We start from the raw sequence: 57,671 nt of genomic DNA on the forward strand, positions 1-57,671 counted from the left end.
CGGATTTCTGTGGTAATCTACAGGTATCATGGCATCTTTTTGTCTGCCTGTGAGAATTCCTACCACCACATCGTCTTTTTTGATGATTCCTTCGTTAACCAATTTTTTAATTCCCACTACTGTTGCTCCAGATGCCATTTCACAATCAAATCCATTTAATCCAACAACAGACATACCGTCTAGCATTTCAGAATCTGTCACAGTTGTCACTACTCCATTTGTAAATTCTAATGCACGTAAACCCTTCAAAATATTTGCAGGTCTTCCAATTTGAATTGCAGTAGCTTTGGTTTTTGGTCTTAATCCTTCTTTATCTAGATGATCATAATATCTAGAAATTAGTTCTGTGTTTGGATTACCTTTGTTCCATCGTAATTCTTCATTTTCAAATTTACCATTATACAAATCAGATAATGTACTTGCACCTTCAGAATTGATAACTGCAATTCTAGGTATTTTTTTAATCCATCCCCATTCATATAATTCCATTAATGCTTTACCACAGCTAGATGTATTTCCTAAAGCTCCACCAGGATACACAATCCAATCTGGTGCTTCCCATTCCAAATATTCTAAAGCTCGGAATGGAATTGTTTTCTGTCCCTCGATTCTAAATGGATTTATGGAATTTACCGTATATCCATCATGATTTTGTGCATCATCTAATGATTGTTTTAATGCATCATCAAAATTGCCATCTACTTCTACAATTTGTGCTCCAAATTGGTATGCTTGACTAAGTTTACCTGGAGCTATTTGACCTGCAGGGATATACACATCACATTGTATTCCTTCATTTGCTGCAAACATTCCTGCTGCTGCAGAAGTGTTTCCAGTTGATGCACAAACAATTTTCTTTGCACCCACCATTTTTGCATGAGTGACAGCTGTTGCCATCCCATTATCCTTGAATGAACCACTGGGATTGTATCCTTCAGGTTGCAACCATAAATTATTATTTGAAATTCCGATAAATTCTGCAGCTTTTGACATGTGATATGGCTTGGATTGTCTTCCTTCTGCCCCATCTAGAGATACAAGATATTTTGAACACTCTTCGATATTTTCAGTGTCGATTTGACAAAAATTTAACAATTCTCTAAATCGCCACACTCCACTTTCATTGAAAATGCTTCCTTCAGAATTTCGTCTCTGGTAAAAAACTTCTTTGAGTTCTGGGGATGGGATATTTTTATATTTTACATCTAATAGGTGGCCTTTCTCACATTGAACATTTGTATTCTCAATTGGGTATTCCAATCCACATTGTGGATCAATACATTTTAGATATGCGTCACCTTTCATCATAATTACAGATAATCAGTGATAATTTAAAGGAAATACTGTAAACATTGTTTGAGTTGAGCTGTTTTTGCTAAACTTTAGATTGGACGTGTTTTGATTCTATCTGTGGTTACCTATAATGAACATCTAAAGAAAATTCTTTCACAAACTCTTGATTCATACAACAATCTTAAAGAAATTCAAGATAAGCCCGGTGATCTGGATTACATAAAGAAAGAAATGCTAAAAATCAACGGATTCCTCAAAGTGACTACAAATAACATTGACGAATATAAGATAACTTTGTCTGATTTTAAAAAATTAAAAGTGAAATTAGAACATTATTTGGAAAATTATTTTTTTGAAAAGGAGATTGAAACTATGGCCCCCTTATATTCAGATGATATTCACAGAATAAAAAACATGAGATTAAAAATCATTGAAGCGTTGGAAGACAAGCAAATGATAGAAAATATGAGGGATTTGGTAGGAGACCTATGATTAACGGAAAAAAATGCATTTTGTGTGGATGCCGTGATCATAAACTTTTGGGATGTAATCGACACATCTCAAAAAAATGTAGTTGTTATGATGATGAGAATTAATTTTAAAATAGTTATTTTCGTTTAGGGCCTGATCTTTCATGAAAGTTTAAACAACATTTGCATTCTTTTTCACGGCATTCGGCCTCACTATGATGTCCACAAATTCCGCATTCGCAACTATTTGACATGATTTTGATTGTATTATTTAGAATATAATTTATCCCCCAATTTTTTATGAGTTTAAGCTCAAAACAAAACTATTTTTTAGATTTTGTCTTTTTTACTGGTTTATCTTCTAATTCTTTTTTGATTTCATCGGCTTTATGATCTACTGCTTTTATAATTTCTTGAATTATTCCATCCAAATCACTATCTTCAGCTTCTGGTTCTATGGTGCTTGCAATTTCTGTAATGGTATTTGAAATTTCGGAACTTACATCTTCAAAGCTTTCTGGATCTTCATATGCAGCATTGTAAAGATCTTTTAGATTATTTACATGGCCAATTACCTGTTCAGTTAATACTATTTTGTAATCAGTCCCATTCACTGCAAATTCTTTTGAACTCATAATGTTTTTTCAATATCTTTTGTTTATAACGTTTTCATCCAAATTGATCATATGTTGGATGGGTAATCAGAATACTATGTAATCCAGTGCTGAGGCATCACTGATTAGTCTGGTGTGTTTTGAACCTACCACATAACCATTTTTGATATCTTCTGCAGGGATCCATCTATTTGTAGATGAATAGTGTCTTTTTTCAGCTAGTTCTCTTTCGATGGATTCAATATCAAATTCTGCCTCTTCTACCTGCTGTGTTGTAAGATGCTTGATAGTTACCATGATTTTTGTAACTTTTACACGATCACCAAATTTCCATTTTAGAACAGGATTTTCATCTGAGACTTCTAATACTTTGATCTTCATCTGTTTTTTTCCAAATGCATCATAGCTGATCAACATTCTTTCATCCGTAAATTCTTCAAAACTAACTCTTGAATTTACTTCGGCATCTGAAACTGTTTCAAGTAAAGATTCTACATTATTTTCAGAAGATTCTGTATTGTTCTCTTCAGACATACATATACATGACATCTTATCCTTAAAAACGATTTGAAGAATTAATTCAATTTGGCACTAGTTCTCTGTTTAGTTTTAAATGGCATTTTGCACTCTTTGAGAAAAATTTCTTTTCTAGACCCGTCTACTTTTGCAAAAAATTTGCCTTCATATGTACATACACAGTCAGTAATTTCAAGAGATTCATCCCAGATCTTAAAGTATTCTCGTAATTCTCGACTTTCATATATCCCAATTCCTAGTCTCTTTTTTGATAAAAATTTGAATGCCAGCAGGACATTTCTTTTTTTGTAAATATCAAATGTTTTAATCCATGCCAAACATCGTTCAATTTGATCAGCTGGTACGGGTAAGGATGTACTAGTGCCAGATTTTGCTTCAATTGTGAATATTGTGCTATTGTCCGTATTTACAGCCAAAACATCAGGTAGTGCAATGCTAGGAGAACCTAGTCTAAATGCCTTCCAATTATCTGCACCATTGAATCTCTTTACGATTGTATCTTCCCATTGGTACCCCCTCTGTCTGCGTGTTCTTGCGGTTCTTTGATTATTTGTCATTGGTTTTTCATCCTCTTTTTGCTTTGTAACCACTAATGAGGAATATTTTGATCTCACTGGCATTTGTTAGTCTATTAGGTATAGTAAAGCAGGTAATTATACAATAACTGTTGAAATAAGTTATCTTATTGTTTCCTATTAATGATAAATTAAACAAATTCTCTAATGAATGAAACATTGACACTAGGGGAATTTATACAGACAAAACCTGACTGTAAAAAAATTAGTTGTGAAAAGCATGAGAATTTTAGATGCATTTACCAATGCAACATACTCTAAGACATTTAGTGAAATAGTCTCAGAGTATTTCACACTAGGCAAAGACACATGACAAAAAAGGAAAAGAACATGAAAATCATAATGATAAAGAAAAAGGCAAAGGTCGTGAAAAATATGATGATGATTAGATTCTAAGATTTATGTTCAATATGGGTTATTCTTCTAAACGTACCCATTCTTCAACTGGATTTTCTAATTGGCTCCATCTATTTTGAATTTTTTTGAATATGTTTATTTTATTTTTTAACTGAAGCATAAATTCATCATATAACATTTGTATTTAACCACGACGTAGAAATTATACGGAAAATCATGCATTTCAAAAACCCGTGTCAAAGGAGAGAATGACGTCTCGACGCACTTTTCTCTCACTTACACTAATCTAGTATAACGAAATTTGTATTTAAGATCGTATGCATTTCACAATAACCATCATTTTTAGGCTCAGATGATGCTAGATGCCTCCTTGATTTGCAATATGCTAGGATGTGATTCGGAGGCATTTACTCAGGCAATGCACTATTATTTTGAGAAGGGAATCCGACAACCATTTGCAGTGTATCGTGAGATTTTGTAACATCCATGCAAAGATGCTCACAGAAGATGATTGCACCACAAGAGTTCATGTGTTAAATTGAGATAGTTGTCAAGATAAAGGCCAAACACAAGAAAGAATAGATGTATGGACGATAGCCGTTATTAAAATAAAAAGAGAGAGGACTACTAATCCTCATAGTCTGATTCCGAGTCATAGTCATCATCATCGAAATCATTTTCGTCGTCTTTTGCATTGCCAGAATAGCTCATGACGAATGTGAGTTGTAATTCTAAAATATAAACAAGATGAACGATTTATACTAAATTCCAATACGCAAAAACTTCGATCTGTCAAATTGATTTATGACATTCAGGTATCTTTAATCACATTCTCATTATTCCATCATGTATCATATCGAAGATGTACAGAATGGCGTATACCTGCTATTCTGTTTAAGAGGACTAATCACCACTCAATTACTGATTGGTCAGGGTGAGTCAGTGAGGATACATTCCTTTTTTGAGAGAAATGATAAGAAATGATCAAAAATTACCTTATGAATAGTCGAGGTTGCCATACGATAACTCATCAAAATATTATGTAGGTGTCATAATCATCTTAACCTTTTAAAATCTTGAAAATAGATATTTTGTGTAATGGTTGAATCTGAGATAATAATAGAAAAACTCCTAGAACAAAGGAATCTGTATCTAAATACATTGAAGCATTTGGATTTTGAACTAGTGATGGATCCTTCTGAAAATGATATTAAAAATATAGAGAAATTACAAACAATTACAATAGATCAAATTAAAAAAATAGAACAAGAAATTGCTTTTTTGATATCTAAAAATTCTAAAAAAATACAATGAGTTTATCAAACCCAATCATTGTAAAAAATTATGTTGGATGAATTTGTAAAAAATTTGGTTGATCTAAAACAGAATTTTGCCAAAAGTTATCCAGGTAATGCACACATTCAAGAAGTAATCCCCTCGACAATTTCAGAAAAATTCCCATTATCTTTACAACATTTACAACAACTTCACGAATTTGCTCTCAAAAATCCCATCTATTTCAACAATTATCAAGAAGATGTTGAGGGAACAATGTGCACCGTCTATGAGGGGGATATTAACGAATATTGGTTAAACAGCATTAAACACGGTTCTAGTTGTCAGCCATTTTATCCAACGTGGATAATGTCTGCTTATGTTATGACCAGCATTGCTAAGAAATTGGGCTATTCTGAATTGGTAGATATTGGATCAGGCGATGGAAGAATTGCTTTTTGCGGAACTATCATGGGAAAAATATCCCACAGTATTGAAATTGACGATATACTGGTAGGATTACAAGAAACGATTTGTAAATCTACAAATCAGAATTTCAATCCAAAATGTGCTGATGCACTAGAGTTTAATTATTCTCAACTAAAGTTAGATAAACCTGTTTTTTTCATAGGAGGTTTGCCCCAAATGGGTGGAGATGTTTTGGCAACAAGCATCATAGAAAAAATCAACACAATTTCAAATCTTAAAGAAAACACATGTATTGTTTTTGCAGGTACTCATACAAAACGACAATTATCTGGAAATTTAGAAAACGGCGGATGGAGTTCTTTGATTGAAAAACATAATCTAAGAGTAATTGATACTGTATCTCTGCCAACAATTTGGACATTTGATCAAACTGTTGACACACCGTACATATTCACTGAATTCAAATAACTACAAAAAAATAATTTCCTTCTGAAATTCCACATTTGGATATTTTTACAGATTGCCCTACATTTGGAATTTCTAGAATGGTTGCAATTACCCTGAAAGTTTTTTCAAATTCAACTATGCAAAAATATTGCCCATTTTTGCTTGAAAATTCGATAATTTTACCCTCAAAATCCCCTTCTTTTAGAGAAACATTGCCAAAACAGTGATTGCAAAATTCTGCAGGGGGCCATACAATTTTTTTGCATTCATTGCATTCAGGGATGGCAAAAATTCCTTTATTTAATTTAGTTTCAAAACTCATGACTCTAAAACCAACACTGTGGAAGATGTTGCAGCTGCTGACATGTTGTGGATTAATCCCACATTGGCGTTATCTACTTGTCTTTTATTTGCATTTGATTGAAGTTGCTGTACGATTTCTATAGTTTGAGCAATCCCTGTTGCACCTAATGGATGTCCACAACCAATTAATCCTCCTCGAGGATTAACTTTGAAATTGTCAGTACCATGCAATTCTTTTACCATGTCCATCCCATGACCTTCATTTATGAAACCCAGTGATTCTAACGCCATGGGCTCACAAACAGAAAATGCATCATGTATTTCCATTACATCCACATTTTCAATATTTTTCTTTGACATCTTTAATGCTGTTTCACTAGCTTGTTTGGTAGATTCCATAGATGTGAATGAAATATTTTTTGTAAATCCGGCAGAAGTTGTCTTTTGCCCTACCCCTGTTAGCCATACGGGGTTTTCTGAGAATTCTTTTACTTTTTTTTCAGAACCCAAAAGGATTGATGCACTTCCAGTGCAAGGTCTTGAACAATTCAACAGCCTCAGATCATCTGTAAGTTTTTTTGAATTAATCACATCTTCAACTGCGTATGTTTTGTTAGATAATGCATTTGGATTCTCTTTGGCCTGTTTGTGATTTTTTACTGAAACTAGTGCTAGTTGCTCATCTGAAATATTAAATTCACGTTTATAGGATTTTGTGAAAATTGAAGCCCAAAAGATTGGATGTTTGTATTCTCCACGAGAGTTATCCCATTCCAATATGTTTCCAGGACTATCATATCTTTCAGCACCTGTTACCAGTACCAAATCTGCCAGACCAGATGCAATGTAAGCATATGCTGAAACTATGGAATTTGTGCCTGAATTACATAGATTTTCAATAGAATGTGCTATTTTTGGCTGAATTCCAACCATTTCAGATAACACCGGAGAGAGATATTTTGAATTGTTGTTTGTAGAGACCAAAACACCCCCAATATCTGCCCTGTTTATTTTTGAATTATTTTTAAATAATTCTTTTGCAGAATCTAGTAGGATTGATTCTATTTTTTTATCATCTTTTGTAAAAGGAGTTATTCCATATCCTACAATTCCAACTTTATTCATATCATTCATCCAAAAATGTTTTCTTAAATAACTCAAAGGAATCCATTGTACTTCCAATAGGATTAAATTGTAAAATGGGTTGATCAACTCCAATATCTGTAAAATTCTTTAACTGTTTTCTACATTCCTCTGAATCTCCAGATATTGCAAGGGCGTGCAGCATTGTATCTGAAACTAATTCATAATTAGATTTAAATCCTGATTTTTTAAACTCGTCATAAATTTCACCTGCTTCTTTTTGAAATCCATTATCTGATAAAAATTTACGATAAATGTCCCCTACAGAGACATAAAACGCAATAGTTTTTTTTGCACGTAAATTTGCTTCTTCAGAGTTTTCAGAAATACATGTAATTATCTGACATGTAACATCAATCTTTTTCTTTGATTGCATTTTTGATATGGTCTGCCTCATTTCATTTAATGGTCTAAGATAAAATATGACGCCATCTCCCACCTCCCATGCAAGATCAACCATTTTTTTATTGATTGCTGCAAGATAAATTGGAATTTTTGTTCTAGGTGGTTTAATTAGTAATGTAAAATTATTTAATTTAAATATTTGACCATCATAGTTTACTTGTTTTCCAGATAATACAATTCGAATTATCTCCACATATTCTCTCATTCTTTGTAATGGTTTTTCAAATGTGTTGCCATGAAATGATTCAACAATTGGCAAACTACTAGTTCCAAGTCCTAAAACCAACCTGCCACCAGATAACGTATCTACAGTTGCAGCACCCATTGCAATTGTAGAGGGACTTCTAGAATAGATGTTAATTATCGATGATCCTATTTTTTGTTTTTTTGTTTCGGATGAAACTGCTCCTAGCATTGAAAAATTCTCCATCCCCCAGGTTTCAGGCACCCATATTGTGTCCGTGTTTGTGTTTGAGATGATTTCTGAGCATTTTATCACCTCATCTATGGATAATAAAGAACCCAAACTACATGCAACACGCATGAAAGCAGTACATCTTTTGGATATTCTAGTGTATCTGTTTTAGCAATAGGTGAATTTTGATTGAGGCCGAGTATTATCAGAATAGATCAGAATTATAATTATTGAGTCAACAAGTATTCTCAGAAAAAACTGATGAAAAACAAAAATTTTGGGACAATGCAACAAAATATGCTTCAATTAGCAAAGATGAGCGCTTTGTAGAAGAAATAGCATATTGTATGGTCACTTTGCACAGAACCGGAGCATAGTATTCTATATTTTATTTTATTATTTTCTCTACTTCTAGGGAACACTCTTCCATATCTTTGAATGAATCTACAGAATACCATTTCACATTTCTAAATTTTACCATGTGTAGTTTTCCTTTTTTAGCATAATCTGGAAAAACTGTTTTTTCAATATCTCCCTTTACAGGCAAATCTAGTAGTATCTTTTTTTCTAAATGATAAATCCCTGCGTTCATCCATACATCTGAAATTTCTTTCTTTTCTTTGAATTTTATGATTCTATCGTCTTTTGTTTCTAAAATCCCGTATTTCGTTTTCAATTCTATTGATGCAATTGAATTTACTTTTTCAGACAATTTTTTCAAGTCTATGTTGGTTATCGTATCTCCATTTATCACAAAAAATGATTTATCTTTAATCATTTTACCTGCTTTTTTTATTGCACCACCAGTCCCCAAAGGGGTTTTTTCAATAGAGAATTTTATTTTAATCCCAATTTTTTTAGTATTAATGTAATCTTCAATCATCTCTTGTTTGTAACCTGTACAAATGATTACTTCGTCAATTCCAAATTTTTTAAGATATTTCAATTGCCATTCTATGATTGGGATATTTTTGATTGGTACTAGTGGTTTTGGAACATAATCTGTAATTGGCCTTAATCTTTTTCCCCTGCCTCCAGCTAAAATTATTGCTTTCATCTATTTACTAGCAGGTTTTTCTGGTTTTATGTTTTCAGATTTTACAATCTGTTCCATCTTTTTGGCAAATTCATTATAGATTTGTTCTAGTTCTTTTAATGGCATTTCAATTCCCAACATCTTCATATTTTTATTCCAAGATTCTATGTATTTTTCATCATCAAGACCTTTTCCCAAAGTTTCAGCAATAGAATGAATGCCCTCGGTTTTGCCTAGAGCATAAATTGCAATATCTTTGTCAGTTAACATGAATTTTCACTCTCTGTCAGATAGTAATGCAGTTCAGTGTAGCATTCCACACAATAATCTTCAAACTTTGTATGATCACAATCATATACTTTTTTGACATCATTTTCACATTTTGAACAAGTAGGCATTGCTAATCGTTTAAGATTTTTTAATTTTAAGTATGCCTAATCCGATCTGAACTAATCCTGCAACAATCAAGGGGATTGTTTCAGATAGTATGCTACGTCCAGATGCTTCTTCCATGGCATCTGCGTTTCCAATCACTACAGCACCACCTATTATGATCAATACGCCTGCAACAATTATCATGAGTCCAAGAGATTTTGAGGATTCTTTTCTTGAAATAAAATATGCAATAATTGGCAATATCAAAGCTGGAAGTCCCAACCCCATGCCTCTTATTTTATGATCAAATGGAATAAACCCGTCACCACTATCCGAACTATAACCCGCCACAACATCTATTCCATAAACTACCAATAATGCAATTGCAATACCAGTTATGATTAATGCTGGAGTTAAGGCCATGTGAAATTTCGATTTCATCAATTAATAAATCTAATCAGATGATTTTATCACTGTTTTTTGTTTTATTGTCTGTAGTTTTTCTAATAATTCATCAATAGATTCACCATTCATTCCAACAATGTTGATGTGTCCTAATTTTCGTAGAGGTTTTGATATTTTTTTACCGTACATTTTCAAAAACACTCCAGTATCTGAGATATCCAACGGCCCATATTCACCTGTAAACCCCTCACTTCCCAAAATATTATACATTATTGAATTGTGAATTAATTTAGTACTGCCCAAATCCAATCCTAAAATTGCTCTCAAGTGTTGTTCAAATTGAGATGTTTCGCTAGATTGCAATGTATGATGTCCTGAATTATGTACTCTTGGTGCTATTTCATTAATCACCACATCTCCATTTTGAGTTACAAACATCTCTATGCCAAAAATCCCTGCACCTTTTAGCATGCTCATTGTCTGTTCTGCTATTTGTTCTGCTTTTTTTGCAATTTCATCAGAAACTCTAGCGGGAGCAATTGTTTCTCGCAAAATATTTTCTTTATGAATATTTTCAACTAGTGGATATGTTTTGATTTGTCCCTTAGTATTCCTTGAAGCTATAACTGACACCTCCATACTAAAGGGCACAAATTTTTCTAAAAGCAGTGGCTGACCTTTAAAATAATCAAAAGCAGTTTGAATTTCATCTTCAGAATTAATTTTAAAATTTCCTCGCCCATCATATGCATCCCTACGAGCTTTCAACATTGCAGGAAATCCAAATTTTTCCAACCCTGTCTTGACATCATTAATATTTTTTATTTCTATAAATTCGGGAACTGGAATATTGTTTTTATTTAAAAAAGACTTTTGTAAAAATTTATCTTGAATTATTTTCAAAGTTTCAGGCGAAGGATTGATTTGAGCTTTATCTTCGACTGATTTTAAAACATCACTATCTCCAGATTCAATTTCGTAAGTGATAATATCTGATTTATTTGCCAATTCAATAATTGCATCTTTGTCTTTAAAATCAGCAACAATTTGAATTGCGCCAACTTGAGATGCAGGACAATTCTCTGTCGGATCCAATACAATAATTTCAGATATTTCATCTGGCATTTTTTTTGCAGCCTCCGCAATCATCATTCCTAGTTGACCTCCACCGATAATTCCAAGAACTTTTCCCATTACAAATTGTATATCTTTTGGATTAAAAATATCTAATGTTATTTAGAATGACAATTTCAAAATATTCGATAACAGAATTGTTAATTACCTCTAGTTTTTCCTATTATCATGGCATATTCCAAAAAACCTCTTGTAGGGATAATTATGGGATCAAGTTCAGACAGCAGGATTATGCAAGGCGCTGCAGAGATTTTAGATGAGTATAAAATTAAACACGAAGATCAAATCGTATCTGCACATAGAACACCTGCAAGACTAGCAGAATATGCAAAACATGCAGAAGATATGGGATTTAAAATCATTATTGCTGGTGCTGGCGGTGCAGCACATTTGCCTGGAATGATTGCATCACATACAACTATTCCAGTAATTGGAGTGCCAATACTAGTATACAATGATAAAAATCCAAAGAAATCAAACACTACAAAATTTTCAGCCTTTGGAGGATTAGACTCACTGCTATCTATTACTGAGATGCCATCAGGGTCTCCAGTAGTATCTGTTGGAATAAACAAAGCAGGGAATGCAGGAATTTATGCAATGAAAATGCTTGCAAATGAATTTCCAGATTTAAAAAAGAAATTAAAAGAACACAAATCAAATCAGCATAATTCAGTTATGAGGGAATCCAATCAATTGAAAAAAGAAGGTCTTTCAAAATTCGCCAAAAAGAAATTCAAATAGCTAAGTAAGTAACGTGAATTGGATATTTTTCTTTTTCAGTGCATTAATGAGTAATTCAGCTTGTTCTTTTCCTTGCGTTTCTAAACTCAAAGTTACCCCTGCAGAACCTGCACTAATTTCGGAACTTAGTCTGTCATGAACAACTTCAACTATATTGGCATTGGCCAAAGTTATCTCATCAACAATTTCTTTGAATGCTCCAGGTCTATCAGGAAGTAGGATGGATAATTTTAGTAACCTACCCATTGCGGCAAGACCCTTATCCACTATTTGTCCCAGCAGATACATATCCACATTACCTCCGGCCAAAACAGCTACGACTTTTTTACCCACTGCCGGTTTTTTAGATATCAGATAAGCCAAACTTGCAGCACCTGCAGGTTCTACTACAAACTTCATTCGTTCCATTAACAGAAACATTGCTTTTGTTATTTCTATATCGTCTACTAGGACTATTTCATCTATCAGTTCCTTGATGATTGCAAATGTTAATTGTCCTGGAATTCTTACGGATATGCCGTCTGCAATTGTTCTTTCACCTCCACTTGCAGTGATAGAGCCATGTTTAAGAGAATCATACATGGATGGAAATGATTTTGATTGAACACCAATAATTTTGATTTGCGGATTTTTTTCTTTAATGGCAATCAATATTCCAGATGCCAAGCCTCCACCACCTATTGGAACATAGATTTCATCAACGTCTGGCAGGTCATCCAATATCTCAAGCCCTATCACTCCTTGAGCTGCAATTATTTGTGGATCATCAAATGCATGAATCATAGTAGCTCCCGTATCATGAGATATTTCCTTAGCTTTACTTGAAGACTCATCATAATTGATGCCTTCCAGTACGACTTTGGCACCATATCCTCTAGTAGCTGCCACTTTGGCAGGGGATGCATTTTTTGGCATTACAATTGTACATGGTATTTTTTCTAAAGATGATGCAAATGCAACACCCTGTGCATGGTTACCTGCAGATGCTGCAACAACACCATGTTTTTTTTCTTCATCTGATAATGATTTTATTTTAAAATAAGCTCCCCGAATTTTAAACGAACCCGTCTTTTGTCTGAATTCTGCTTTTAGATAAACATCGGATCCTGTTAATTCGCTAAATACAGGCGAATGTATCAGAGGTGTTTTTTTTATCTCATTTCCTCGTAATGCATTTGCTGCCATGATTTCATCATATGTAGGATCCATTGGAAATCATGCTATTGATTAGGCGTATTTTACTTCTTCTACAGAAAAATCACACTTTTGGTCAAATTTTATGCCTGAAATTCAAGTAATCGATAAATACTAAAAAATTCTCATCAAAAGCATATCCCGGGACAGGATCTCCCCTTTGAGAGCACATCTCATTTTCCTGTCTCTTGGATCTTATTATGATAAAATAATTGAATGTAATTCAGATAATCGTTTTAAAATATTTTCTTTTACAGAATCAGATATCTTTCTAGGATCAAACACGCCTTCCCTATTTCCGTTTTTAATAAATTCTAAATCCAATGACAACAAACATCCTTCTTCTCCTGCAACCAATCTCGGGTCATCAATTAACACTGACGATGTTTGATAAGTTTCAAGTAAAAGAGAATCAAGTTCTGAAAACAACTTGTTCTTTTTTTCAGACAATTCTTGAAAATCCACTCCTGCATCTTTTTGAATTTCAGCAAATATTTTTTCGCTAAATTCATCATTTTCATAAAATACCTCAAATAGTTTCTGATGATCAAAATCTTTGTATCCCATTTCTTTTAATTTTTTTAAAACTGTTTGATCACTACTATCAGATAGTTGTTCCTGTTTGCTTTTAGTCAAATCCACAATTTCTGCCAATTCTTTCTGACAATCAATTACACGTTGAATCGGTTTATAATATAATAATACGTGGAATTGTAATGACAAGTGTCCAGATACCAAATAACTCCCTTCCTTAATCTCAAATTTTGTAAAAATTCGTCTAACGTCCTGATTGTTTGTAATTGACACGTCCTGAACGGACCATTCTTTGAGAGAATCATTAATTTTTTGAAAATAATCCGAAATTTTTTTGGGATCAAATGTTTTTTGGTCCGTTATGGTCGAATCCCCCATCATTACTTTGACATCAATCATTTTTGTAAAATCAATCATTTTTGAAAGATATGATTTTTGAACTAATTCGTTTTTTTCATTCAAATTCTGAATAAATTCATTAGATGATCGGGAACCTAATCTCACAGGGAATCTTTAATAATTGGACCCCTTAAACCTTCATCCTTAAATCTAAATAGATTGAACAGGCATTATAATCATGAGCAATTTTGAAATTACTTGTGAACATTGTAATGGGGGAATTATACAATATTACCATGATGGGTATAAAGGCAACAGGGGAAAATGCCCTAATTGTGGAGTAGATTTTCCACTAGAATAAGGATGATTTGAATGTCTGATGAAGATAACAAAATAAAACAAGATTCTGCCAACAATGATCAAACCAACAATGTTGTAGATATGTTACTTAGTAAAAATCCACAACAAACTTTGGATTCTGAAACTATGATTTTAGAAACACAAAAACGTGTTTGGGGGGCATTGAAAAAAGGCTATGAATATTCAGGATTGATAGATGAATCGGATCAATTTTTGAGAAAACATGTTTTTTCAAAATTGGATATGGTTGTGCTTTATGTAGATTTGGTGGGTTCAACTACCATGACATTAGAAATGCCTGAAGAAAAGATTGCAATAATTGTTAGTTCATTTTCCCAAGAGATGGCATCAGTGATTCGTCAACATCATGGATATGTTTTAAAATTTGTAGGGGATGCAGTAATTGGTTATTTTGTTGCAGAAGAGAATGCTCTGATGGTAGCAGATAATGCAGTGAACTGTGCAAAATCAATGATCTCAGTCATACAAAAAGGAATTAATCCAATTCTAAACCAATACGATTATCCTGATTTAATGGTGAAAATTGGAGTGGATTTTGGACAAAACATTGTTGTAAGGTATGGGGCAGATGTAAAAAATTCACATGTTGATTTGATGGGACCTGCTATGAATATTGCAGCTAAAATTCAAAACATGGCAAAACCTAATCAAATTTTAATTGGCAATGATGTATTCCAAAGACTACATCCTACTTCACAAAAAGATTTTGTTCAGATAGTTTGGAAGAAAGATGAATGGAAATATCGTTCTAGAATTACAGGTGAAATTTATAATGTGTTTGAATACAGAGGATGATTTGATTTTTAATTATATTGTAAATTTGTCTGGACATTCCACATGTTCATAATGATGTTCTGTGAATTTTTCCTGAACCACGTAGATTACAATTTTATGTAGATCTTTTTCTTCAATCTCTTTTTTACATCTCAGACATGCTTTTTTCAATTGTTCCATGCGTATCAAGCGATCCAAATTACGAATCTATAAGGATCTGCGATCAGCTCAAATTGAGCTAAAACGCCTGAGAGTTGAGTTAAGGGTATATCAAACGAGTAAAGCAAGCCACAAATATAGCAAATATTGATGATAATTATGATTGACATGGTGACAAACCACCTACGTGACCTTTATGGGTTAAATCCAAACATCCCACATGTTGCATTCCAATTTCCAAGATTGCCACCAGGATTATCCAATCCAATGTTCAAAAATCATGAAAATCCAATGAAGGAGCAATTTTTACGAAATGCTGAAAATATGGCTCAAAAACTCCAAGGTTTTCAACACATGTATCAACAACACGCTGCAGGTTTACTGACAATGAACTCCACTGTCATTCCACCTGGACATCCAGCATATACCAGACAAAATTCTATAGAAACACTTCAAACAGAAAACGATAAACTAATCAAAGAAAACTTGGAATTAAAGAAAAAATTAGATAAAGAAAAAAATTCAAAATAATTACTAGTTCTAAAAATTGCAATTATACAACATCCTTATTAATTTCAAAAATTACGTTAATCATGGTAAAAACTCCTGCAGATAAATGGAAAGACACAGTAGTAAAGTACAGAAAACAATGTCAAAATATTTTAAAAATTTCAGATAGTATCAGATATGCAGGAATTGTAAATGCATATGGCCGAACATTGACTGGGATGATTAAACCAGATCTCAAACCTCTTTTACAATCCGAAGATTTTAAGAATGAACTATTTGTAATATCTACTTTGATTTCGTTAAGAAGAGAATCAGTCAGCACGATTGGAAAACTCGAACATGTTGTTTTACAACATGAAAAAATAACAATTGTAATTCTGCAGAAAAATAATATCACATATTATATTTCGATAAATAAAAAAGAAAAAGACTTAGAAAAGATTATCTCTTTAATTAAAAAGACAATCTAAGCTGGTGTAAATCCTTGATATCCGCCTGTTTGTTCAGCTTTGTCTTCAAAACTTGGCTCAAATAATGAAATAAGATACTCGTCAGGATCTAAAATTACTGCATTTTTTCCTGCATCTCTTTCAACTATATCGCGATGAATTGTGACTCCTTTTGCCTTTAATTCCTCAACGGCGGACTTTACATCCCCAACAAGAAAACCGATAGTAATTCCATTTTCAATAGAACTGCCAATATGTTGTGCAGTTAATGATGCGGGATGTAAACTCAATAAAGCACCAGATGTACCCAAGTCAACCCAGGATCTTCTCTGATTTTTAATGGGAAGTCCAATGATTTCATGGTAAAATTGTAGGGATTTGTCAATATCACTTACAGCTAAAATGACATTGCCTACTTTTTTGATGTTCACAAAGATAATACAATAAAGTTCTTTAAATCAATTGCGTCATTGCACTTCAACCATGGTTTCAGTTCTATCGACTCCGCTTATTCTCTGAATTTGGTTTGCAACCTCTTTTATCTGAATTAGTTCTTTTACATCAATTATGGCAACGGCATCAAATTGACCACTTGTTGGAAATGAATATGAAACAGATGTAATTTTCTTTAACCTGGCGGCAATTAGTTTTTTAGGGGATTTCACCAAAATTATGGCCCTTACCATCCCATGTTGACCTCCACTTCAATCAAGGTTTCAGTTGTCACGATATCTTTGATTTTTTTAAAATCAATTACCATATTGTTAATTTCATCAATATTTCCTTGCAATAATACGCTGATATCTGCTCTTCCAGTTACTATCATAACCTGTTTTACAACCTTGCGTTTTTTCTTTAAGATTTCAACAACAGAGTCTACTTTGCCAGGTTTGACTGTAATCAAACATAGTGCATGCATGTATTCTATATGTTGCCCGAACGGATAAAGATTCCCTAGTCAGAGGATGCTTCTTGTGAACGGGATTCCTCAAGATAGGCTCGACGCTCTTCGTTAACTTTTTCTTGATCAATTACTATATCGTCATCAACTATTACAATTCCTGCATCTCCAGATGGCTCATCGATGTATTTTTTGCTCTTTACTTTGGATTTTCCATCTTTAGTGGATTTTGCTTTAGAGGGTGTTTTCTTTGAGGGTGTTTTCTTTGAGGGTGTTTTCTTCACCGTTTCCTTTTTAGCTTTTTTTTCAGCCATGAATGTCGAAAATCAAGAGATTGGGTGCCTTTTAAAGATTATGCAGAATCAATTTTAGAACAATTTGATCATAAGGTGTCGATCAAATAGGCCATCTGAGTTAACAATTAACGCATGATTCACTTTATCATCAATCAACCTCGATACACTCCATTGGGAGGTGAAGAAAAATAGCAACATTAGCAGATTACCAAATAGCAGGAAACAGCGCATCATTAGCAAAAATTGGAGAGCAATCATTTACAATCACATTTGTGGAAGATTCCAATTATACGCAGGGAGATGTGGTCACACAGGGGGTAAAAATCACCACTAAGGAGATGTTTGAAGTCGATGGGAACAAAATCAATAAATTCCACACTACGCGTGTAGCGATAGTTAATAGATTCAAAAATGAAAAACTTCGAGAAGATGTTAACAAAAATCAGATCCCGCTAGGTCCAGTTAAATGCGTCTCTGAAAAATCAGCGTCTGGAAAAAGTTTCTACAATTTAGTAGATGCATAAATTGTAAATATCATGAAAAGGTTTTCCACCTTCTCTTTATTTTTAAAGAAAAGGGAATAAAATGAAAACCAAATTGAATATGATGAATATCTACTTAACCGTATTGTAATTTTAAAAAATTACGAAAATAAACTACAGTCTTTTTTAAATTTATTGCATTATGATGATGATCAAGTCTCACAAAATGATGATTTAGTGTATTTTCACAACATAGTTCTATTAATGGATAAAATCGAATTGTATCCTTTCAAGGTAAAAGAGTGCCGAGGGCATGATTTGAACAAGCGACAGCCCGGTCTTCAGCCGAGTGCTCTTCCAGGCTGAGCTACCTCGGCACTTAGAAAAAATTGATTATGTTGAGGAATTAAAGTTTGTCTTTTCAGATCTTCCAAGGAATATCATCTATGTTTTTTCGTTTATTTAATAAACGACCCATTACAAAAAATAAATCAGATAATCGATTAAGATATTTTATACAATTAGAGTTAATTTCATCTTTTTCACTCAACAGAACAGTTTGAGATTCTGCACGTCTCACGACGGTTCTTACATAATGTAATTGTGCTGCAGATGGATCTCCTCCAGGCAGTATGAAATTAGTTAATTGTGGCAACTCTAACTCAAATTTGTCAATATGTTGTTCCAATTTTTCTATTATATCTAATGAAACTCTATTTTTAGTATCATTGAGATTGGGATTTGAAAGATCAGCTCCAACTAGAAACAAATCATTTTGAATTTGAGTTAAAATTATTCTTACATCGTCATCCAATGTATTTGCCAAAACTATGCCAAGAGATGCATTTGCCTCATCCACCGTGCCATATGAAACAATTCTCGGGTGGGATTTTCCAATCCTGTAATTTCCTTGCAAACTTGTATTTCCATCATCTCCAGTTTTGGTGTAAATCTTCATAATGTTTTATTTCGGATATTGCTATTATGTTATTCGAATTAAATCATATGAAAATTCATTAGGAGACAAGTCCAAACGCAATATACGTTATGATATTAGATTTTTTTAAAACTGCAGCCAATCTCAAAAAAATTCAAAGAAAGGGGTGGATGGATAAATTATCCATCAGCAATCCCGAATCTGTTGCAGATCATTCGTACTCTATGGCAATAATTGGTATGATCATATCTGATTTAGAAAATTATAATTTTGAAAAAATAATCAAAATGATATTGCTGCATGATTTGGCAGAATCAGAAATAGGCGATTATACCCCAGGACAAATACCAGTGGAGAAAAAGAATGAGTTGGAAAACAATGCATTTTTAAAAATTTTAGAAAATTTACCGGATTCAATAAAATTCCAATATCTCAATATTTGGAAGGAATATCAAGAAAATAATTCACAGGAATCTCAGATTGTTCATCAACTAGATAGATTGGAGATGGCATTGCAGGCAAAAATATATCAAACTGATGGCCATTCTAAAGAAAAATTAAAACCATTTTTTGAATCCGCAGAAAAAGAAATCACCAATCCAAAATTAAAAGAATTATTTAGAGACATCATTAACAATGATTAAAGATGTCAGAAACTGAAAAAGATGAATTAATTGATGCACAAAAACAAGTGATAGGAATTTTATTTGAGGTGATCAAAAGACTGCAAGCTAACAATGACCTAGATGAGGAATATTTTCAAATAATATCAAATGAAACAAAAAATGACATTCGTGTCAATCAAATAATGAGTGAAAGAACAGAAAATGCCAAGATTGTAGGCAGATTATTGGAGAAATTAGAAACCTAGTTTTAACAACCACAGTCATCATCAGAGACAATTCTAAGATGAGCGGTTTGTTGATGTTTATCTTGAACGTAATTTGCAAGATTAACTATTCTAATTCGAGATTCACGGGCGTTCCAATTACCTTCATTTTCAAACCAAAATTCTATTTCATCAAGATCATATCTTTCATTTTTTTCAACTAGTTCTTTGAAAATTAATTTAATTTCATCAATTTCAGATGATGATAATTTAGATTTATCCTCAACCATGGTTGTAATTTCATTTAGTTTAATGATTACATTGTTTGTAAGAGGCATATTTTTCTAATTGATAGATTCTATACAAATCTTTAGAAGCAAAATTGTTATAGCAATCATGACACTGTGAATCATGCAATATTTTCAGGCTTTAAAGTTAGGTCAGAAAAGAGTGGCGTCAGCAAGAGAATACCTCAATACTCTAACTAACGGTAAGGCCATGCCTGCATTGGCACTGGTAGATACCAAATCTAATATCTGGTCGCCAGTTGGAGAAGAAAATCTATATGCATTTGTAGATGAATCTGCAGGTTTTGTATTGACAGATAATAGTGGATATATTCTTGCATTAGTGGATAAAACAGGTTCATCTAAAACAATAGTTCAAGGTGTAACTAAACAGCAAAAAGAGATTCTGGAAAAAACATTTCAGGATGACAATATTCCGAAATTCGAAGGCAAAGTAATCTTACCTGTATAGGCTCAAGAAAAAAACGTAAGCTTTAGTTATGATATAATTTACCAATAGTTGATGAGTAAGTTTTCTCAAGAAATAGAGGTCGGAGGTCACCTGATAGATTCATCAATTTTGACCAAGATCTTTGACAAAATAATGGACTTGCAGGGTGAATTTCAAGTAGAAGAAATCGAGATAGGAAAAAAGAAAAAAGATCAATCATTTGCACGATTATTAATTACAGGCAAAAATCAAAAACATTTAGATGAAATTTTAGAAACAATATACAGATTAGGTGCAGTATCAAAAATACAGCAACAAATTACTTTGAAAAAATCTCCAAAAAACTATGTAATGCCAGATAATTTTTACAGTACCACTAATAATCACACTCAAGTTTTTCATAAGGGCAAGTGGGTCTCAGTGGAAAATATGATGATGGATAAATGCATAGTTGTAAAGGGGAACAGAGCATTTTGTGTTCCAGTAAGAGATGTGAAAAAAAATGATCAAATCATTGTAGGTGAAAAAGGAATTAAAATTACACCCCCAGAACGTCCAAGGGAAGGGGTAAATGTTTTTGAATTTATGGGAAGCTCAAGCTCTAGTGAGAGACCAACACAGCACATAGCAAAGCAAGTTGCCGATGACATTTACAGTACAAAAAAGAAAGGGGGAAAAATTGTAATTGTAGGAGGTCCTGCAATTGTTCATACTGGAGCAGATGATTCAGTAGCTGAATTAATCAGACTAGGATACATTGACGGGGTTTTGGCAGGAAATGCCCTAGCTGTGCATGATATCGAATATGCAACGTTAGGCACATCCCTAGGGATGAATGTCAAGAATGCTACATTGGCATACCACGGGCATAGAAATCATATGGATACTATCAATGCTGTTTTCAAAGCAGGATCAATTTCCAACATGGTAAAGAGTAAAAAACTCACCAAAGGGATAATGTACGAATGTGTAAAAAACAAAATCCCATTTGTTCTAGCTGGCTCCATTAGAGATGATGGACCATTACCTGATGTAATTACAGATGTTGCTCAAGCTCAAAGAGAATACAAAAAAGTTCTCAAAGATGCAAGCATGGTGATAATGATTTCAACTATGCTCCATTCAATTGCAACAGGAAATATGCTTCCAGCAAATGTCAAAGTAATTGTAGTGGATATCAGTCAGCCAACCGTAACTAAACTAATGGATAGAGGCACATGGCAAGCACTAGGAATAGTATCTGATGTGGGGGCATTTTTACCAATGGTTACACAGCAAATTAGAAAAAAGAAATAATCAAGGCATTAATCGCGGATGTAACAATTGCAATCCATCAGAATTTAGATCAATTGGATGAATTTGTTCACTGTGTTTTATTCCCCTCATTTTTGTGACTTGTATTGTTCTCTCCATAGTATCTTCAATTCTAGTATGACGTAGTTGAATGATGCCCGAAGTGACAAACCACTCTAATGGTATTTCATCATTCTCGGAATATTCTGATAGTATCAAACTTGTAACTCCAAAATTCTCCAAGGCCTGAACCATTCCCTGCAACCCCTGCCTCATGTAAAATTTGTCAGAATATTGCATGGCCAAGATAGTAACTGAATCTATAACTACTCTTTTTGCTTCAACTCGCTTTATACTGCTGAGAAGTAATTTTGTCAAATGCTCAAATGGCAGCTGTTCTCCGCGGTATAGGGAATCGTCTTTGCCAATTAATTCATCTTGGATTTTAAACGGTCTTGCATCAATCATGAGGATTTTATCCTGAGATATCAAATTGCCAAAATCCCATCCGTAGGCTTTGCAATCATTTTTTACCTCTTCAATATTTTGAGATAATGTTACATAGATTCCAGGTTCCTCAAAGTCACTTGCACCTGAATATAGAAACTGTAAACCAAATGTGGTCTTGCCACTTCCAGGAGGACCGGAAACGGTTATAGATCTACCAGGTTTCAGTCCACCAGATATCACTGAATCCAATCCTGGAATTCCCGTTTTTACTTTGGAATATGTAGAGTCCATATCTATAGAAAAACTAGAACAAATTTTCTATATAAACAGGAAGACGAGTTTTATTCTAACAAGTAATTTTTTATGAAATTATTACAGATGGATATTCTTGGAACTTGACCATAGAGATTCAAATAACAATTTCATTGAATATACCATTGATTTCGAATTTGTCCACATTGCAAATAATTCTTCAGTAGAATTTGCATTCTTTGTAAAGAATAACATCTCACCATTGTCTTTGAGGATGAAACACAAGTGATTTTCAATGTCATTGCTAAGTTTTTTGATATTCTTTCTTTCCAAATCATCAAAAATGTATGCAGTTTTTTCAGAGCATGCACTTAACAATCTGAATTGTTGTTTTGATTTTACAAAAGATTCCAAGAAATCTCCATGGTATAATTTTAGATAATCTTTTTCAGACCCTAAAATTAAAAATTCGTCATTATAACTATCAGTCATCTCAATAATCTTTGAATGAATTTGGTTTGAACCTTGAAGCATTTGGAATTTTTCCTCTACTTCATCATGTATTGAATCAAATGTAGGGATGTCTTCCCATAATTTAGATAATCCTTCTTCCATTTGTTCTAAAGACTTTACTCGTTCTTTTTCAGAATTCACCAGAATCCAAATTGCTTTATCTAACGGTAATGCAGTAAATTGAATAGGGTGCTGGAACGTTGCAGATACCACTCCTTTGTTTTGTAATGCAGACAACAAATGATACGTTTCAGTTCTAGGGAGTTTTAGAGCCTTGCATACTTCGGGAGCTGTTTTTGCACCATATTTTCCAAGATAAATGAACACCTTGCTTTGGTTTGATGTTAATCCGTATTGTAGTAATTCTGTTTGAACTTTTTCAACAGACAATTTGTACTCATACATCTGGGATTCTGGAGTAGAGTCAAATATCGAAGTTTGTGTTGTTTCTTTTGCCATGTTTTTTCAGGATCCTCCGTTAGAATTAACTAGGGTAAATTGTAGTATAGCTAAATTTGTTAGATCGGATTGATCGTTTTTGTCAGTATTTTGGCATTTGAGATTGGAATATTCAGGCATGATTAGCCATTAAACTCCAATTTTTATCGTGTTTTCTACTGGAATTGCCTTTCCTGTGTAGATCGATTTTAGTGTAAAATTTTCTCTAGTTCCGGCAGATTTTAAGAAGGATATCTCCAAAAGACCTTCTGCTCCCCTAAAGGCAATACATCCCATGTCTTCTTTTAGGCCTTTTTCTATGACAGTGTTTAGTGTAGATAGAGTTCTTTGAAAATTCTCTAATTTACTTTTTAACTCATCCACTGCCTTGAAATACAATTCCAACTCTCCTTTCAAACCAATTCCGTTGTAAACTAGAATTTCATTAAGATCATACCACTTGTCACTGATTCCTTTTTTTCCTTTTTTCTTTCTATCGACTAATTTTTTCAGTTCAGCAGACTTTTCTTTTAATCTCTTGTCATCTGATTTCTTGTCATCTGATTTCTTGTCATCTGATTTCTTGTCATCTGATTTCTTGTCATCTGATTTCTTGTCAGAGGATCCCACCTCAAATTTTGCTTTTAGTGCAAGAAAGTCAGGATCATCTGCAGATAATTTTTCATTAATCCTAATTTTCTCACCCAACATATTGGAATATTCTTGAATCTGATTTTTAGTATCTTCAATTTCTTTTTCCAAATTCACCTTTAGTGAATTGACAGAATTGAATCTCTCAATTAGTTGCTTCAAGATTCCTCATTAATAGGTACAATTGAGGGCAGATTTTCCTTTAGTTGAGACAACGTGCTGAGTTGTTTTGTAGCAGTGCGCAAGAAGGTGATTTTCTCAGTAAGATATGATTTCTGAGTCTTGATTAGTTCTAACAATTGCGGAGTGACATATTCTACAATTTGCGTAATTACTTCAGGAGGATAGTCTGTGAATTTCTTTGTTTCAGTCTTACCGTTTGCTAGCTTGATTATTAATTTTAAATTTGGAAGCATCGTTATTGCAGAATCAGCAGGAAGATTGAAAATTCCAGGATGAACGTTTGTTGAAAAGCCTAAAAATTGTGTAATTACTTGTAAAGCATTGTGCAAGTCATCAATGACATTTGTTTTTTGGTCTTCTAACTCGTAAATTTGGAGTGATTCCTCCATCAGGGTGTTTAGTTGTGTGAGGGTTTTTGCGTTGATATCATTAGGATCTACAGATACTTGTTCTGGAGCTGCCTGTACTTCTGGAGCTGATGCGGTACTATCAGTGGATTCTGCAGATTGCAATGACATTCAAATGCCAAAAGATCACATTAAAAGTTGTGTGTACCTTAATGTTACAGATCTAAAAGCAGGCTCAGATTAGGGATTGCCAGTTATGTGCACCAAACCCAGATTTACTGTTTTCTTGAAAGTCTCTCCTGCCTCATCATACCCTTGTAGATATAGTGCTGCGTCATAGTCACCATTTGGAACTTCACATTCAGGGGCACACCCTGAAATATTTGAATTTGCATCAGGAGGAGCCTGAATTGGCCAAAACTCAATTTCAGCATAATATTGATTTGGAATATACATGCTATCCCGTGCTGTAGAAATTACAGCCTCAGAGACTGACGGAGCAGTAGTTTTATTCACATATTGAGGAGTTGCACCATAAGATGTTGTACCATCCAATGATGTTAAAACCAATCTGGTACCAGGATATGTAAACCAAACTCCTTCAGGACCCTCATTGAATGCCCTATATGTTACCGGTTCACGGGAATCAAATGAAAGGAAAGTAGGCCATCTAGGATTAGGTTCTGGAGTTTGCAGGAATGTAGGTCCGTCAATCAAAGACCACCCAGTTCCAGCAGAATAAGTTGTATCATCAAACATTATGTTGATGGGTAGATTTTGTTCATCGAATCCATTCCAATCTAGAGTTACTTTTAGTCTCTCACCCTTTAGTAAATTAGCAACACTAGTAGAGTGTGCAGTCAAATTGGCAGTAAAGAAAACTATACTGCCACCATTTGCATCTCCGTGATATTTTTGATCAGTGCCATTATTTGTGTCAATATCAATCCAGGACCCCTGATCATCATGATTACCCAATACAACATCTTTGAAAGGCAGTTCAACTTTTGTTAATGGAATTATTTCATGTTCAACAGTAGTTCCACCAGTATTAGTTACCTCTACTTTATAGTGTAGTCGGGTAGCGTTATTTCCATAATTTGTATAATAAAGATCCTCCACCTCATCGGCACCTTCAGCTCCCGTAAACGGAATGCTGTTTACATTGTCATTAGTTCCGCCCCAATGCATTAAAGATGCAATGTCTCCATCAAAGTCAGCACCTTGATTATTTATTACATCGTATCCAATAGACCAATAATCAACATCAACATCATCTTCACCAGGATCACTTTTGGAATTACTGTCCATTAATACACCATCAATGTACAATTTACAACTCATGTGATCATCCCTTACACCAACTACATGATACCATGTATCATCATTGTATATTTTACCATCTCCTCCAGGGGTTTCACAATAAACACTGTATTGATCACCCTCATGCTTGTGCTCAGTCCACCAACCATATCTTATTTCTCCACCACTAGCAGTGTAAAACCCATAGGTTTCCGTGTGGTCATCATCACAGCAGTCTCCTGCTTCTACAAAGGCAACATCATCCTTGTAACCATCATTTTCAATTCTTACCCATACTGCAGTGGCATCTGGATAACCATCAATATCAGTTGCTGATCCACTTACAGACCACTCATCCCAAAAATAATCATTGTCAGCATCATCAAAATGATAATACCCATCACCATCAGGTCCTCCGGTAGCAAAAAATTCAGGGTGACCTCCTTCAGAATTAAATCCATTATTTCCAAGATCATCGTTACTACTTGCAATTTCATTATCAGCCGTATCTCCACACTCAAAACAATCCATCATGAATGCCAAATCAGGTTCAGGGAAACCTAGTGGAACCATGCTAGAATAATAGGTCATAGATACATTATATCCCCCAATTGGAACGATTGTATCGGCAGTCATTGCAGCTGAAAGAAATGACACAGTGTTTCCATTAGGAGATATTGTTTCTCCATCAGCATTTGGAGATGAACCATCCATAGAATATTCACCATTTGGAGTTAATGTTGTGTCTTCATGAAAATACAAAACATCAGTCAAGTCTGAATCAGATTCAGTGAGTCCCAAAGATGTCAGTGCAGAACCGGCATCAGTTGCTAATGGAACTGTTTTAATCCCGACACTAGCTAATGCTTCATTCCCTTTATTTGCATTTGCCAAAGTCACATTAAATAGTTGTAGATCCCCATCGGTGTCACCAGTAATTTGAACTTCATATGTAAAAATAGCAACTTCACCAGGACCTAATGATTCATAGGATGCAGGGGTAGGACCACTGCCTATCATATCATATGTAAGTCCAGCAGATGATTCACCAAGAGTTTGTTTGGTATCATTCATCACCGGTGTTAAATTATACAAGTAATTTCCATTGGACATATTATTTACGACAGTATAGATAAGTGTAGAAGTAAAGGTACTGGGAATAATCGTAGGAGATGCAGTCAGACTCATATACACATTTTCATCAGCCAAAGAATTGACATGGAAGGAATTTACCTCCCCTCTAGAAGATATAACTTTCATGTTGTAACCCTTTGTTGAATCCATTGGAACGTCTATCAGACTGGCAAGATCAATTGTATTGCCTGGCGCAATCTCAGCATCTATAGTATATTTTTGAACGACATCATTTACTCCCTGCTCATCAATCCACAACGTGGTGATTTTTACTGGTATTTCGCCAGTGTTTTTAATCACCCCGTCAAGCTTGTTGGCACCAGTAACATCAATTGAGGATATTTCAAATGCTTCTGATTGTTTGGCGTTCTGTCTTGATTCCTCAGCAATCAATGATTCAGAAAAATTCCCCATCACATCAAGACTGTATGTCACATAGGATAATGCGCCCATAACCACTGCAATCAAAAATACCGTTCCGACTACAGCACTAAGGCCTCTGTGAGTGCTCATGGCGCTATCGCCTGGGAAACAAACTGGTTTCCTCTACCAGTAAAAATTCGTATATCAAGCTCGTCTGCAGATTGCCAAGGATATGTAACATTAAAGGATAAAGAATTTCCAGTTACAATTCCGCCATCAGTGTAACTATATGGGATTGACGTATTGTTGGTTCCAGTGGAATTTGTAACCTGAATGGTCGTTACATTTAATCCCAAGATTCCAATATTTGCAACCGTAACATTTAGATGATTTGTACTCATCGACCCCGCAGGTAATGCAAACCAGATATTTTCATAAAGTAAATCCTCGTTTATCTTGTTCATCCTAGTATCATACACTTGATTCATCTCTTGCTTTTGCTCATTGATGCTTGTTTGAGACCATCCAAGCAACATAACACCCATTATGCTGACTGCAGATAAGATTATCCCGCTAGTTACAATGCTTGCCAATCCTCTATGTCTGCCAATAGTGAATCTAGAGGCAGGATGTTTTCTATTACGCAATGACAATTAAAGAGAAAATTACTGTATTATGACTAGTATGTAAGAAACTGAACTTACACTGTAGGCTGTGCAATGTCTGGATTTTCAGCAGGTTCTGCAGTTTCAGTTATTTCTGGAGAAGGTTCTACAGCGGGTTCTGATACCATCTCAGAGATATTTTCAATTACCGCCTCAGTGGATTCCTCTGCAGATTCAACTGGTGAGCTCCCCATCTCTCCAATTGTATGTGGGGGACATGAAACATTCAGAGTTTTTGAGAGCAAAAAGAACGTTGGGAATAATTCATGATAAATCATGGTGAGAATTTTTGGAACATCATTTTCGTCTTTTTCTAAAATTTCATTTCTCTCTGCAGCATCCCCCTGAATTTTTGCAATTCCCTCAAGGGCCAATCTCACGTTTTTTGGATTAGACAGAGCAGTGAATCCGTACTTGAATACAGATTGATCATCGCTATTGTCTACCTCCTCGATATTTGCCTCGACATCGTATTTGTCCAGTTTTGTAATCTTAGGATCATTCTTACTCATTGCAATGGAGGTAAGCTCAATCTGTGCGTTCACTGTGAATAAATTTGCAGAAAATTCATTATTACAATGTGTATGTAACATCCACACACACATAACAGCATTAAGTATATTCAAGTGTCATAAAGTCATCGTGGAGCAGACAAACAGGCTAATTTCATCAACAGATAGAACAAGGATCAATTCAGATAAAGTGAATCTCTCAGTATCGATTTCAAAGATCAAAAAGAATACCCACGAATTATCAAAATTATATGATTTTAAAAAATACATGGACTCATCAGATATGAATTTCCCTGAAGAGATGGACGAGATGATTCCAAAAGACACTCCGCCATATCTGGATAACGGCGAGCATTATGTTGAGAGGATTGGAAGGGCTCTGAAATTCTTCAAGCAGTGCGCATTGATTGGTCCGAGTGGAACTGGAAAAACTCACATCGTGTACCTTGTTGCAGAACTGGCAGGACTTCCAATGTGGGAGATCAACTGTGGTTTGGCAACATCCGTTTTTGATCTGTTTGGAAGATATGTGGGATTGGGAAAAGAGAACTGGATTGATGGGCTAATTACTGGCTGGTGTAGAAAAGGAGGAATCCTATATCTGGATGAGGCAAACATGATGAAACAAGACGTTGCAACTAAACTCAACCCATTGCTTGACCAGAGAGGTCACATGGTATTGACTGAAAAAGACAGTGAGATTATTCATAGACATAAACACGCATACATGATAATCAGCATGAACCCAGTATCATCTGAATTCGCAGGTACAAAGCCAATCAACGCTGCCATGAGGAGAAGAATGAGTGTTTGGCTAAACTTTGACTACATGAGTGTCGGCGATAACATTGATGAAAAAGAGATCAACATGGTTGCAAAGAAGGGAGGAATCCCAATGGTTGATGCAGAATGCATTGTTAAAGTTGGAGCAAAGCTCAGACAAGAATACAAAATGGGCGATTTGCCATACGGTCCATCAGTTGGAGATTTGGTAAACTGGGCAAAGATTTGCTCTGATGGCATGTCAATAATGGATGGAGGCAATGAAACATTGATTCCGATGACAAGCGATGATCCTGAAGTTCAAGATGAGGTAAGACACATTGTCAAAAAGGTTCTTGAAAGTCATGCGGCATCAAAAAAATAAGAGGCAATCCAATTGAAAGAGAACATTCAAGATTTGGCCCATCAGTTATTTTTTGATATTTCAGGCAGAAAACCAATTGATATCGATACCTTCTTTTTAGATCAGCAGTATTTTCCTCAAATCAATTATGAGCCTAGAATGACTGTGTATCTGCCAATACCAAGAAACATCCAAGGGTTGGAAACAATTCAAGGATGTGCATTTTCAAACCTGGAAACATACCAGCATACAATATTTTCATTATTCCTAGCATCAGTTTGTCACACAGCAGGGCATGCCAAAGTCACAGATTTTAAAAAATATAAGAAATGGATGGAGGGTAAAAACAAAAAACGTGCATTTGAGACATTTGAGTTTATTGAAGACATACGAGTAAATGAATTTCTAAAGAATGATTTTCCAGAATATTATTCTGAAATAATAAAGATGGAGGAATTTTTCAATCAGGTTAACGAGAAAAAGGATCTAGAAGACATAAAGAAAAATTCAAAGAAAATATTTTCAACTACATTCATCTCAGAGATTAAAGATAAAAGAAAACAACTAGAGAAGGAGATTCTAAATCTAGATCCTAAAGACGATGAAGGGTTTACAAAAATAGCAGACATAATTTACGAGTCCTCAAACATTCTAACTGATTACAGATTACCATTTACAGATCATTTCAGCCATCCAAAAAGAATTCAAAAATGGATGGAAAATATCATAATAACTACTGATGGAAATTTTCAAAGTACTGTTGAAAGAATGGGCGAGATATGGTTTGAGCAACTAAAACGCAGAGCCAAAGTCAGGAAAAAATACGGCGGAATCACAGAAGATTTGGAATTTGACAAGATAGATTTTGCTCCAGAGAACATTGGGGAGTACCTTAGATTAAAAAACGCCACTCACTTGTTTTTAAAAAAGATGTCATCTCAGATGAAAATGACCCCTAACATCATGGACGAGGGAATGCCTGAAGACATGGGGTTATTGCAGATGCAGGCAGCCATTCAGGCAGTTGCAGCTCAAAACAACAGCATTCAAATTTTTGAGCAGGATGATTATAGAAGAATCGAGGAAGAATGGGCAATTGTTGTTGACACCAGCAGCAGCATGAGGCTAAAATTTGACGAGATGAAGAAGTTTGCCATTTGCCTTGGGGAGGCAGCAAATGAAGTTAATTCAAAAAATGGCAAATGGGGTTTTTTTACATTTAACAATAATTTTACCATAGTCAAAGATCACTATGAGAATTATGATCAAAACTCAAAATCACGCATTGGCGGGATAGAGATTAAGGGACTGTCATTTATTGCCGATGCTGTAAAGTTATGTTCTAGAATATTAGAAAGAGAAAACATTGAGAGAAGATATATCTTTTTAATTACAGATGGACAAGCCCTTGGATCATATGAAGCAGATAAAAAAATGGAAGAGGCAGTTGAGGAAGCTAGGAAAAAAGGCATTAGTGTGGTGGCAATTGGAATGCCAACAGGAGTCACAAAGATTTTTTCAATGTGCATGCCATATGAAGGATTGAGAAAAACAGTTCAGAAATTTTTAGCCGCATACACACTTCTTGCTGGAGACGATTAGTAAAAAATAAATTCAAAAAATACAATTATGACAAAACCCCAATTTTGGAACATTTGATTTTAGTTTATAAACATTAAATTAAATTCATAACATATTACATGAAAACCAAACTAAGCAAAAAACGTGCAATCAGTACAGTGCTCACGACTGTCATCATATTGGTGTCATCAGTGGTACTTGGTTCAGGTGTTGTTTTGTATGGTACCAGTCTTTTCCAAGGAGGTAGTCAATCAGAAGCAATTTCAGCATCAGGAATCAAAGTGTGGGTACACGGTACAGATTCAAACGGTTTAGCTTGGGGTGCAGCAAAAATCAGAAACACAGGAGACAAAGTTTTATCAATTGATAAAATATCAATTAGAGGATCAGACATACCATTTTCACAATGGTATGCAGATACAACAGTAAATGCAACATTGTTCCAACAGACATTGGTCAATCCAGGTTGGCAAACATCTGGAACTGGCGGATTAATGTTAGATGATGCTACAAATTGTGCAGTCCCTAGTGCAGATCCAGTGATTGAAATTGATTTGACTGGTGAAGACACAGCTAATTCTTCAATATGCGCAGACGCAGCAACAGGTCCAATAGGATTGACACCAGGAGCATCAGCAGTAATATACTACAAGTTGACTAATGGCACACTAACATCGTTAGACTCTGGCAGAGATGTCACAGTCAACATATTTGCTGGTAAAGCAGGCGCACCACAAAGTGTAACCGTAACAGGTGTAGAATAATCAGTCATTATTTCATCACATATGCACATATGAAATCATAAAATGAAATTAAATTTTCAATCCGTGCCTAGTGTGTTAGATACTTTTTACTCTGTAATTCAAAAAAATTACATACGCGACTAGATATCCTATTAACCAAAAATGGAAATAATAAAATGAAAACCAAACTAAGCAAAAAACGTGCAATCAGTACAGTGCTCACGACTGTCATCATATTGGTGTCATCAGTGGTACTTGGTTCAGGTGTTGTTTTGTATGGTACCAGTCTTTTCCAAGGAGGTAGTCAATCAGAAGCAATTTCAGCATCAGGAATCAAAGTGTGGGTACACGGTACAGATTCAAACGGTTTAGCTTGGGGTGCAGCAAAAATCAGAAACACAGGAGACAAAGTTTTATCAATTGATAAAATATCAATTAGAGGATCAGACATACCATTTTCACAATGGTATGCAGATACAACAGTAAATGCAACATTGTTCCAACAGACATTGGTCAATCCAGGTTGGCAAACATCTGGAACTGGCGGATTAATGTTAGATGATGCTACAAATTGTGCAGTCCCTAGTGCAGATCCAGTGATTGAAATTGATTTGACTGGTGAAGACACAGCTAATTCTTCAATATGCGCAGACGCAGCAACAGGTCCAATAGGATTGACACCAGGAGCATCAGCAGTAATATACTACAAGTTGACTAATGGCACACTAACATCGTTAGACTCTGGTGCATCAACTACAGTCAACATATTTGCTGGTAAAGCAGGCGCACCACAAAGTGTAACCGTAACAGGCGTATCCTAGGATAAGGGAATTTTTTTAATTTATCCATAAACCTCTTTTTAATATTTAGAATCAGAAAAAATTGTATGTATTGCAATGTTTCATACTGTTCAATATAACAAAAAATTACCAAGTATGATTGAAAACAATGGGTAAAAAAGAAGAGCAAGGATTAGAGACGTTTCTTAAAAGTGAGTTTCTAAGTGAGTTAAATAATCAAACACCGAAAGGTTCCAAAATCTTAGAAAAGTATCCACTAAAGGCACCATTTAGTTATGCAAATATCATTCAGGACCAAGATACGGGAAGCATATCATACCAAGTGGATGAAACTAAGCTCAATCAATCCGAACTGATAGTGTACAACCAACTTTATCGCTTGATTGAAGAAAATCTAGACTCTCCAGAGAACATTGAAAAAGATTTTGGATTCATGTCATTTGTAAATAAAATTCTAAAAGAGAACGAAAAACTGTTCCAAGACCAGCCACTAGCAAGTATTGAAAAGGTAAAATATTATCTGGAAAGAGACATTGACGGATTTGGAAACATTGATCCACTAATGAATGATCCAAACATAGAAGATGTCAGTTGCAGTGGGATTCTTACACCTATTTACGTGTGGCATAGAAAATACGACAGTATTCCATGTAACATTGATTTTGAAGATGAAAAATTAAATTCATTTGTCTCAAGAATAGTGTTCCGAGCAGGAAAGCATATCAGTTCAGCACATCCTATTTCAGATTTAGCACTGCAAGGAAATCACAGAATTTCAGTATTGTATCAAAAGGAAGTTACCCCAAAAGGAACCAGTTTTACAATAAGAAAGTTCAAGCAAGACCCGTATTCAGTTGTTGACTTAATTTCATTTGGAACAATCAGTGTGGACATTGCAGCATATCTTTGGATGTTAATGGAAGAAAAGATGTCAATAATGGTCATAGGGTCTACAGGCAGTGGAAAGACGACAATACTCAATGCAATTACAGGCCTAGTGAATCCCGATTACAAAATTTTCTCAGTAGAAGACGTATCTGAAATAAACATCAAACATGAAAACTGGTTTAGCCTAGTTTCCAGAGTGGGATTTGGAAATGAGGGAGAGGGAGAAATCGGATTATATGATTTGATCAAATCAGGCGTAAGACACAGACCAGACTATATCATAGTAGGTGAAATTAGAGGTTCAGAGGCATATGTAATGTTCCAGGCTATGGCTACAGGTCACGGAGGATTGTGTACCATGCACGCAGATAGTTTAGAATCAGCAAGTAAAAGATTACAACAAAAACCAATGGACATTCCAGCATCATATATGGCCCTGATGAATTGTGCCATTGTCATTAGAAGAGTAAAAGGACAAGACGGTAAAAGTACTAGAAGGGCAATATCAGTTCAAGAAATTAAAGCATCCGATTCGTTCCACAATTCATTCAAATGGGATCCAAAATCAGATTATTTTATTCCACAGCTAGAAGACAGTGAAATGCTGGGCAGAATTTCCACTCAGACAGGGAAAAGCATGGATGAAATTTTAGAGGAATTTGAAAGACGAAAGATAATTTTGCAGTGGTTAGTTCAAAGAGGCGAAAGGGCATATGACAAAGTAGCAGAAGTTATCGGCAAATATTATAGAGATCCTGAAGCACTGATGAAAAGAATCGAATACGGGGTTTAGCCTTTGTCATTTTTAAAAAAACATGAAGAAAATGACAAGAAAAAGAAATTAAATAAAAAATTAGATGCAGAGATACCCTTTTTCATTACAATAGTGACACTCTTGGCAACGAGTGGTTTTGGGCCATATACGATTTTTCTGAAAATAAAAGATTTGGACTTGTTGCCAAATGTTAGACTGGAATCAATAAAGATTTTAAAGAGAATAGACATTCTTGGTAAAGATCCACTAGTTGTAATGGCGGGGACTAATGAAAGAGGATCAAATTTTGGCGATTTTCTAAATGGGTGGGTGTCAGCTATTCAAAGCGGTGGAGATGTGGTGAATTACCTTACAACAAAAATGAATTCTGCTTTTGAAATATACGAAGCACAACAATCAGAACTGGCAAAAAAAGTAGAGACAGTTATTGAGACATATATGACTATGCAGGTAGTAGTATTGGCAATTTACATCATCGTTACTGCTACATCCACAGGCGGAGTTGGAACTGCACCAGATCCGAATTCCATTGATCCGTTATACATGGTAATCATCATGCCACCAACCGTATCAGTTTTGTTTTGTATTATTGCAGGTAAATTAAACAAAACAAAAGTGAAAGAATTGGATTGGAAAAAAATACTAATATTCGGAATTCCAGGCATACTAGCTGCTTTTGTGATAATTGGATTAAACATACTTCCCGATTATGGATTATACATTTTAGGAATCACATTAATCATATCTGCAATTTGGCCTGCATTGAATTTTAAAAACAGATATCAGTTATCATTGGATGCAGAATCCGGAACTGCACAAATTATGAGAGATGTTGCAGAAGCAAGAAAAGCAGGATTAGGTCCAGAAAAATGTGTAATTAGAACAACAAAGAGAAAAGACTATGGATTATTCAATCCGATTGCAAATGGAATAGCAAACAAACTGGAATGGGGAATGACATTGGACGATATTTTTGGATTTATTAAAAATGAAATTAACAGTTTCCAAATTTTGATCAATTTCAAAGTATTATTTGAGATAATTTCAGCTGGTGGAGGAAATGTAAATACATTAAACACATTGGCAGGAGTTGCAGAAAAAATGCACACCATTGAAAAAACAAAAAGAGAAAATCTAAAACCTTACGTAATGGTAGGGTTTATGCTAATTGCAATAACAGGATTTACCACATTGTTAGTAATTGAATCACTGACAAGCTTAGGTTCACAACTAGAAGAAGACGATATTAAAAGAGAAATACTGGAATCAGAGGCAAAGTCAAGGTTCGGATTATTAGGAATTGCAATACTGGTACAGTCATGGATTTCAGGATTGTTTTTAGGTAAAATTACAACAGGTTCGTACTCTGGCGGATTCATGTATTCGATATTTCTAGTAGGAACATCAATTGGAGCTATATTGGTTATTCAGATGAAAATTTTCAGCGTGTCTGCAATATTCGGATAACTGTATGTATTGTGATGTTTCATACGGATTCATATAACAAAAATAAAGGATTGTAAATCAAGTTGAAATCAATTTTTCTCATATTCTGTGTTCTTTTGAGCTTGTTTGTCGTTCCAGTTCAGGCTCAAAACACATCTGAATTTGGATATCAGCTGCATCCGGAGAAATTGCTTGAAAACACAGAAGGGACATTGCAGATTTTTGTAACATCAAATGACATGATGGTTCCAATGGAAATTGAGAACCTCAAAGCAATAAGTTCAGACAATTCAATAATTCAGATTTTGGGAATAGTTGATGGAAATGATCAATTCACAAAAAATGTCCTCATTAAAGCAAAAAAACCAGGCATTACTAGCATTGCGTTAGCAGCACCAAGTTTTTCATCCAAGGAAATATCTCTCGAGGTCTTCAACAACAACAATCACCCGACACAGTTATTGATGAAAACCACACCTGAGAAATTTCCAATTGACGGGCCAAGACACGGATATGTTGCCATAGAGTTGGCTACAACCGGGGGACTGCCCACACTTGCATCAGAAGATGTCACGATACATCTAGATACGCCTAACAAGGACGTGATAAAACTAAAAGAGTCAGAGGTTGTAATTTCTACTGGAAATTATTACATCATTTCAGAATTTGAAATCACAGGTTCTGGGGATGCAATCATATTTGCAGAAACAGAAGGCATGAAAAAAATTAGCAGCATAGTAAACGTACTTGAAGCCTCAGGTCCTCTCAAATTACAATTATCTGTTTTTCCAGAAAACTTTAACAGTTTTAGTGCAAATACGGGATTTGCAATCATACAACTGTTAGACAGTGAAGGAATTCCTGTTCTAGCTGAAGAAGATATTAATTTTAAATTACAAGTTGAAAATCCAGACGTTTCAGTCAATACCAGCCATGATTTTGAAGAAGTAATTTTTGATAAAACGCAATTAACTATTGAAAAGGGAAGCTATTCAACATTTACAAAATTCTCCCCTAGGCCCAACATTGGCGAGTTTACAGATAAGTTTGAACAGACATACAACATGTACATATCAGCTAACAACATTTTGACTCAGGGGGATTCGTTTAAAATTACTCATGATCAAATAGGGGCATTGGAGGGGGAGGGACCCTCAATTACAAACATCTTGCCATTTCTCACCACAGGAAATGAGGAAATCATAGCAGTAACATACTATGAGACAGATATTGAGGTTTCAAGACAATTGGGATCAAGTGTTCAAGGAACTACAAGCAGACAGCTTGTTTCAGTTACAGTTCCGGTTCAAGCAAAAGATAATCACGAAGTGAATTTTTCTTCATCTGAATCAGATGTAGTGAATCCGATTAACCCCATAATGAAGAAAGGTCAAAATGCCGTAATGGTTTATGGAAAAACAGGCACCATTGCATCAGATGATTCCATAATTTTTTACATTACAGATAATGAAGGAGTAAAAACGGTTACAGGAAATGCAATAGGTCCAGTCAAGGACGATATTTCACTCACAGTTGAACCTCTAGTACCGATGATTTTAGCACAGAGTCAATTCCCAGTATTAGCATATCTTGATGAAGGTACGGGAGACGAAGAGGAAGTCACAGCAACCGATGAGGATGAAGAGGAAGATCCAAGACTTGGAGTGACGCCATTTATCGAAGATGCAGTTCTTACTTTTTCAGCAAATGACGAGGTGGAGACAGACTCTTTATCGATAAAAAAGAATCAACCGTATGCAATAATGGATATGATGTCAAATGCAGTTGGAACTACTACGCTATCATATCAAATGGCGGGATTTGATGGAACTGTGGGGATTGTGAGCCACACAACTGATCCAGCAGAAATTTATCTGGCATTTCCAAAAAATATCTTGGCAAATTCCAACACTCTAGCTACAGTGCAACTATTAGATTCAGCAGGAAATCCAGTTTACGCAAAGAATGACATTGAGATTAAACTAGTGTCAAATGATGAAAGCGTTTTAAAAATTCCTCCAGAATTGACAATAAAGAAGGGGGAATATTTTACAACATTTGATTTAGAAACAACAGATGAAGGTACGATTGAACTTGCACTACTTTCAGAAGATTTTGCATTATCAAAATATGAAATCAACGTTGTAGATATCAGTCCAGTGTTGTCGCTAAATCTTTTAGGTACAATGAATTGGAATGAAAGAATCGAAGCAAAATTATCAGTGAGTATTCCAGAAATTGAGACATCCCTTTCAGGATTTCAAGTCGAGTGGATTGCAGAAGGCGGGGAAGTCAAAACAATGGATGATGTAACAAACAACGAAGGCATAGCAACACTAAACATCATTGCAAATGATAAAGAACAAGTGACAGTTTCTGCCAAAATATCAGGAAATGGCCTTAGTGAATCAGAAGTAACAGCAACTGCCACCATACTAAACATTCCAATAGTTGAAGAAGTAATTGTTGAGAAATCACCAGGATTACAATTAGACATAGTAACAATTATGTTAATTGTTATCCCAGTAGCAATAGGTGGAGGATTATTTTTATTAAAACGCATGGACAAGTTAGATTTAATCACAGACAGAATTCCAATCGGGGATAAATTCGAAGAGATGAAGGAAAGAATTTCAGATATCCGAAATCGTTAATCATGATAAAAAATGACCAAGAAAAATAAAATTTTTTTAAACAAAATAAGAATAATTTAACAGATGAAAAATGATTGAATCACTAACAAATTATGAAATAATAGGTATCGGATTAGGACTAGTCATGTTAGTCCTAGGATCAGTAATTGATGTTTGGAAAAGAGAGATTCATGATTATTATTGGATTGTTTTTGGAATTGTTGGATTTCTACTAGTATTCATTGATTCAAACATAATTCCAAATCTACTAACAATGGGTTTTGCATTAATAATAGCGCCATTTGTGATACTAGTTTGGAGAATAGGTCTGTTCGGAGGAGCAGATGCGTTTGCTCTAATAGCATTGGCAGTAATTGCCCCAATGGCCACATTTAGTGAAAATCCAGTATCTCCGTTTACTACCTTGTCTAATGCGGCAATTTTATTTGTGATTCCATTCTTGATAAACATCTGCAGAAACATCCTAGCAAAGATGCAAGGAGAAAATATTTTTGAAGGATTTGAGGAAACTAAAATTAAAAAAATAATTGCCACATTTATGGGCTACAAATGCAAACAACCAAAATTCGGATTTGCAATTGAAAAGACAGTAAAAGGTAAGAAAAAACTAGATTTGGCCATACATCATGCTGAAAATCAAGAATTCTGTACAACCCCCAACACATGGATTACTCCAGGCATACCCTATTTGCTATTAATTACAGGCGGATTCATCATACAACTATTCTACGGCGATATAATCCTCAGCAGACTGCTAGTCATGTAAATCATGATTTTACCAATTTAATCTGTAATATGCAATAACATACACCCCCTTATGTCATAATTCAATATAACAACTTCAATGACAGTGACTGAGACCGTTGAAGAAGGGATGTTTCAGACAGAAAACCCTATTCATGAACTTAATCGAATGTTAGTCAGATATGATCTTACACCCAATCAAGCCAAAGTATACTTGTTTTTGAGCAAAATAGGAGTAAAAACAGCATCAGAGATTTCCAAGGCACTAAAAATTCCAAGAACCGAAACATACCATCTTTTATCAACACTGCAACAAAAAGGAATCATTTTTTCAGTATTTGGAAAACCAACAAAATTCAATGCGGTTGGATTAGAAGAATCACTGGAAATTTTAGTCAATAATGAAAAAAGCCGAATTAATGAGCTTGAAGCAGGAAAGGATACGCTGATAAAACTGTGGAATATCATTCCAAAATACGGTGAAGAAGACAAAGAATCACAGGACAACAAGTTCCAATCACTTCAAGGAAGAAATTCAATACTGGTCAAATTAGAACAGATGATCAAAGAATCCAAAGAAAATATTCTCGTCTTAGGCACTGAGGCAGATTTTAAGAGATTTTACTTTACAGAATTTACTGAATTGTTAAACAAAACAAAATCCGAACTCAGAATCTTGACTGATCATACAACAGATTCACCACATATTTTTGAAAGCGTTCTTCCTAAAAAAGTCAAAAAAATCGAGGATAAAAACAGGGAAGACTTTTGCTTTATAATAAAAGATGATAGTGAAGTGATTTTCTTTATCAGCAATAACAAAGTCAAAGACATGTTGGCAGTATGGACTGATTCCAAAGCATTTGTGACAACATTGAGATCATTATTCAGTTTGATGTGGAAAAAATCACACCACATAGATGAAACAAATGCAGAGTCCTTATTAGGATCAGAAATCACATATGAGCATAGACTAAGGGAAATTGAGCAGGAAAAAATGATTCTAAACTACCTACAAGAAAATTTCCAGATATTAGACAAAGTGAGGGGCAAGAATTGAGTAAAACAGACAAACAAAAAAACAAACTCAAAGAAGAAAGAAAGAGTTTGGAAATTTTAATCATAGACGATAATGAGCAGATAACAAAAATGTTAACCACATTTCTTGAATTAAAAGAACACAAATGCACTGTCGCAAATGATGGCAAAGAAGGACTAAACATAATTAAAGAAAATAGACATGATGTAATTTTATTGGATTTGGCCATGCCTGAATTTGACGGATATTCAGTAATTCAGGATTTGGAAGACAATAATGCATTAAAAGATCATAAAATTATCGTGTTTACTGCATCTACAATCACTCAAGAAGAACTAGATGAACTTGTTACAAGAGGGGTATCATCGTATATTTTAAAACCAATAGATATTGACATTCTTCTTTCAAAACTGGTTGAGACTGCAAATCTATAATCCTTAGAGGCAAAATCAAATGTTACCAATTAAGCATACATTGTTTTTAGTTTCAGGCGTATCAAGTTTCATTATTTTTTACATGGGAATTGTGAATTTTCTGACATCCGTTGATGAATCTACAGGGATGATATTGCTAATATTTTCAGTTTTTGTGGCAACAGGTACATTGCTAGGAACAGTACACATTTCAACTAGCATTACAAAACCCATCCAAAAATTGGCAAAAAACATGTCAGAATTTTCAAAAACAAATAAAATCTCAAATGAAAACCAGGTTAAAACTAATGTAAAAGAGATTTTTGAATTAAATCAAAATTTTGAAAGCATGGGTGAAAAAGTTGAAAAAACAATCAAAGTTCAAAACGAATACGTGCAAAAATTAAAGGACATGGATAGAAAAAAAGTGGAATTTTCATCAATGGTCTCACATGAGTTAAAAACTCCACTAGTTCCAATCTTAGGTTACGTCCAAATGTTACAAAAAGAGGAATTGCTTGGAAAATTAAACGAAGGTCAAAAAGACGCAGTAGATGAAATCTATACATCGACAATTAAACTAGAAAAATTAATCGGAGATATTTTAACGACACAAAAATTAGATTTGGGAAAATTAGTTTTTAATGAAGAAAATATCGACGTTTCAGAGTTACTATATGCATTAATCAAAGAATTTGATCCAATAGCAATTGAGAAAAAAATAGAGATAACTGCAAATTTCAATGAAGATATCCAAATTTTAAGCGACAGGGATAGAATCAATCAGGTTTTTTCTAATTTGATTAAAAATGCAATAGATTACGTTTCTCCAAATACAGGATGCGTTACAATAGGGATGAAAAATGGCTCAAAGGATGTAGAATTTTTTGTTCGAGATAATGGTGTAGGAATTTCAGATGAAAATAAAAAAGAATTATTTAAAAAATTCTATCAAGTGGACACATCATCAAAGAGAAAAAAAGGAGGAAGCGGGCTAGGGTTGGCAATTTGCAAAGGCATCGTAGAGGGTTTAGGAGGCAAAATTTGGGTTGAAAGTGAAGAAAATGTTCAAACAACATTCTTTTTCAAAATTCCAAAAAAACCAATAAAGATCAAAGTAGATAATCTATCAAATGAGAAAATTTAAAATCAAAATTTAACTTTTACGTACAATAAAACTGGATGAATGCTACGCTTCTCTTAAATGAAAAAATCCAATATTTTATTTATTGAATGGAAAATGGTATGAATTTTGTTCTATCGTAATGGTTTTATTTTTAGGGGTAATGTTCAATCCTGCATTTGCAGAAGTAACCAGTATTCAAACTAACGAAAATTTATTTTACAAAGGAGATGACATAGAATTTTCAGGATCTGTTGAAAGAGACTCTACAGGACTAGTGACAATTGTAATTCGCGATATTAATGATGAATTTGTTTTACTAACTCAAGCAACAATCAATCATGATGACACATTTGAAAAAAGTGTAAAAATTGAGAATAGATTCACAGAACATGGCACCTATAGTGCCACAGGGTTCATTCTCAACATGACAAGAGGTGTAACTTCAGAGTTTGACGTTTCATTAAACGGAATTCCAATCCACCACGAGGACAAAATAAACATAGAAAAGGAACAAAGCATCAGCAACTCAGACATCATAATTGATGATGATAAGATAATTGAAGAACCAGGAGATATTTTAAAATTAAGTAAAGCAGATTTTGTAGATTCAAGTAAAGATCCATCATATTATTTGCAGAGATATTATTCTGAACCAGCATACAAGAGTTGGTTTGACCGAAATTATCCAAACATGACAATAGAAGAGGCAGCAGGACATACAGATAGTGCAGGAGAGATAAAATCTACTGTTCAAAATATCATAGACAAAAATATCATTCCAGAAGCACAAGCATCATCCACAACTGAACATCCTCAAGACATTACAGATAATTCAGATATTGCTCAAATAACTTTAGCAATTGCAGGATTAGGCATACTATTTGGAGCAGTGTATGGCGTTAAAAGACAAGTAGATACCAATTCAAGACAAATTTCACTCAACAGAAATACAATTAGAAATAGAATAATTAATACAATAAGAGGTTCAAACCCAAAAACAATAATTCAAACAAGATTAGCGAAAGGAGAAATCACTTTAGAAGAATATGAAATGTTAAAATCAAAATTAAATTAACTAGGAGCAACCAAAGAACTTTTCTTATTTTGATATTCAGACAATGTATTTTTTTTTAAATCTCTAAAGAATTCAGCAATCATATCAATTCCTGCAACTACTTTTGGAGCATTATTCTTTACAAATTCAAGTTTTTCAGAACTAGATTTGGGCGTATTTTTAAGATATTCTTGATAAACTTTGGAACCATCATAATCAACATATGCAATTCTAGCACTAAAATCAGTTCGTTCTAAAACAAGACTGTCTCCACCCACAATTGCAGTATGATAGGGATGGACAATTAGAGATTCAGATAATTTTTGAGACGTGATAATGTTTGCATTTTGTAAATCAGTTGCAAATACATTAAAATCTGCAAGAAGGTAAAATGTAGCATCAGGTTTTGTTGCAGTTACACCTTCAATTGCAGTTAATGCATTGTAAGTGTATTCTCCCATAATTTGATGGATATTTCTAGTGACAGTAAAATAGTCATCCATTTCTTTACTTATTTCAAATCCAGCTACAGCAGCATGTTGAATTGGAGTTGAAACTGCAGTATATTCAGTAGCTAGTATTTTTTTAAATTGTCTTCTCAAATCAACAGCATGTTGGGGAAAAACAACATATCCCAATCTATAACCACCTGCTGCATGAGATTTGGACAATCCATTGGTAACAAAAGTTCCTTCAGGAAAAATTGTTCCCATACTAACAAATTTTGAAAAATCATATGTCGTAAGTGCATAAATTTCATCAGAAATTACAGTTATGTTTTGTTCTCTACAGACATCTGCAATTTCTTCCAATTCCAATTTATCATATAGTAATCCTGTAGGGTTGTTGGGATTATTTAATATCAGAATTTTTTGTCTATCGTGTAATCGTAATGCTAATTTTCTAAGGTTGTTAGGAGATATTTTTTTATTTGCACGAGTGGGTAGCATGTGATAATTTTTTTTCAAAAATCTGATTTGTGGGAGATATCCCAACCATGCAGGGGTTGGCAAAATTACAGTCCCATGTAAGATCTCCAACAGATTAAAAATCAGTTCTTTTGTTCCAGGTCCCACATAGATTCTTTCAGGTGCTATATCCAGCCCAAAATAATGCTTGTTATATTTTGAAATAGCATTTCTTAATTCAGGTATTCCAGGTACCGCCGCATATGCCCCTTTGTCAGCATTTTTGATTAATGCCTCTTGAATCAATTTAGGTACAGGGAAAGGAGATTGTCCAAAAGCAAACCCGTAAAATCCGAAATTACATTCTGAGTGAGGACAGTCCGAGTGAAATTCCTGTAAAAATGTATTTAGTTTTAGATTCTCAGGCATCTCAATGTCTTCTACCTGCTGATCAACTACAAATTTCAATGATATGCCTAAAAGGATTCAAATTATAAATGAACCGTGAAATAGAAAATATCAAAGAGATAGATTTTCTCAGCCTAATTTTTGAACTTCATCCAACACATGTGGATTTTCAAGAGACGACAGATCGCCCAATCCGTTTCCCAATAATTTTGATTTTAATAATCTACGCATGATTTTTCCAGTTCGAGTTTTTGGCAAATCAGATAATTGAAATACTAATTTAGGTTTTGCAATTTTTCCAATTTTTTCAGAGACATAATCAGCTATTTCAGAAATTTGTATTTGCTCAGATTTTTTATCTGCTACAAAAAATACGACTATTGCCTCTCCTGTTATATCGTCTGGGATGGCAATAGATGCAGCATCAGATATTTTTTTATGAGAAATAACAGCATGTTCAATTTCAGCAGTACTCATTCTATGGCCTGACACATTAATCACATCGTCTGTTCTCCCCCGCATATACCAAAGGTTATCTTTGTCAACAAAAACATAATCCCCATGAAACCAAATATTTTCAAATCTAGACCAATAGGTTTCAAGATATTTTTCATCATTATTTAGCAACCCACGAGTCATTGCAGGCCAAGGGGATTTTATAACAAGATATCCGTTTTTTTCTCTGACGGAATTTTGATCATCATCAATCACATCTAAATTCATTCCAGGAACTGGCATGCCAACTGTGGACGGTTTTAATTTCATTCCAGGAAATACAGATAACATTGCACCGCCTATTTCAGTACCGCCAGACAAATTCATGATGGGAATTTTTTTATTTCCAACTTTTTCATACAACCACCACCATGAATCCTCATCAAGTGGCTCTCCAGTGGTGGGAATGTTTTTGATTTTATCTAAAGAAAATAATTTTAAGGGCTCAACATTGTTTTTTTTAAATAATCTTACAGCAGTTGGAGATATTCCAAAAATTGTTGCATCATAGTCAGATAGCATTTTCCATATTCTATCAGATGATGGATAATCTAAAGCACCATCGTAAATTACGGCACTAGACCCCACAGTCAACAAACCATATACGTTCCACACCAACCCTGTAATCCAGCCAATATCGGCAGGCCAAAACAAGACATCTTGTGCCTGAGTATCAATCAAGTATGCGGATTGATAGCCAGCAAATACAGAAAAACCACCATGAGTGTGAATTACACCTTTCGGATTTCCCGTAGTACCCGACGTATACAAAATGAATAATGGATCTTCTGAATCCAGAATTACAGTTTCACAAATCACATCATGAGAAGACACAAGGTCATCATAGAAAATAACATTGTCAGATTCAACATATTTATCCACTCCCTTGTATGGAATTACAATAGTTTTTTCCACCATTGTATTTTCTAATGCTGCATCTACAGACTCTTTTTGTGAAATGGATTTGCCTTTTCTGTAAAAGCCATCAGAAATTATTAGAATTTTAGCATTGCAATCTTTTAATCGTACATGCAATGATTCAGAACTATATCCTGAAAAAATTATAGTTTGAATAGCGCCAATTTTTGCTGCTGCAAGAATTGACAGTATTGCACCCTCCATCATTGGCAAGTATATTGCAACAACATCCCCTTTTCTTACACCTAATGACTTTAATCCATTTGCAAGTTTTGAAACTTTGGAATCAAGTTCAGAGTATGAAATGTGAGATGTTTTACCATCTTCGGATTCAAAATAATATGCAATTTTATCAGGAGTTCTTTTTACAAATTTTTCAACTGAAGATTTATAGATATTTGTTTTTCCATTAACAAACCATTTAGACCATGCAATTCCTTTAGACATATCCAATATTTTTTCATATGGGACATCCCAGACAATTCCAAGGTCCTCATCGACTGATTTCCAAAACCATTCCAAATCATTTTTTGCCCTATCAGATAATTCATCAAAGGAGGACAGATTATGTTTTTTCATAAATTTGTAAATATTGGATTCTTGAATTTGTTTTTCAGTTGGAATAAATTCAAATTCAGACAATGTTTAATTTTTTAAAACTAGGATAGAGTAAAAAGATTTTTTTGTCATGAGATATCAATCCCTAATCTTCGCGCACATGCAATAGCTGCTTTTCCAGCATCTTCATCAATTCCAACCTTCTCCAGTTTTTGAGTCCATTCAGTTTGAGTACCCATTGTATTTTCACGGTAATATTCTCTCAAAATTGTGCCTATTTCGGAATCCAATCGTTTCCTAGTAGCCTCATTCATTCCAGCCTGAAGAATAGTGGCATCAGAAGTTGCCAAAATTTTGATAAACTCTATGTTTTCCAATGACAGTTCAACCATCAAATACCAATCTGTTTTTTCAATAAATTCAAAGTCAATCCAGGGTCGGCCTTCCCTTTGGTTTTCTGCATTACTTTGCCCACCAGATAGTTTATAGTTTGAGGATTGGATTTCGCTTGGTCAACTGCTTGTGATTCTTCGGATATTACCTGGGCAATTATTCCAGACAATTCAGATTCATCTGAGACATTACCAAGATCAAGTTCTGAAATAATAGTAGACAAATCTTTGCCTGATTTTAAAATCTCATGTAAGGCATTTTTGGATGAATTTCTAGAAACTGTTCCAGATTGAATTGCATCAGCAAGATCTCTTAGATGTGTTGAAGTGAATTTTGACGCATCTCGTTTTTCCCTAGTGTCAACGAGCCCCATTAGATCAGTAGTGATAATATTTGCAACCTCTTTAGCATTAGATTCAGTGTGCGCCTCTTCAAACAAATCAGAATAATATTTATCAGAGGACAATACATCAGCAACTTGTTCAGGAATATTATATTTTGAAACATATCTTTCTTTCTTGGAACTGATACTTTCAGGCATTTCAATCTGTAATTTCTTTTGAATTTCAGGATCAATCTTAACCCATGGAATGTCACCTTCTAAGAAATATCTATAGTCAAGTTCTTCTTCTTTAGAACGTGAAGAAACAGTAATCTTTCGTTTGTCATCCCAATGACGGGTTTCTTGAATGATTTCTATGTCTCTAGAATGCAAACTTTCTTGCCGTGTAATTTCAAAATGTACTGCTTTTTCTAAATCATGAAATGAACCAATGTTTTTGATTTCAACTTTTTTACCTCCTTTAATTGAAACATTTGCATCTGCACGCATTGCACCCTCTAAACTAGGGTCTGCAACTCCAAGATTTGCAAGAATGTCAGACAAAATATTGAGGAAATCTCTAACTTCTTTGGGAGTCTCAAAGTCAGGCTCTGTAACAATTTCAACTAAAGGTGTGCCAGCACGATTGTAATCAACTAGAGTAATCTGATTTTTAGACGAACTTCCCTCATAAATTAGCCGTCCTGGATCTTCTTCTAACTGAATTCGTGTAATTCTAATTTTTTTATCACCAATCATCACAGATCCAGTACCACCCACACTGGTATCTCCATAGATATTCAATTGTGTGATTTGGAAATTTTTTGGAGAATCAGGATAAAAATAATTTTTTCTAAAAAATGCAATTTTTTCAGGAGTGGTGCAGTTTAGCGCCATTGCAATTATGGTTGCTTTTTTTACTGCTTCTTGATTTAACCTAGGCAAGCTTCCAGGCAATCCCATACATACAGGACAAATGTTTTCATTAATTTCAAATTCCCTATAGTTTGCCTTGCATGAACAAAACAATTTACTATTCAGGTTAGTTAATTGACAGTGAATTTCCAATCCAATCATCGTCATATTGGTACCTCCGGCAAACTTACAGTTTGCTCTAAAGCATATGCAGCCTGAAGTAGTAATTTATCATTCATGGAATCAGCCATTAATTGAATTCCAATCGGCAATCCGTTTGAATTTGTAAATGGAATAGAAATTGCAGGTTTGCCAGTTAGATTTGCAGTTACTGTATTAATGTCGACTAAGAATAGAGATATTGGATCATCAATCTTTTCACCTAACTTGAATGGTAAAATTGGAACCGTTGGAGATATTAGAAAATCAAATTTCTTAAATGCCTCGTTGATTTCTTTTGTGAGTTTGCTTTTTACTTTTAATGCTTTTAAGAAATATTTTCCGGCATGGCCTGCAGATGGAACAAATCCCCCAAGGATCAGTCTTCGTGTAACTTCAGGGCCAAAATTTCGTCGAGCCTTTGAAATGTACGAATTAAACTCATAACCTTCCACTGGAAAATCATAGCCGTATCTAAGATTATCATATCTTGCAAGATTACTACCAGCTTCTGTTGCAGTAATGGTGTAGTAAGCCGCAACAGAGTATTTTACCATGTCAAGGGAGATTTCCTCACATGTTGCACCCAATCCTTCTAATTTTTTAATAGCATCTTTTGTTGCAGACAGTATTGCCGGATCAATACCTTCCCCTATCATCTCTTTGATAATTCCAATTTTTTTACCTTCAATTCCAGATTCTATTCCTGTAAGATAGTCTTCGTTTTTGTTATCAACTGTAGTATTGTCATTAGAGTCAATTCCAGAAATTAGATTTAACATGAATGCAGCATCTTTTACAGTTCTTGTAAGGGGACCAATTTGTTCAATGCTATTTGCATAAGAAATCAAACCATACCTGCTAATCAAACCATAAGTTGGCTTGTATCCAACTGTCGAGCAAAAACTTGCAGGGTTTCTTACAGAGCCACCAGTGTCTGAACCAAGGGATGTTACACATTCATATGCGCTGACAGAAACAGCGCTACCTCCAGATGAACCGCCAGGAACACATTCAAGATTCCAAGGATTTTTGCTCGGACCGTATGCACTAAACTCAGTTGTAAGACCCATGGCAAATTCATCCATGTTAACTTTGCCAACGAATATTGCATCTTGTTGTTTGAGTTTTGTAATTACAGTTGCATCGTAAGGCGCAATAAAATTCTCAAGCATTTTTGATGCACATGTGGTTTTTGAGTCTTTAATACAGATATTGTCTTTGATTGAAATAGGCATTCCAAAGCAATCTCCAACTTTTTCACCAGATTTTACTTTTTTATCAATCTCTCTAGCTTGATCAATTGCCTTATCATTTATAGATAAAAATGCATGAAGTTTATCATCCACGCTTTGAATTCTATCCATAGTTTTTGCAACAAAATCTTCAGCGGAGATATTTCCAGACTTTACTTCTTGAACAAAGTCAAGGGCGGATATTTTTAGATTCATGAAGACATCTTTGGTGCACGAACGTATGTTCCCCTGTAGTGATTTAATTTTTCAATTAATTTGTCATCAAATGGAATGTATTCATCTTTTCGTAAATTAGAGACGGAGATTTCAGGCATCGAAATTTCTTCAGATTCAACTCCAGCAGAATCTAAAATATCAAAATAATCAATCATTGCATGTACTTTTTCAACATATTCTTTATGATCATCAATGTCTACTCGCATTAATTTTGAAACGTGCTCTATCTCGTCTTCAGTTACCATTTACAACACCTACGGAGTAAGCCTATCCTCATACCCCATTTTACTACCGAGATAGCATATCAATTGGATATTTTCTGCCTGATAATTATCATAAAATTGCTTCATTTTTATCTTAATTTGAAAATAAGATTTCTTTGATATAATGCTAATGATTGATACTGAGTTTGTACAAAGTTTCCTTTACTGGAAATTTAACAAACTCTGATTTTTAGATTCGGAATGTTTATGAATTTTCATATAGTCTTGTAATTCTTCAACAGTAGGACATTTTCCATTTCGCAGTTTAAATGAATATTTAGCTTTTTGAGATTCAATATTTTCTATAATGCCCCAATAGAGTTTAGGATTCAGTGAATCTAAACAATCAGGTCTTTGATACACACCTGTATCATATTGAAGTTTGTAATCGTCATCAAAGTACGGCATTCCAAGATTTGAAATTTGTGAATCTCTTAAAGAAGAAAATAAAGATAGATCATCAAAACACATTGTTTCGCCTGTTTGTAAATTCTTTAAGACATCAGTAATCATTTTTTGTTGTTGTTCTGTCCATCCACCATCAGGAGGAACAGCTGTCTCCATTTTTAATGAACATTCAGGACACAAGCAATCCACACTAGGATCAAATACAACAATTACATAGACACTTTGCACTATATCATTAGAGGAATGTCCATAATCAAAACGCATTTGTAAAAATTCCATACTGGGAGAAACACTTTGCGGAATAGCAGGATTATCTTTAGGAGGGGTAACGAATCGCTTTAATGATTTTGTAAATGCAAGAGTCTTTCCTTTATCGTATTCATCATAGTCAGTATTTTGAATATCTTTAATCTCTTCTTGAATAATAGAATGAGTATAAACTATATTTTGTAATGGATAATCAATTCCTTTTTTTGTAATTTCTTTTCTGGTATAAACAACAGAATCTATTTGGTCGTATCCAGTAAGGGAATATTTGAAAACATTTTCAACTTTGAATTTATTGTTATAGCATTCACCAAAATACCTAATACTGTGCTCAGAAGATCTCTTACCAACTTCCTTCATAAAAACAGCAGAATGCGAGAGCAGATATTTTGATAAATTATAACAATCATCCCAGGTTTGAATTGTTGAGATTTGCTTAATGAGCCAATTTGTGTTTTCATAACTTTCTTTTACAATTTTTCCATCAATCCATCCAGTCAATATAAAATGAAAATGGACACTTAGCCTTGCAGATTCTAAACCTTGTGAGAATCTATATGGATGATCAATGAATACACCACCATCTACATCAAGTTGTTTTAGATGTTTGATTGCTTTTGCTCGTAGTTTTGCTCTCCCCTCTTTTGTAAGATATGGCGATTGTTCTTTATGTGGGACTGATACAATAACATGAGAAAGTATCCTAGATCTATTTTTCTTTAGATAGATTTTTCTATTTTTCTTCAAACTACAAAATACCATCAATCTGTTTGCTATAGATCTTGCCCGTCTTTGAATGGTAGAAGATGCACATTTACGACATCCAATGGAATTACAATGCATGATATTTTTTTGAAAATATCCACCACCATGTTGATGCAAATCCCCTTGTTTGCATACACATATCTTCCATTTGCCACAGGAATCTTTACCATTAGAAGCATGACCTGGAAGCAAAACGTCTGAAACTAAATCCTTATCAAATGATTGTGACAGGTTTTTTTCTTCATAAGCATAAAACCCACATTTAGGATCTTTGTGGAATTCTTCTTTATCAGAGCCAACAGTTTTCTCCGAATCAATGTCGTAACGTAGTAATTGTTTAAGTTCCTCAGGAGAATTAGGCATGAGTCTATTTAATGAGTCTGTGAATTGTTTCGTAAGATTTCGTACGCTGTGAGACTCACGACATAGACAGTAGATGTTTTTGCATGAATTACAATCCCCAGATAGGCACGAATTGCAATTAATTTTCAATCCAATTCCCCTATCTTTTTTTCTTTGATTCGATACTTTGAGAATTCAGGTTTTTGATTGCAAATTGTACAGATTGTCCATACATCTTTTTTCTTTAAAGAACCTGTATCGAATTCAACTTGAATGATTTTGGGGTTGTTATCTTTGCAAGTAAATGGAGTCATCTCTATTATAGAATGTACGATTTTTGAGTAGAGCTAGAAACAACGATGAATCAGAATAATCATGCCTAGATCTAGGCATGAAAAAATTATTGTAACTTTTTTGCTTAGTGGTTATTGAACTAATTATATGATTCTTTATTAGAACTAATTACACAAATCTTATCATTTTAAAACTTGCAAGAGTGAAAATTACAAATCACAATTGCAATCCATGCAATAGAGATTTCCGTTTGAATCTCGATCACGCATTTGTTTGGGATGATTGCATTTTGGGATAATATTCGATCTGACTTTTTGCAGTGCAATTATTTCACTTTGCATGTTTTCTGCAATGCTTTTTGCAAGAAACTGTACACAGTCAAAGCCTTGATTCCAAGGTTTTGCAGAATCTACCATGCCTTTGGCTAGTTTTGTCTCTTGTTCTATTAGCAGGTCTATGATTTTGATTGCTTTTTGAAGAGTCATTAAAAGTAATTGTGATTAGTTGTTGTAAAGTACTCAGAAAATTATTTTAGAAATGCATGTTTTTTTTCTAAAACATAGCCATCGGATGTTTTTCTGAATAAAGGTGATTTTTGTAAAACCGAACTAAGCGTTTTTTCAGGAGTTTTACCTGTAGATTTTTTATATTTTGAAATCTCTTCAAATAGATCAATTACATGCATTGGTCTATTTTTTCTAGATAAGATCTTTATCGCTAATCCGATATATGTAGTCGATAAAGTTTTTTTGTTTGGACCAAATGGTCTGGTCATAACAATATCTTAAAATCCTAGCATAAAAATATTTTAATCATCATAATATGTGGCAATTGTTTTCTTGTTAGGTCCCAATTTTATGATTTTATATCTAATAAGATATAAAAAATCTTCTAATTAGGGTTTAATTTTCTAAAGATGGAAATGGATACAATTAATTTTGATTTAGATGGTTATCTAAAAGAATCAAAATTAGATAGATTCAAAAAAAATGCAGAGACATGGAGAATTGAAGAGTCCTCTAAAAAATTACAATATTTTACACATGGTTTTTTTAGATATTATGGAAAATTCCCTCCTCCTGTAGCATCAAGATTTCTTGAAGAATATCATAAAAAATCTGACGAATTAGTTTTAGATCCAATGGTGGGAAGTGGAACAACTCTAGTTGAGGCCAGTCTTAGGAATGTAGATGCTGTAGGATTAGATGTAAATGAATTATCAGTTATGTTATCTAAAGTAAAAACAACATACATTCCTCCAAAAAAAATTAAAGACTGTATTATAGAATTTGAAAAATTTACAAGTAAAAAAATTGGAAAAATTAAACAGTTTGTTCCAGATGATAAATATCTGGATCATTGGTTTCATAACAAAAATATTTCCGAATTAGCAAATATCCGTAAATTCATCGAATCACGCCCAATTGATCCTAAAATTTCAAATTTACTCAGAGTCGGACTAGCCTCCATAATCAGAAATGTATCCAGAGCAAGCAAAGCGATGGGAAGAATGTTCTTGGATCCTGCACTTGAAGAAGTGGACACATATCAAATGTATGTTAAAAAAATTTCCAAATATGCTGAAGTGATGGAAAACTGGGAAAGCAAGAAAAAAACTCAAAAAGTATATTTGAAAAATGCAAAAAATATTCCACTTGAAGACAATTCTGTTGGTATGACTATATGCCATCCACCATATTACAATTTATACAAATATTCTAGTATTTTCAAATTTGAAATGTTGTGGAGTGGTTTTGATTATTCTGGAACCAAGAAAAATGAAATTTTTGAAGGTTTCAAGATAGGTAAATCTGAATTGGTACCTCGATATCTTAATGATATGAATGAAATTTTAAATGAGATTTGCAGAGTTATGAAAGAGAGAAGATATTGTGTATTGATGATGGGAGATGCAGTAATAAAAGAAAAAAGACTCAATACAACTTCATTATTACTAGAAAATCTAAAAAAATTTGATGTTGAAAAAATCATCATAAGAATTCCAAAGTATACAGAAGCATCATATGCTGCATCTCAGAGAAGAGGAAAACAAAATGTAGGAGTAAATATACCAGATCACTTAGTGATATTAAAAAAGAAATGAATGTGAAAAATCCTCCTAAAAAAATCCCTATTGCACAAAAACATCCAATGCATTATTTGATGCACAAGTATTGGGCTAGAAAACCTCACAATGTAGTACACGATTACATCGATTATTTTACAAAAGAGGGAGATGTAGTAATGGATCCATTTTCTGGAAGTGGGGTTACTGTAATAGAATCTGTGAAATTTAGAAGAAAAGGAATTAGTGTAGATATTAATCCAATTTCTACTCACATCATAGAAGGAACATTAATTCCAATACTAACAATTGATTTTGATGATGCAATAGAGAAAATACAACAGAAAATTGAACCTTTGTTAGAAACAAACTATAGTTTTTGCTGTATCCATTGTGATACAAAATCAAGAATTAACTATACAGCATGGAGTCAGGTCATCACGTGTGATTCTTGTAGTACAAAATTTCCTGTTATTGAGGCTGAAAAAAGCAGTAGAGGTTATTATTGTATAAAATGTAATCACCTCAATAAATCAAAATATTCTATCAATAGGGAAGAAATACCATATGAAATAAAATACGATTGTACAAAATGTAAAAAATCAATTATTCATAAAGTCGATGCAAATCAAATTAAAATAATTCAAAAAATACAAAATAAAAATTCAGATAGAGATTTGACTGGAGATTTAATGTTCAATCCAAGAACGCTAGTAGAGAAAAATATGAGGGTGTCAGATCTATTCACAAAACGCAATTTAATAATATTAAATAAAATAAAAAATGAAATTGAAAAGATTCAAAATAAAAATTTAAAAAAAATAATGTATTTTGTCTTTACATCTTCAGTAGCTCAGTCTAGTAGATTGATTGCATATAGAAAAGGATTGACAACAGGAGGTCCGGCATGGACAATATCTGGATTCTGGATACCTGCAGTAAATATGGAAATTAATCCTTTGAAAAATTTTATCAATAAATCAAAAAAAATTAAATCAGGAAAAAGGATTTTAAGTGAAAAAATAGATGAAATCGGAGTTTCTGAATTTAAAATTGTTAAAAATCAAAAAAACTTAATGAAAAATACAGTATTAAATTTCAATAAATCAATTAATTCAATTACTGATAAAGACATCGATTCCAACAGTGTGGATTATATTTTCACAGATCCGCCATATGGAGATAGTGTTCCTTATCTAGAATACAGTGCATTGTGGGCAAGCTGGTTGGAGAAAAAGTTAGATTATGAAAAAGAAATCATAATCAGTGATAGCCCAGATAGAAAGAAAAATTTAGAAAATTATGATGATTTGATTTCTAAAGCATTTCAAAATTGTTTTAGAATATTAAAAGAAGGATCATGGATGTCGATAACATTTCACAATAGATTTTTGGAAACTTGGAAAGTATTATTGGAATCAATCGAGAATGCAGGTTTTTCATATGTTTCAGCAAATTTTCTAATTCCTGCAGTGATTCCAGCAAAAGCACAACTCTCCAAAGGAAGTCTTGAAGGTGATTTAGTCATGCATTATAGGAAAATTAAGGGTAAAAAATCCAAAAAAATCAAAGATAATGATATTGAATCAAAAATAGTAAAACAAGTCAATGAGGTTTTATCATTTATGGGTGGAAAGGCTAGAGTTAGCCAAATATGGAATTCTATAATTTTTCTATTATTAGAAAATCAATATGGTGAAATCCCTTATGAGAAAATAAAACCAATTTTAATTTCTAAATTTATCGAAAAAAATGGGTTTGTTCAAAATGGTATGAAACTAAAAAAGCAGAGTACCTTTTCAGATTTAGTAAAAAAAATATCTAAAAATAAAAAATATGATGATGAACATAAATTAATAGCAAAAATTTATGAAGAAATTCCAGTCAGACTGGCCCCATCTATTTCAGAGGTAAAAGAAAAAATCAAGGAATCTACTGTAGAATCAAATCCCAGTTTGGAAAAATTCTTCTAGTTTTTTTATTTGATCAGTTTGAGTTTCAGAAACTATTTGAGTTTCTAATGTTAGATCAAAGCCTGATTTTTTTACTATTATAATTATAAAATATGGGAAAACCGATTTGTCTATGAATTTAAAATGTAGTTTCTTTAATTCAGGAATTTTTGAATAAAGAGTATCAGTATACCCAATAACATATCCTGGAATAAAATTTATCATATCAATTGATTTTGCCATTTTTTCGTCACCACTACTTTCAATTAATTTATGTAATCGAGTTTTAATATTTAGAAAAACTTTACATGTTTTTTCAACTTGAAAGTTATTGGTTGCTGAATCAATTAATTTATCAATATTATCTTTAGATTCAATGATTAGTATTTTTGGTTCTAGAGATTCATAATAAAGAATTAAATCTGGCCTAGTTTCTTCTTTCTCAAATCCCGTACCGGATAAACTAGAAACTCCAGGTATTCCAATTCGTTTCCAAGGGCCTGCTGTAGGATTTGAAAACCATTCTTTCCAACCTTTAGATATTGCACTAACAAGAGCAGCTTGATCACAGATAGATTCAGTTGGATTATAGTCTCTCATAATAAACTCCATGTTTTTGGATCTATTGTAAGACCATCGCGAGTAATTATCAAATCAACGTTAGACTCTATAGATTTGACACCTTTGTTGTCAAGTTTCTGATATTTTTTATTAAAAAATTGAGAATATAGTTGGTTTGGATAGTATGTGATCATGTTTCGTTCTTTTTCAGCATTAAATCCAATTGAAAAAATTCTGCTAAATGCAGTCAATTGTCCGGTGAATGGATCTCCTTTAAATGCACGTCCATTTGCATGGATTGAACTGGAAACATAGAGAACCGTTGGGATGTGTATATTGAGAAGGGGTTCAACTTGTTTTCTGATCTTTTTACCAAATACTTTTTCAAAACTATTTAGAAAATCTTCTGTAGAGTCAATAAGAGTAAGAATTTTTTTAGTGGTGCTAATTGCTTTTTTAGAATTATGATCTGGAAAATCATCAACATGAATTTTTGTTTCTTTAATTATTTTTGATTTTTTTTCAACATCGTTTTTATGTTTTGTTTGAGTTATACTCCATGATTTAATTTTAGTAATTTCTTCAGTCCTAATGGTGGAACCTCTCATGGGATGCCAAGCTTTTTTCTGTTCTACTAAAAGTTCTATTTCTTTTACAAACTCATCAAATGATTTTTTGTCATAAGTTTCATGTTTGAATGCTAATGGCCATTTAAAATCATCAGTATATTCTAATTGTATTGAGGACATCATACATTTTTTTGTTAAATACGCGTGTAAGCTTAATTCAGTTAATAGGTTGGAGCCAGGTAATTTATCAGATATTTCTTCATATTGATCTGTTATGAATTTACACATTTCATGATATATTTTCTTAAGTAACGTTTCTAATTCCAATTCTTTAGGATCTTGATTGAGATGTTTTTCTAAAAACCATTTAATTAAAGATTCTAAATGAGATATTGAATTACCAATAGAATAATTTTCGGGTTCGGTTTTGCTACCGTAAAGAAGTGTTAATGAGGGAACCTCATATTGTGAAGTTAAATTTAATGCCAAATACGATGGCCAAATAGATGTAGTTCTAATCCCTCCATCCTTATGCATTCCATATTTTCCAAGTAGATACACAAACGGAATTTTTTCACGAGCTGCATACCATACTCGTTCTAATCTTTGTTGTGATTGATTTCCAGTGGGAACTGCAGAAGTTTCTTCATATGATAAAATAATTT

At 33.8% G+C, this 57,671-nt stretch carries 67 protein-coding genes and 1 tRNA gene (2 of these 68 running past the window's edge); 28 read left to right on the forward strand and 40 right to left on the reverse strand.

Annotated elements, in window-relative coordinates; genetic code table 11:
• On the reverse strand, positions 1-1,305 hold the 5' portion of the coding sequence (thrC, locus tag ACW9XH_RS06520; RefSeq protein ID WP_457760029.1) for a threonine synthase. It extends 33 nt beyond the left edge of the window; only the first 1,305 of its 1,338 coding nucleotides appear in the window; the start codon lies at positions 1,303-1,305; its stop codon lies off the left edge, out of view.
• Positions 1,306-1,410: 105 nt separating this feature from the next.
• On the opposite strand from thrC, the gene ACW9XH_RS06525 reads away from it, so the two are divergent.
• Positions 1,411-1,785 carry a hypothetical protein gene (locus ACW9XH_RS06525; protein ID WP_457759830.1) on the forward strand — a complete coding sequence of 125 codons (375 nt, stop codon included), beginning with the start codon at positions 1,411-1,413 and terminating at the stop codon, positions 1,783-1,785.
• A gap of 301 nt (positions 1,786-2,086) precedes the next feature.
• Here ACW9XH_RS06525 and ACW9XH_RS06530 read toward each other — a convergent pair whose 3' ends face one another.
• The 3 genes from ACW9XH_RS06530 to ACW9XH_RS06540 form a co-directional block, all read right to left on the reverse strand.
• Positions 2,087-2,398 (reverse strand): hypothetical protein, encoded by a 312-nt coding sequence (locus ACW9XH_RS06530; protein ID WP_457759831.1) that lies wholly within the window; start codon positions 2,396-2,398, stop codon positions 2,087-2,089.
• Positions 2,399-2,464: 66 nt separating this feature from the next.
• Positions 2,465-2,911 (reverse strand): hypothetical protein, encoded by a 447-nt coding sequence (locus ACW9XH_RS06535; protein WP_457759832.1) that lies wholly within the window; start codon positions 2,909-2,911, stop codon positions 2,465-2,467.
• 41 nt (positions 2,912-2,952) lie between these two features.
• Positions 2,953-3,534, reverse strand: a complete 582-nt coding sequence (locus tag ACW9XH_RS06540; RefSeq protein ID WP_457759833.1) for a resolvase — start codon at positions 3,532-3,534, stop codon at positions 2,953-2,955.
• 1,410 nt (positions 3,535-4,944) lie between these two features.
• Here ACW9XH_RS06540 and ACW9XH_RS06545 point away from each other — a divergent pair.
• Both ACW9XH_RS06545 and ACW9XH_RS06550 read left to right on the forward strand, forming a co-directional pair.
• Positions 4,945-5,160: a hypothetical protein gene (locus tag ACW9XH_RS06545; RefSeq protein WP_457759834.1), complete on the forward strand. Its 216-nt coding sequence runs from the start codon at positions 4,945-4,947 to the stop codon at positions 5,158-5,160.
• Positions 5,161-5,190: 30 nt separating this feature from the next.
• Positions 5,191-6,018 (forward strand): hypothetical protein, encoded by an 828-nt coding sequence (locus ACW9XH_RS06550; RefSeq protein WP_457759835.1) that lies wholly within the window; start codon positions 5,191-5,193, stop codon positions 6,016-6,018.
• On the opposite strand, the gene ACW9XH_RS06555 is transcribed toward ACW9XH_RS06550, so the two are convergent.
• The 3 genes from ACW9XH_RS06555 to ACW9XH_RS06565 are packed head-to-tail and all read right to left on the reverse strand — an operon-like array spanning position 6,011 to position 8,392.
• Complete coding sequence (locus ACW9XH_RS06555; protein ID WP_457759836.1) at positions 6,011-6,319, reverse strand: hypothetical protein; 309 nt, start codon at positions 6,317-6,319, stop codon at positions 6,011-6,013. The genes ACW9XH_RS06550 and ACW9XH_RS06555 overlap by 8 nt on opposite strands.
• A complete protein-coding gene (locus ACW9XH_RS06560; RefSeq protein WP_457759837.1) occupies positions 6,316-7,425 on the reverse strand; it encodes a thiolase family protein in 1,110 nt (369 codons plus the stop codon). Before ACW9XH_RS06560 ends, ACW9XH_RS06555 begins: the two co-directional genes overlap by 4 nt.
• A 1-nt stretch (position 7,426) precedes the next feature.
• Positions 7,427-8,392: an LLM class flavin-dependent oxidoreductase gene (locus ACW9XH_RS06565; RefSeq protein WP_457759838.1), complete on the reverse strand. Its 966-nt coding sequence runs from the start codon at positions 8,390-8,392 to the stop codon at positions 7,427-7,429.
• Between the two features lie 101 nt (positions 8,393-8,493).
• Here ACW9XH_RS06565 and ACW9XH_RS06570 point away from each other — a divergent pair, with 101 nt between their 5' ends.
• Entirely contained in the window at positions 8,494-8,640 is a 147-nt protein-coding gene (locus tag ACW9XH_RS06570) for a hypothetical protein (RefSeq protein ID WP_457759839.1), read from the forward strand.
• Positions 8,641-8,651: 11 nt separating this feature from the next.
• On the opposite strand, the gene ACW9XH_RS06575 is transcribed toward ACW9XH_RS06570, so the two are convergent.
• From ACW9XH_RS06575 to ACW9XH_RS06590, 4 genes are all read right to left on the reverse strand, one after another.
• Entirely contained in the window at positions 8,652-9,320 is a 669-nt protein-coding gene (locus ACW9XH_RS06575; protein ID WP_457759840.1) for a nucleotidyltransferase family protein, read from the reverse strand.
• On the reverse strand, positions 9,321-9,569 hold the full coding sequence (locus tag ACW9XH_RS06580; protein ID WP_457759841.1) for a hypothetical protein: 249 nt from the start codon (positions 9,567-9,569) through the stop codon (positions 9,321-9,323).
• 138 nt (positions 9,570-9,707) lie between these two features.
• Entirely contained in the window at positions 9,708-10,097 is a 390-nt protein-coding gene (locus ACW9XH_RS06585; protein WP_457759842.1) for a hypothetical protein, read from the reverse strand.
• A gap of 30 nt (positions 10,098-10,127) precedes the next feature.
• The gene (locus ACW9XH_RS06590; protein WP_457759843.1) at positions 10,128-11,273 is read right to left on the reverse strand and encodes a 5-(carboxyamino)imidazole ribonucleotide synthase; all 1,146 of its coding nucleotides are present in this window, start codon (positions 11,271-11,273) and stop codon (positions 10,128-10,130) included.
• A gap of 108 nt (positions 11,274-11,381) precedes the next feature.
• On the opposite strand from ACW9XH_RS06590, the gene purE reads away from it, so the two are divergent.
• Positions 11,382-11,957 carry a 5-(carboxyamino)imidazole ribonucleotide mutase gene (gene purE / locus ACW9XH_RS06595; RefSeq protein WP_457759844.1) on the forward strand — a complete coding sequence of 192 codons (576 nt, stop codon included), beginning with the start codon at positions 11,382-11,384 and terminating at the stop codon, positions 11,955-11,957.
• On the opposite strand, the gene ilvA is transcribed toward purE, so the two are convergent.
• Both ilvA and ACW9XH_RS06605 read right to left on the reverse strand, forming a co-directional pair.
• Positions 11,958-13,166 carry a threonine ammonia-lyase gene (gene ilvA, locus ACW9XH_RS06600; RefSeq protein WP_457759845.1) on the reverse strand — a complete coding sequence of 403 codons (1,209 nt, stop codon included), beginning with the start codon at positions 13,164-13,166 and terminating at the stop codon, positions 11,958-11,960. It abuts the gene before it with no gap.
• Between the two features lie 183 nt (positions 13,167-13,349).
• The gene (locus tag ACW9XH_RS06605; protein WP_457759846.1) at positions 13,350-14,189 is read right to left on the reverse strand and encodes a hypothetical protein; all 840 of its coding nucleotides are present in this window, start codon (positions 14,187-14,189) and stop codon (positions 13,350-13,352) included.
• A 73-nt stretch (positions 14,190-14,262) separates the two neighbouring features.
• On the opposite strand from ACW9XH_RS06605, the gene ACW9XH_RS06610 reads away from it, so the two are divergent.
• Positions 14,263-14,385: a hypothetical protein gene (locus ACW9XH_RS06610; protein ID WP_457759847.1), complete on the forward strand. Its 123-nt coding sequence runs from the start codon at positions 14,263-14,265 to the stop codon at positions 14,383-14,385.
• Between the two features lie 11 nt (positions 14,386-14,396).
• Positions 14,397-15,200, forward strand: a complete 804-nt coding sequence (locus ACW9XH_RS06615) for an adenylate/guanylate cyclase domain-containing protein (RefSeq protein WP_457759848.1) — start codon at positions 14,397-14,399, stop codon at positions 15,198-15,200.
• 12 nt (positions 15,201-15,212) lie between these two features.
• Here the strand turns inward: ACW9XH_RS06615 and ACW9XH_RS06620 are convergent, their stop codons facing one another.
• A complete protein-coding gene (locus tag ACW9XH_RS06620; RefSeq protein WP_457759849.1) occupies positions 15,213-15,359 on the reverse strand; it encodes a hypothetical protein in 147 nt (48 codons plus the stop codon).
• A 138-nt stretch (positions 15,360-15,497) separates the two neighbouring features.
• Between ACW9XH_RS06620 and ACW9XH_RS06625 the strand changes: the two genes are divergently transcribed.
• Both ACW9XH_RS06625 and ACW9XH_RS06630 read left to right on the forward strand, forming a co-directional pair.
• Entirely contained in the window at positions 15,498-15,869 is a 372-nt protein-coding gene (locus tag ACW9XH_RS06625; protein WP_457759850.1) for a hypothetical protein, read from the forward strand.
• A gap of 62 nt (positions 15,870-15,931) precedes the next feature.
• Positions 15,932-16,318 carry a hypothetical protein gene (locus ACW9XH_RS06630; protein ID WP_457759851.1) on the forward strand — a complete coding sequence of 129 codons (387 nt, stop codon included), beginning with the start codon at positions 15,932-15,934 and terminating at the stop codon, positions 16,316-16,318.
• Here ACW9XH_RS06630 and ACW9XH_RS06635 read toward each other — a convergent pair.
• Genes ACW9XH_RS06635 through ACW9XH_RS06650 form a run of 4 tightly spaced genes read right to left on the reverse strand, consistent with a single transcriptional unit; the run spans position 16,315 to position 17,512 of the window.
• Positions 16,315-16,728: a VOC family protein gene (locus ACW9XH_RS06635; protein WP_457759852.1), complete on the reverse strand. Its 414-nt coding sequence runs from the start codon at positions 16,726-16,728 to the stop codon at positions 16,315-16,317. The genes ACW9XH_RS06630 and ACW9XH_RS06635 overlap by 4 nt on opposite strands.
• A gap of 36 nt (positions 16,729-16,764) precedes the next feature.
• On the reverse strand, positions 16,765-16,983 hold the full coding sequence (locus ACW9XH_RS06640) for an Lrp/AsnC ligand binding domain-containing protein (RefSeq protein ID WP_457759853.1): 219 nt from the start codon (positions 16,981-16,983) through the stop codon (positions 16,765-16,767).
• Positions 16,977-17,216 (reverse strand): hypothetical protein, encoded by a 240-nt coding sequence (locus ACW9XH_RS06645; protein ID WP_457759854.1) that lies wholly within the window; start codon positions 17,214-17,216, stop codon positions 16,977-16,979. Before ACW9XH_RS06645 ends, ACW9XH_RS06640 begins: the two co-directional genes overlap by 7 nt.
• Before the next feature lie 35 nt (positions 17,217-17,251).
• Positions 17,252-17,512 carry a hypothetical protein gene (locus ACW9XH_RS06650; protein ID WP_457759855.1) on the reverse strand — a complete coding sequence of 87 codons (261 nt, stop codon included), beginning with the start codon at positions 17,510-17,512 and terminating at the stop codon, positions 17,252-17,254.
• Positions 17,513-17,766: 254 nt separating this feature from the next.
• On the opposite strand from ACW9XH_RS06650, the gene ACW9XH_RS06655 reads away from it, so the two are divergent.
• On the forward strand, positions 17,767-18,018 hold the full coding sequence (locus ACW9XH_RS06655; protein ID WP_457759856.1) for a hypothetical protein: 252 nt from the start codon (positions 17,767-17,769) through the stop codon (positions 18,016-18,018).
• Between the two features lie 261 nt (positions 18,019-18,279).
• Here the strand turns inward: ACW9XH_RS06655 and ACW9XH_RS06660 are convergent.
• Together ACW9XH_RS06660 and ACW9XH_RS06665 are read right to left on the reverse strand one after the other, a co-directional pair.
• A tRNA-Phe gene (locus ACW9XH_RS06660) sits at positions 18,280-18,353 on the reverse strand.
• A 44-nt stretch (positions 18,354-18,397) separates the two neighbouring features.
• The gene (locus ACW9XH_RS06665; protein WP_457759857.1) at positions 18,398-18,934 is read right to left on the reverse strand and encodes a cob(I)yrinic acid a,c-diamide adenosyltransferase; all 537 of its coding nucleotides are present in this window, start codon (positions 18,932-18,934) and stop codon (positions 18,398-18,400) included.
• An 89-nt stretch (positions 18,935-19,023) separates the two neighbouring features.
• Between ACW9XH_RS06665 and ACW9XH_RS06670 the strand changes: the two genes are divergently transcribed.
• Positions 19,024-19,557 carry an HD domain-containing protein gene (locus tag ACW9XH_RS06670; RefSeq protein ID WP_457759858.1) on the forward strand — a complete coding sequence of 178 codons (534 nt, stop codon included), beginning with the start codon at positions 19,024-19,026 and terminating at the stop codon, positions 19,555-19,557.
• A 2-nt stretch (positions 19,558-19,559) separates the two neighbouring features.
• Complete coding sequence (locus ACW9XH_RS06675) at positions 19,560-19,784, forward strand: hydrolase (protein ID WP_457759859.1); 225 nt, start codon at positions 19,560-19,562, stop codon at positions 19,782-19,784.
• 2 nt (positions 19,785-19,786) lie between these two features.
• Here ACW9XH_RS06675 and ACW9XH_RS06680 read toward each other — a convergent pair whose 3' ends face one another.
• Complete coding sequence (locus ACW9XH_RS06680) at positions 19,787-20,080, reverse strand: hypothetical protein (RefSeq protein WP_457759860.1); 294 nt, start codon at positions 20,078-20,080, stop codon at positions 19,787-19,789.
• Positions 20,081-20,153: 73 nt separating this feature from the next.
• Here ACW9XH_RS06680 and ACW9XH_RS06685 point away from each other — a divergent pair, with 73 nt between their 5' ends.
• Both ACW9XH_RS06685 and ACW9XH_RS06690 read left to right on the forward strand, forming a co-directional pair.
• Positions 20,154-20,501, forward strand: a complete 348-nt coding sequence (locus tag ACW9XH_RS06685; protein ID WP_457759861.1) for a hypothetical protein — start codon at positions 20,154-20,156, stop codon at positions 20,499-20,501.
• Positions 20,502-20,552: 51 nt separating this feature from the next.
• Positions 20,553-21,776, forward strand: a complete 1,224-nt coding sequence (locus ACW9XH_RS06690; RefSeq protein ID WP_457759862.1) for an ornithine cyclodeaminase, nickel-pincer nucleotide-dependent — start codon at positions 20,553-20,555, stop codon at positions 21,774-21,776.
• Here ACW9XH_RS06690 and ACW9XH_RS06695 read toward each other — a convergent pair whose 3' ends face one another.
• The 7 genes from ACW9XH_RS06695 to ACW9XH_RS06725 form a co-directional block, all read right to left on the reverse strand.
• Positions 21,777-22,514: an RAD55 family ATPase gene (locus ACW9XH_RS06695; RefSeq protein ID WP_457759863.1), complete on the reverse strand. Its 738-nt coding sequence runs from the start codon at positions 22,512-22,514 to the stop codon at positions 21,777-21,779.
• 81 nt (positions 22,515-22,595) lie between these two features.
• Positions 22,596-23,447: a TrmB family transcriptional regulator gene (locus tag ACW9XH_RS06700; protein WP_457759864.1), complete on the reverse strand. Its 852-nt coding sequence runs from the start codon at positions 23,445-23,447 to the stop codon at positions 22,596-22,598.
• A 129-nt stretch (positions 23,448-23,576) separates the two neighbouring features.
• Positions 23,577-24,239 (reverse strand): hypothetical protein, encoded by a 663-nt coding sequence (locus tag ACW9XH_RS06705; RefSeq protein WP_457759865.1) that lies wholly within the window; start codon positions 24,237-24,239, stop codon positions 23,577-23,579.
• Positions 24,236-24,772, reverse strand: coding sequence for a hypothetical protein (locus tag ACW9XH_RS06710; RefSeq protein ID WP_457759866.1), 537 nt, complete (start codon positions 24,770-24,772; stop codon positions 24,236-24,238). Before ACW9XH_RS06710 ends, ACW9XH_RS06705 begins: the two co-directional genes overlap by 4 nt.
• A 75-nt stretch (positions 24,773-24,847) precedes the next feature.
• Complete coding sequence (locus ACW9XH_RS06715) at positions 24,848-27,556, reverse strand: hypothetical protein (RefSeq protein WP_457759867.1); 2,709 nt, start codon at positions 27,554-27,556, stop codon at positions 24,848-24,850.
• Entirely contained in the window at positions 27,553-28,059 is a 507-nt protein-coding gene (locus ACW9XH_RS06720; RefSeq protein ID WP_457759868.1) for a hypothetical protein, read from the reverse strand. The genes ACW9XH_RS06715 and ACW9XH_RS06720 overlap by 4 nt, the downstream gene beginning before the upstream one ends.
• 47 nt (positions 28,060-28,106) lie before the next feature.
• Positions 28,107-28,616, reverse strand: a complete 510-nt coding sequence (locus tag ACW9XH_RS06725; RefSeq protein ID WP_457759869.1) for a hypothetical protein — start codon at positions 28,614-28,616, stop codon at positions 28,107-28,109.
• 97 nt (positions 28,617-28,713) lie between these two features.
• Between ACW9XH_RS06725 and ACW9XH_RS06730 the strand changes: the two genes are divergently transcribed.
• The 12 genes from ACW9XH_RS06730 (at position 28,714) to ACW9XH_RS06785 (ending at position 42,993) form a co-directional block, all read left to right on the forward strand.
• A complete protein-coding gene (locus tag ACW9XH_RS06730) occupies positions 28,714-29,730 on the forward strand; it encodes an AAA family ATPase (RefSeq protein WP_457759870.1) in 1,017 nt (338 codons plus the stop codon).
• A gap of 12 nt (positions 29,731-29,742) precedes the next feature.
• Positions 29,743-31,311, forward strand: a complete 1,569-nt coding sequence (locus tag ACW9XH_RS06735; protein WP_457759871.1) for a vWA domain-containing protein — start codon at positions 29,743-29,745, stop codon at positions 31,309-31,311.
• 98 nt (positions 31,312-31,409) lie between these two features.
• Positions 31,410-32,054 (forward strand): hypothetical protein, encoded by a 645-nt coding sequence (locus ACW9XH_RS06740; protein ID WP_457759872.1) that lies wholly within the window; start codon positions 31,410-31,412, stop codon positions 32,052-32,054.
• A gap of 155 nt (positions 32,055-32,209) precedes the next feature.
• A complete protein-coding gene (locus ACW9XH_RS06745) occupies positions 32,210-32,854 on the forward strand; it encodes a hypothetical protein (protein ID WP_457759873.1) in 645 nt (214 codons plus the stop codon).
• A 127-nt stretch (positions 32,855-32,981) separates the two neighbouring features.
• A complete protein-coding gene (locus ACW9XH_RS06750) occupies positions 32,982-34,514 on the forward strand; it encodes a type II/IV secretion system ATPase subunit (protein ID WP_457759874.1) in 1,533 nt (510 codons plus the stop codon).
• Positions 34,515-34,517: 3 nt separating this feature from the next.
• Positions 34,518-35,963 carry a type II secretion system F family protein gene (locus tag ACW9XH_RS06755; RefSeq protein WP_457759875.1) on the forward strand — a complete coding sequence of 482 codons (1,446 nt, stop codon included), beginning with the start codon at positions 34,518-34,520 and terminating at the stop codon, positions 35,961-35,963.
• A gap of 95 nt (positions 35,964-36,058) precedes the next feature.
• The gene (locus ACW9XH_RS06760) at positions 36,059-38,596 is read left to right on the forward strand and encodes a hypothetical protein (protein ID WP_457759876.1); all 2,538 of its coding nucleotides are present in this window, start codon (positions 36,059-36,061) and stop codon (positions 38,594-38,596) included.
• 70 nt (positions 38,597-38,666) lie between these two features.
• The gene (locus tag ACW9XH_RS06765) at positions 38,667-39,362 is read left to right on the forward strand and encodes an A24 family peptidase C-terminal domain-containing protein (RefSeq protein ID WP_457759877.1); all 696 of its coding nucleotides are present in this window, start codon (positions 38,667-38,669) and stop codon (positions 39,360-39,362) included.
• Positions 39,363-39,440: 78 nt separating this feature from the next.
• On the forward strand, positions 39,441-40,400 hold the full coding sequence (locus tag ACW9XH_RS06770; RefSeq protein WP_457759878.1) for a TrmB family transcriptional regulator: 960 nt from the start codon (positions 39,441-39,443) through the stop codon (positions 40,398-40,400).
• Entirely contained in the window at positions 40,397-40,813 is a 417-nt protein-coding gene (locus ACW9XH_RS06775; RefSeq protein ID WP_457759879.1) for a response regulator, read from the forward strand. Before ACW9XH_RS06770 ends, ACW9XH_RS06775 begins: the two co-directional genes overlap by 4 nt.
• A 19-nt stretch (positions 40,814-40,832) precedes the next feature.
• Positions 40,833-41,939 (forward strand): sensor histidine kinase, encoded by a 1,107-nt coding sequence (locus ACW9XH_RS06780; protein WP_457759880.1) that lies wholly within the window; start codon positions 40,833-40,835, stop codon positions 41,937-41,939.
• Between the two features lie 82 nt (positions 41,940-42,021).
• Entirely contained in the window at positions 42,022-42,993 is a 972-nt protein-coding gene (locus ACW9XH_RS06785) for an SHOCT domain-containing protein (protein WP_457759881.1), read from the forward strand.
• Here ACW9XH_RS06785 and ACW9XH_RS06790 read toward each other — a convergent pair.
• The 10 genes from ACW9XH_RS06790 to ACW9XH_RS06835 all read right to left on the reverse strand — a co-directional run bounded on the left by ACW9XH_RS06790 (position 42,990) and on the right by ACW9XH_RS06835 (position 52,634).
• On the reverse strand, positions 42,990-44,348 hold the full coding sequence (locus ACW9XH_RS06790) for a pyridoxal phosphate-dependent aminotransferase (protein WP_457759882.1): 1,359 nt from the start codon (positions 44,346-44,348) through the stop codon (positions 42,990-42,992). The genes ACW9XH_RS06785 and ACW9XH_RS06790 overlap by 4 nt on opposite strands.
• A 69-nt stretch (positions 44,349-44,417) precedes the next feature.
• A complete protein-coding gene (locus tag ACW9XH_RS06795; RefSeq protein ID WP_457759883.1) occupies positions 44,418-46,343 on the reverse strand; it encodes an AMP-binding protein in 1,926 nt (641 codons plus the stop codon).
• A 44-nt stretch (positions 46,344-46,387) separates the two neighbouring features.
• A complete protein-coding gene (locus tag ACW9XH_RS06800) occupies positions 46,388-46,651 on the reverse strand; it encodes a hypothetical protein (RefSeq protein WP_457759884.1) in 264 nt (87 codons plus the stop codon).
• Positions 46,651-48,057, reverse strand: coding sequence for an Asp-tRNA(Asn)/Glu-tRNA(Gln) amidotransferase subunit GatB (gatB, locus tag ACW9XH_RS06805; RefSeq protein ID WP_457759885.1), 1,407 nt, complete (start codon positions 48,055-48,057; stop codon positions 46,651-46,653). The genes ACW9XH_RS06800 and gatB overlap by 1 nt, the downstream gene beginning before the upstream one ends.
• Complete coding sequence (gene gatA, locus ACW9XH_RS06810; protein WP_457759886.1) at positions 48,054-49,499, reverse strand: Asp-tRNA(Asn)/Glu-tRNA(Gln) amidotransferase subunit GatA; 1,446 nt, start codon at positions 49,497-49,499, stop codon at positions 48,054-48,056. The genes gatB and gatA overlap by 4 nt, the downstream gene beginning before the upstream one ends.
• Positions 49,496-49,765, reverse strand: a complete 270-nt coding sequence (locus ACW9XH_RS06815) for a hypothetical protein (RefSeq protein WP_457759887.1) — start codon at positions 49,763-49,765, stop codon at positions 49,496-49,498. The genes gatA and ACW9XH_RS06815 overlap by 4 nt, the downstream gene beginning before the upstream one ends.
• 180 nt (positions 49,766-49,945) lie before the next feature.
• Positions 49,946-51,586: a hypothetical protein gene (locus ACW9XH_RS06820; RefSeq protein WP_457759888.1), complete on the reverse strand. Its 1,641-nt coding sequence runs from the start codon at positions 51,584-51,586 to the stop codon at positions 49,946-49,948.
• Between the two features lie 125 nt (positions 51,587-51,711).
• Positions 51,712-51,879: a hypothetical protein gene (locus ACW9XH_RS06825; protein WP_457759889.1), complete on the reverse strand. Its 168-nt coding sequence runs from the start codon at positions 51,877-51,879 to the stop codon at positions 51,712-51,714.
• A 189-nt stretch (positions 51,880-52,068) separates the two neighbouring features.
• Positions 52,069-52,344, reverse strand: a complete 276-nt coding sequence (locus tag ACW9XH_RS06830; protein ID WP_457759890.1) for a hypothetical protein — start codon at positions 52,342-52,344, stop codon at positions 52,069-52,071.
• A gap of 41 nt (positions 52,345-52,385) precedes the next feature.
• Positions 52,386-52,634 (reverse strand): winged helix-turn-helix domain-containing protein, encoded by a 249-nt coding sequence (locus tag ACW9XH_RS06835; protein WP_457759891.1) that lies wholly within the window; start codon positions 52,632-52,634, stop codon positions 52,386-52,388.
• A gap of 147 nt (positions 52,635-52,781) precedes the next feature.
• On the opposite strand from ACW9XH_RS06835, the gene ACW9XH_RS06840 reads away from it, so the two are divergent.
• Both ACW9XH_RS06840 and ACW9XH_RS06845 read left to right on the forward strand, forming a co-directional pair.
• Positions 52,782-53,963 (forward strand): DNA methyltransferase, encoded by a 1,182-nt coding sequence (locus ACW9XH_RS06840; protein WP_457759892.1) that lies wholly within the window; start codon positions 52,782-52,784, stop codon positions 53,961-53,963.
• On the forward strand, positions 53,960-55,897 hold the full coding sequence (locus ACW9XH_RS06845) for a DNA methyltransferase (protein ID WP_457759893.1): 1,938 nt from the start codon (positions 53,960-53,962) through the stop codon (positions 55,895-55,897). The genes ACW9XH_RS06840 and ACW9XH_RS06845 overlap by 4 nt, the downstream gene beginning before the upstream one ends.
• Here the strand turns inward: ACW9XH_RS06845 and ACW9XH_RS06850 are convergent.
• Positions 55,868-56,476, reverse strand: a complete 609-nt coding sequence (locus ACW9XH_RS06850; protein WP_457759894.1) for a hypothetical protein — start codon at positions 56,474-56,476, stop codon at positions 55,868-55,870. The two genes, ACW9XH_RS06845 and ACW9XH_RS06850, sit on opposite strands and share 30 nt — an antisense overlap.
• On the reverse strand, positions 56,473-57,671 hold the 3' portion of the coding sequence (locus tag ACW9XH_RS06855) for a hypothetical protein (RefSeq protein WP_457759895.1). Its footprint extends 280 nt past the window's final position; the window shows 1,199 of its 1,479 coding nt (coding positions 281-1,479); its start codon lies off the right edge, out of view; it ends in the stop codon at positions 56,473-56,475. Before ACW9XH_RS06855 ends, ACW9XH_RS06850 begins: the two co-directional genes overlap by 4 nt.

This window comes from Candidatus Nitrosopumilus sp. bin_32a (assembly GCF_054095935.1).

Bases quoted from the DNA above. Each gene is read 5' to 3' on its own strand.
- ACW9XH_RS06530 (WP_457759831.1), bottom strand. From the start codon at position 2,398: ATGAGTTCAAAAGAATTTGCAGTGAATGGGACTGATTACAAAATAGTA.
- ACW9XH_RS06535 (WP_457759832.1), bottom strand. From the start codon at position 2,911: ATGTCTGAAGAGAACAATACAGAATCTTCTGAAAATAATGTAGAATCT.
- ACW9XH_RS06540 (WP_457759833.1), bottom strand. From the start codon at position 3,534: ATGCCAGTGAGATCAAAATATTCCTCATTAGTGGTTACAAAGCAAAAA.
- ACW9XH_RS06545 (WP_457759834.1), top strand. From the start codon at position 4,945: ATGGTTGAATCTGAGATAATAATAGAAAAACTCCTAGAACAAAGGAAT.
- ACW9XH_RS06550 (WP_457759835.1), top strand. From the start codon at position 5,191: ATGTTGGATGAATTTGTAAAAAATTTGGTTGATCTAAAACAGAATTTT.
- ACW9XH_RS06555 (WP_457759836.1), bottom strand. From the start codon at position 6,319: ATGAGTTTTGAAACTAAATTAAATAAAGGAATTTTTGCCATCCCTGAA.
- ACW9XH_RS06560 (WP_457759837.1), bottom strand. From the start codon at position 7,425: ATGAATAAAGTTGGAATTGTAGGATATGGAATAACTCCTTTTACAAAA.
- ACW9XH_RS06565 (WP_457759838.1), bottom strand. From the start codon at position 8,392: ATGCGTGTTGCATGTAGTTTGGGTTCTTTATTATCCATAGATGAGGTG.
- ACW9XH_RS06575 (WP_457759840.1), bottom strand. From the start codon at position 9,320: ATGAAAGCAATAATTTTAGCTGGAGGCAGGGGAAAAAGATTAAGGCCA.
- ACW9XH_RS06580 (WP_457759841.1), bottom strand. From the start codon at position 9,569: ATGTTAACTGACAAAGATATTGCAATTTATGCTCTAGGCAAAACCGAG.
- ACW9XH_RS06585 (WP_457759842.1), bottom strand. From the start codon at position 10,097: ATGGCCTTAACTCCAGCATTAATCATAACTGGTATTGCAATTGCATTA.
- ACW9XH_RS06590 (WP_457759843.1), bottom strand. From the start codon at position 11,273: ATGGGAAAAGTTCTTGGAATTATCGGTGGAGGTCAACTAGGAATGATG.
- purE (WP_457759844.1), top strand. From the start codon at position 11,382: ATGGCATATTCCAAAAAACCTCTTGTAGGGATAATTATGGGATCAAGT.
- ilvA (WP_457759845.1), bottom strand. From the start codon at position 13,166: ATGGATCCTACATATGATGAAATCATGGCAGCAAATGCATTACGAGGA.
- ACW9XH_RS06610 (WP_457759847.1), top strand. From the start codon at position 14,263: ATGAGCAATTTTGAAATTACTTGTGAACATTGTAATGGGGGAATTATA.
- ACW9XH_RS06615 (WP_457759848.1), top strand. From the start codon at position 14,397: ATGTCTGATGAAGATAACAAAATAAAACAAGATTCTGCCAACAATGAT.
- ACW9XH_RS06620 (WP_457759849.1), bottom strand. From the start codon at position 15,359: ATGGAACAATTGAAAAAAGCATGTCTGAGATGTAAAAAAGAGATTGAA.
- ACW9XH_RS06625 (WP_457759850.1), top strand. From the start codon at position 15,498: ATGATTGACATGGTGACAAACCACCTACGTGACCTTTATGGGTTAAAT.
- ACW9XH_RS06630 (WP_457759851.1), top strand. From the start codon at position 15,932: ATGGTAAAAACTCCTGCAGATAAATGGAAAGACACAGTAGTAAAGTAC.
- ACW9XH_RS06640 (WP_457759853.1), bottom strand. From the start codon at position 16,983: ATGGTAAGGGCCATAATTTTGGTGAAATCCCCTAAAAAACTAATTGCC.
- ACW9XH_RS06645 (WP_457759854.1), bottom strand. From the start codon at position 17,216: ATGCATGCACTATGTTTGATTACAGTCAAACCTGGCAAAGTAGACTCT.
- ACW9XH_RS06650 (WP_457759855.1), bottom strand. From the start codon at position 17,512: ATGGCTGAAAAAAAAGCTAAAAAGGAAACGGTGAAGAAAACACCCTCA.
- ACW9XH_RS06665 (WP_457759857.1), bottom strand. From the start codon at position 18,934: ATGAAGATTTACACCAAAACTGGAGATGATGGAAATACAAGTTTGCAA.
- ACW9XH_RS06670 (WP_457759858.1), top strand. From the start codon at position 19,024: ATGATATTAGATTTTTTTAAAACTGCAGCCAATCTCAAAAAAATTCAA.
- ACW9XH_RS06675 (WP_457759859.1), top strand. From the start codon at position 19,560: ATGTCAGAAACTGAAAAAGATGAATTAATTGATGCACAAAAACAAGTG.
- ACW9XH_RS06680 (WP_457759860.1), bottom strand. From the start codon at position 20,080: ATGCCTCTTACAAACAATGTAATCATTAAACTAAATGAAATTACAACC.
- ACW9XH_RS06685 (WP_457759861.1), top strand. From the start codon at position 20,154: ATGCAATATTTTCAGGCTTTAAAGTTAGGTCAGAAAAGAGTGGCGTCA.
- ACW9XH_RS06690 (WP_457759862.1), top strand. From the start codon at position 20,553: ATGAGTAAGTTTTCTCAAGAAATAGAGGTCGGAGGTCACCTGATAGAT.
- ACW9XH_RS06695 (WP_457759863.1), bottom strand. From the start codon at position 22,514: ATGGACTCTACATATTCCAAAGTAAAAACGGGAATTCCAGGATTGGAT.
- ACW9XH_RS06700 (WP_457759864.1), bottom strand. From the start codon at position 23,447: ATGGCAAAAGAAACAACACAAACTTCGATATTTGACTCTACTCCAGAA.
- ACW9XH_RS06715 (WP_457759867.1), bottom strand. From the start codon at position 27,556: ATGAGCACTCACAGAGGCCTTAGTGCTGTAGTCGGAACGGTATTTTTG.
- ACW9XH_RS06740 (WP_457759872.1), top strand. From the start codon at position 31,410: ATGAAAACCAAACTAAGCAAAAAACGTGCAATCAGTACAGTGCTCACG.
- ACW9XH_RS06745 (WP_457759873.1), top strand. From the start codon at position 32,210: ATGAAAACCAAACTAAGCAAAAAACGTGCAATCAGTACAGTGCTCACG.
- ACW9XH_RS06750 (WP_457759874.1), top strand. From the start codon at position 32,982: ATGGGTAAAAAAGAAGAGCAAGGATTAGAGACGTTTCTTAAAAGTGAG.
- ACW9XH_RS06765 (WP_457759877.1), top strand. From the start codon at position 38,667: ATGATTGAATCACTAACAAATTATGAAATAATAGGTATCGGATTAGGA.
- ACW9XH_RS06770 (WP_457759878.1), top strand. From the start codon at position 39,441: ATGACAGTGACTGAGACCGTTGAAGAAGGGATGTTTCAGACAGAAAAC.
- ACW9XH_RS06780 (WP_457759880.1), top strand. From the start codon at position 40,833: ATGTTACCAATTAAGCATACATTGTTTTTAGTTTCAGGCGTATCAAGT.
- ACW9XH_RS06800 (WP_457759884.1), bottom strand. From the start codon at position 46,651: ATGGTTGAACTGTCATTGGAAAACATAGAGTTTATCAAAATTTTGGCA.
- gatB (WP_457759885.1), bottom strand. From the start codon at position 48,057: ATGACGATGATTGGATTGGAAATTCACTGTCAATTAACTAACCTGAAT.
- gatA (WP_457759886.1), bottom strand. From the start codon at position 49,499: ATGAATCTAAAAATATCCGCCCTTGACTTTGTTCAAGAAGTAAAGTCT.
- ACW9XH_RS06815 (WP_457759887.1), bottom strand. From the start codon at position 49,765: ATGGTAACTGAAGACGAGATAGAGCACGTTTCAAAATTAATGCGAGTA.
- ACW9XH_RS06820 (WP_457759888.1), bottom strand. From the start codon at position 51,586: ATGCCTAATTCTCCTGAGGAACTTAAACAATTACTACGTTACGACATT.
- ACW9XH_RS06825 (WP_457759889.1), bottom strand. From the start codon at position 51,879: ATGACTCCATTTACTTGCAAAGATAACAACCCCAAAATCATTCAAGTT.
- ACW9XH_RS06830 (WP_457759890.1), bottom strand. From the start codon at position 52,344: ATGACTCTTCAAAAAGCAATCAAAATCATAGACCTGCTAATAGAACAA.
- ACW9XH_RS06835 (WP_457759891.1), bottom strand. From the start codon at position 52,634: ATGACCAGACCATTTGGTCCAAACAAAAAAACTTTATCGACTACATAT.
- ACW9XH_RS06840 (WP_457759892.1), top strand. From the start codon at position 52,782: ATGGATACAATTAATTTTGATTTAGATGGTTATCTAAAAGAATCAAAA.
- ACW9XH_RS06845 (WP_457759893.1), top strand. From the start codon at position 53,960: ATGAATGTGAAAAATCCTCCTAAAAAAATCCCTATTGCACAAAAACAT.
- ACW9XH_RS06850 (WP_457759894.1), bottom strand. From the start codon at position 56,476: ATGAGAGACTATAATCCAACTGAATCTATCTGTGATCAAGCTGCTCTT.